The 57,671-nt window shown below is 73.7% G+C and carries 49 protein-coding genes (1 of these 49 running past the window's edge); 38 read left to right on the top strand and 11 right to left on the bottom strand.

Annotated features, from left to right (window positions below; translation table 11 throughout):
* The 3 genes in view from dnaE to QRT05_RS11725 are tightly spaced (at most 46 nt apart) and all read left to right on the top strand, a layout consistent with a single transcriptional unit that may run on beyond the window.
* On the top strand, nucleotides 1–3,409 hold the 3' portion of the coding sequence (gene dnaE, locus QRT05_RS11735) for a DNA polymerase III subunit alpha (protein WP_289447459.1). It extends 146 nt beyond the left edge of the window; only the last 3,409 of its 3,555 coding nucleotides appear in the window; its start codon lies off the left edge, out of view; it ends in the stop codon at nucleotides 3,407–3,409.
* Between the two features lie 46 nt (nucleotides 3,410–3,455).
* Nucleotides 3,456–3,809, top strand: coding sequence for an ArsR/SmtB family transcription factor (locus QRT05_RS11730; RefSeq protein WP_326522650.1), 354 nt, complete (start codon nucleotides 3,456–3,458; stop codon nucleotides 3,807–3,809).
* A complete protein-coding gene (locus QRT05_RS11725) occupies nucleotides 3,806–4,309 on the top strand; it encodes an SRPBCC family protein (RefSeq protein ID WP_289447457.1) in 504 nt (167 codons plus the stop codon). The genes QRT05_RS11730 and QRT05_RS11725 overlap by 4 nt, the downstream gene beginning before the upstream one ends.
* A 12-nt stretch (nucleotides 4,310–4,321) precedes the next feature.
* On the opposite strand, the gene QRT05_RS11720 is transcribed toward QRT05_RS11725, so the two are convergent.
* A complete protein-coding gene (locus tag QRT05_RS11720; RefSeq protein WP_289447456.1) occupies nucleotides 4,322–4,540 on the bottom strand; it encodes an RNA-binding S4 domain-containing protein in 219 nt (72 codons plus the stop codon).
* Between the two features lie 66 nt (nucleotides 4,541–4,606).
* Between QRT05_RS11720 and hisD the strand changes: the two genes are divergently transcribed.
* From hisD to QRT05_RS11685, 7 genes are all read left to right on the top strand, one after another.
* On the top strand, nucleotides 4,607–5,929 hold the full coding sequence (hisD, locus tag QRT05_RS11715; protein WP_289447455.1) for a histidinol dehydrogenase: 1,323 nt from the start codon (nucleotides 4,607–4,609) through the stop codon (nucleotides 5,927–5,929).
* Between the two features lie 91 nt (nucleotides 5,930–6,020).
* Entirely contained in the window at nucleotides 6,021–7,043 is a 1,023-nt protein-coding gene (locus tag QRT05_RS11710; RefSeq protein WP_289447454.1) for a 3-oxoacyl-ACP synthase III, read from the top strand.
* Nucleotides 7,040–9,616, top strand: coding sequence for an alpha/beta fold hydrolase (locus tag QRT05_RS11705; RefSeq protein WP_289447453.1), 2,577 nt, complete (start codon nucleotides 7,040–7,042; stop codon nucleotides 9,614–9,616). The genes QRT05_RS11710 and QRT05_RS11705 overlap by 4 nt, the downstream gene beginning before the upstream one ends.
* Before the next feature lie 5 nt (nucleotides 9,617–9,621).
* Nucleotides 9,622–10,605 carry an NAD-dependent epimerase/dehydratase family protein gene (locus tag QRT05_RS11700; RefSeq protein ID WP_289447848.1) on the top strand — a complete coding sequence of 328 codons (984 nt, stop codon included), beginning with the start codon at nucleotides 9,622–9,624 and terminating at the stop codon, nucleotides 10,603–10,605.
* Between the two features lie 34 nt (nucleotides 10,606–10,639).
* A complete protein-coding gene (locus tag QRT05_RS11695; protein WP_289447452.1) occupies nucleotides 10,640–11,755 on the top strand; it encodes a histidinol-phosphate transaminase in 1,116 nt (371 codons plus the stop codon).
* On the top strand, nucleotides 11,752–12,363 hold the full coding sequence (hisB, locus tag QRT05_RS11690) for an imidazoleglycerol-phosphate dehydratase HisB (protein ID WP_289447451.1): 612 nt from the start codon (nucleotides 11,752–11,754) through the stop codon (nucleotides 12,361–12,363). The genes QRT05_RS11695 and hisB overlap by 4 nt, the downstream gene beginning before the upstream one ends.
* Nucleotides 12,363–12,845, top strand: coding sequence for a hypothetical protein (locus tag QRT05_RS11685; protein ID WP_289447450.1), 483 nt, complete (start codon nucleotides 12,363–12,365; stop codon nucleotides 12,843–12,845). The genes hisB and QRT05_RS11685 overlap by 1 nt, the downstream gene beginning before the upstream one ends.
* A gap of 110 nt (nucleotides 12,846–12,955) precedes the next feature.
* Here QRT05_RS11685 and QRT05_RS11680 read toward each other — a convergent pair whose 3' ends face one another.
* Nucleotides 12,956–15,292: a glycosyltransferase gene (locus QRT05_RS11680; protein WP_289447449.1), complete on the bottom strand. Its 2,337-nt coding sequence runs from the start codon at nucleotides 15,290–15,292 to the stop codon at nucleotides 12,956–12,958.
* On the bottom strand, nucleotides 15,289–16,734 hold the full coding sequence (locus QRT05_RS11675; protein WP_289447448.1) for a glycosyltransferase family 29 protein: 1,446 nt from the start codon (nucleotides 16,732–16,734) through the stop codon (nucleotides 15,289–15,291). The genes QRT05_RS11680 and QRT05_RS11675 overlap by 4 nt, the downstream gene beginning before the upstream one ends.
* Nucleotides 16,735–16,977: 243 nt before the next feature.
* On the opposite strand from QRT05_RS11675, the gene QRT05_RS11670 reads away from it, so the two are divergent.
* The 5 genes from QRT05_RS11670 to QRT05_RS11650 all read left to right on the top strand — a co-directional run bounded on the left by QRT05_RS11670 (nucleotide 16,978) and on the right by QRT05_RS11650 (nucleotide 23,316).
* Entirely contained in the window at nucleotides 16,978–19,854 is a 2,877-nt protein-coding gene (locus tag QRT05_RS11670) for a glycosyltransferase (RefSeq protein WP_289447447.1), read from the top strand.
* Complete coding sequence (locus QRT05_RS11665; RefSeq protein ID WP_289447446.1) at nucleotides 19,851–21,032, top strand: DUF6716 putative glycosyltransferase; 1,182 nt, start codon at nucleotides 19,851–19,853, stop codon at nucleotides 21,030–21,032. Before QRT05_RS11670 ends, QRT05_RS11665 begins: the two co-directional genes overlap by 4 nt.
* An 81-nt stretch (nucleotides 21,033–21,113) precedes the next feature.
* On the top strand, nucleotides 21,114–21,764 hold the full coding sequence (gene hisH, locus QRT05_RS11660; RefSeq protein WP_289447445.1) for an imidazole glycerol phosphate synthase subunit HisH: 651 nt from the start codon (nucleotides 21,114–21,116) through the stop codon (nucleotides 21,762–21,764).
* A gap of 35 nt (nucleotides 21,765–21,799) precedes the next feature.
* Nucleotides 21,800–22,585, top strand: coding sequence for a bifunctional 1-(5-phosphoribosyl)-5-((5-phosphoribosylamino)methylideneamino)imidazole-4-carboxamide isomerase/phosphoribosylanthranilate isomerase PriA (gene priA / locus QRT05_RS11655; protein ID WP_289447444.1), 786 nt, complete (start codon nucleotides 21,800–21,802; stop codon nucleotides 22,583–22,585).
* A 2-nt stretch (nucleotides 22,586–22,587) separates the two neighbouring features.
* Entirely contained in the window at nucleotides 22,588–23,316 is a 729-nt protein-coding gene (locus QRT05_RS11650) for an SseB family protein (RefSeq protein WP_289447443.1), read from the top strand.
* 20 nt (nucleotides 23,317–23,336) lie between these two features.
* Here the strand turns inward: QRT05_RS11650 and QRT05_RS11645 are convergent, their stop codons facing one another.
* Genes QRT05_RS11645 through QRT05_RS11635 form a run of 3 tightly spaced genes read right to left on the bottom strand, consistent with a single transcriptional unit; the run spans nucleotide 23,337 to nucleotide 25,100 of the window.
* Nucleotides 23,337–23,768, bottom strand: a complete 432-nt coding sequence (locus QRT05_RS11645; protein ID WP_289447442.1) for a spore germination protein GerW family protein — start codon at nucleotides 23,766–23,768, stop codon at nucleotides 23,337–23,339.
* A gap of 25 nt (nucleotides 23,769–23,793) precedes the next feature.
* Entirely contained in the window at nucleotides 23,794–24,525 is a 732-nt protein-coding gene (locus tag QRT05_RS11640) for a S1 family peptidase (RefSeq protein ID WP_289447441.1), read from the bottom strand.
* The gene (locus tag QRT05_RS11635) at nucleotides 24,522–25,100 is read right to left on the bottom strand and encodes a hypothetical protein (RefSeq protein WP_289447440.1); all 579 of its coding nucleotides are present in this window, start codon (nucleotides 25,098–25,100) and stop codon (nucleotides 24,522–24,524) included. Before QRT05_RS11635 ends, QRT05_RS11640 begins: the two co-directional genes overlap by 4 nt.
* Before the next feature lie 85 nt (nucleotides 25,101–25,185).
* Here QRT05_RS11635 and QRT05_RS11630 point away from each other — a divergent pair, with 85 nt between their 5' ends.
* Nucleotides 25,186–26,406 (top strand): MFS transporter, encoded by a 1,221-nt coding sequence (locus QRT05_RS11630; RefSeq protein WP_289447439.1) that lies wholly within the window; start codon nucleotides 25,186–25,188, stop codon nucleotides 26,404–26,406.
* Nucleotides 26,407–26,430: 24 nt separating this feature from the next.
* Here the strand turns inward: QRT05_RS11630 and QRT05_RS11625 are convergent, their stop codons facing one another.
* Nucleotides 26,431–26,787, bottom strand: coding sequence for a DUF1844 domain-containing protein (locus QRT05_RS11625; protein ID WP_289447438.1), 357 nt, complete (start codon nucleotides 26,785–26,787; stop codon nucleotides 26,431–26,433).
* Nucleotides 26,788–27,086: 299 nt separating this feature from the next.
* Here QRT05_RS11625 and infC point away from each other — a divergent pair, with 299 nt between their 5' ends.
* The 6 genes from infC to QRT05_RS11595 all read left to right on the top strand — a co-directional run bounded on the left by infC (nucleotide 27,087) and on the right by QRT05_RS11595 (nucleotide 31,144).
* Entirely contained in the window at nucleotides 27,087–28,118 is a 1,032-nt protein-coding gene (infC, locus tag QRT05_RS11620; protein WP_289447437.1) for a translation initiation factor IF-3, read from the top strand.
* Between the two features lie 117 nt (nucleotides 28,119–28,235).
* Nucleotides 28,236–28,430, top strand: a complete 195-nt coding sequence (gene rpmI, locus QRT05_RS11615; protein ID WP_118765679.1) for a 50S ribosomal protein L35 — start codon at nucleotides 28,236–28,238, stop codon at nucleotides 28,428–28,430.
* A 60-nt stretch (nucleotides 28,431–28,490) separates the two neighbouring features.
* Nucleotides 28,491–28,874 (top strand): 50S ribosomal protein L20, encoded by a 384-nt coding sequence (gene rplT / locus QRT05_RS11610; protein ID WP_289447436.1) that lies wholly within the window; start codon nucleotides 28,491–28,493, stop codon nucleotides 28,872–28,874.
* 137 nt (nucleotides 28,875–29,011) lie between these two features.
* Nucleotides 29,012–29,662 (top strand): hypothetical protein, encoded by a 651-nt coding sequence (locus QRT05_RS11605; protein WP_289447435.1) that lies wholly within the window; start codon nucleotides 29,012–29,014, stop codon nucleotides 29,660–29,662.
* Complete coding sequence (locus tag QRT05_RS11600) at nucleotides 29,659–30,492, top strand: TrmH family RNA methyltransferase (RefSeq protein WP_289447434.1); 834 nt, start codon at nucleotides 29,659–29,661, stop codon at nucleotides 30,490–30,492. The genes QRT05_RS11605 and QRT05_RS11600 overlap by 4 nt, the downstream gene beginning before the upstream one ends.
* Nucleotide 30,493: 1 nt before the next feature.
* Entirely contained in the window at nucleotides 30,494–31,144 is a 651-nt protein-coding gene (locus QRT05_RS11595) for a 2'-5' RNA ligase family protein (protein WP_289447433.1), read from the top strand.
* On the opposite strand, the gene QRT05_RS11590 is transcribed toward QRT05_RS11595, so the two are convergent.
* The gene (locus QRT05_RS11590) at nucleotides 31,119–32,063 is read right to left on the bottom strand and encodes an LLM class flavin-dependent oxidoreductase (protein ID WP_289447432.1); all 945 of its coding nucleotides are present in this window, start codon (nucleotides 32,061–32,063) and stop codon (nucleotides 31,119–31,121) included. The genes QRT05_RS11595 and QRT05_RS11590 overlap by 26 nt on opposite strands.
* Nucleotides 32,064–32,170: 107 nt before the next feature.
* Here QRT05_RS11590 and QRT05_RS11585 point away from each other — a divergent pair, with 107 nt between their 5' ends.
* From QRT05_RS11585 to QRT05_RS11560, 5 genes are all read left to right on the top strand, one after another.
* Nucleotides 32,171–32,494: a hypothetical protein gene (locus tag QRT05_RS11585; RefSeq protein ID WP_289447431.1), complete on the top strand. Its 324-nt coding sequence runs from the start codon at nucleotides 32,171–32,173 to the stop codon at nucleotides 32,492–32,494.
* A 251-nt stretch (nucleotides 32,495–32,745) separates the two neighbouring features.
* Entirely contained in the window at nucleotides 32,746–33,798 is a 1,053-nt protein-coding gene (gene pheS, locus QRT05_RS11580; protein WP_289447847.1) for a phenylalanine--tRNA ligase subunit alpha, read from the top strand.
* Nucleotides 33,798–36,344: a phenylalanine--tRNA ligase subunit beta gene (gene pheT, locus QRT05_RS11575; RefSeq protein WP_289447430.1), complete on the top strand. Its 2,547-nt coding sequence runs from the start codon at nucleotides 33,798–33,800 to the stop codon at nucleotides 36,342–36,344. The genes pheS and pheT overlap by 1 nt, the downstream gene beginning before the upstream one ends.
* Before the next feature lie 194 nt (nucleotides 36,345–36,538).
* The gene (locus tag QRT05_RS11570) at nucleotides 36,539–42,019 is read left to right on the top strand and encodes an ExeM/NucH family extracellular endonuclease (RefSeq protein ID WP_326522649.1); all 5,481 of its coding nucleotides are present in this window, start codon (nucleotides 36,539–36,541) and stop codon (nucleotides 42,017–42,019) included.
* 416 nt (nucleotides 42,020–42,435) lie between these two features.
* The gene (locus tag QRT05_RS11560; RefSeq protein ID WP_289447429.1) at nucleotides 42,436–43,497 is read left to right on the top strand and encodes a LacI family DNA-binding transcriptional regulator; all 1,062 of its coding nucleotides are present in this window, start codon (nucleotides 42,436–42,438) and stop codon (nucleotides 43,495–43,497) included.
* A 25-nt stretch (nucleotides 43,498–43,522) separates the two neighbouring features.
* Here the strand turns inward: QRT05_RS11560 and QRT05_RS11555 are convergent, their stop codons facing one another.
* From QRT05_RS11555 to QRT05_RS11545, 3 genes are read right to left on the bottom strand one after another with little or no spacing between them, the layout of a single operon-like run.
* The gene (locus QRT05_RS11555; RefSeq protein WP_289447428.1) at nucleotides 43,523–44,038 is read right to left on the bottom strand and encodes a GNAT family N-acetyltransferase; all 516 of its coding nucleotides are present in this window, start codon (nucleotides 44,036–44,038) and stop codon (nucleotides 43,523–43,525) included.
* Nucleotides 44,038–44,808 carry a DsbA family oxidoreductase gene (locus QRT05_RS11550; RefSeq protein WP_289447427.1) on the bottom strand — a complete coding sequence of 257 codons (771 nt, stop codon included), beginning with the start codon at nucleotides 44,806–44,808 and terminating at the stop codon, nucleotides 44,038–44,040. The genes QRT05_RS11555 and QRT05_RS11550 overlap by 1 nt, the downstream gene beginning before the upstream one ends.
* Nucleotides 44,805–45,788 carry a quinone oxidoreductase family protein gene (locus QRT05_RS11545; protein WP_289447426.1) on the bottom strand — a complete coding sequence of 328 codons (984 nt, stop codon included), beginning with the start codon at nucleotides 45,786–45,788 and terminating at the stop codon, nucleotides 44,805–44,807. Before QRT05_RS11545 ends, QRT05_RS11550 begins: the two co-directional genes overlap by 4 nt.
* Nucleotides 45,789–45,871: 83 nt before the next feature.
* Here QRT05_RS11545 and argC point away from each other — a divergent pair, with 83 nt between their 5' ends.
* The 11 genes from argC to tyrS all read left to right on the top strand — a co-directional run bounded on the left by argC (nucleotide 45,872) and on the right by tyrS (nucleotide 57,183).
* Nucleotides 45,872–46,936 carry an N-acetyl-gamma-glutamyl-phosphate reductase gene (gene argC / locus QRT05_RS11540; RefSeq protein WP_289447425.1) on the top strand — a complete coding sequence of 355 codons (1,065 nt, stop codon included), beginning with the start codon at nucleotides 45,872–45,874 and terminating at the stop codon, nucleotides 46,934–46,936.
* Nucleotides 46,933–48,141, top strand: a complete 1,209-nt coding sequence (gene argJ / locus QRT05_RS11535; protein WP_289447424.1) for a bifunctional glutamate N-acetyltransferase/amino-acid acetyltransferase ArgJ — start codon at nucleotides 46,933–46,935, stop codon at nucleotides 48,139–48,141. The genes argC and argJ overlap by 4 nt, the downstream gene beginning before the upstream one ends.
* Nucleotides 48,138–49,112, top strand: a complete 975-nt coding sequence (gene argB, locus QRT05_RS11530; RefSeq protein ID WP_289447423.1) for an acetylglutamate kinase — start codon at nucleotides 48,138–48,140, stop codon at nucleotides 49,110–49,112. Before argJ ends, argB begins: the two co-directional genes overlap by 4 nt.
* Nucleotides 49,109–50,389 carry an acetylornithine transaminase gene (locus QRT05_RS11525; RefSeq protein WP_289447422.1) on the top strand — a complete coding sequence of 427 codons (1,281 nt, stop codon included), beginning with the start codon at nucleotides 49,109–49,111 and terminating at the stop codon, nucleotides 50,387–50,389. The genes argB and QRT05_RS11525 overlap by 4 nt, the downstream gene beginning before the upstream one ends.
* A complete protein-coding gene (argF, locus tag QRT05_RS11520; RefSeq protein ID WP_289447421.1) occupies nucleotides 50,386–51,318 on the top strand; it encodes an ornithine carbamoyltransferase in 933 nt (310 codons plus the stop codon). Before QRT05_RS11525 ends, argF begins: the two co-directional genes overlap by 4 nt.
* On the top strand, nucleotides 51,315–51,842 hold the full coding sequence (locus QRT05_RS11515; protein ID WP_289447420.1) for an arginine repressor: 528 nt from the start codon (nucleotides 51,315–51,317) through the stop codon (nucleotides 51,840–51,842). The genes argF and QRT05_RS11515 overlap by 4 nt, the downstream gene beginning before the upstream one ends.
* A 52-nt stretch (nucleotides 51,843–51,894) precedes the next feature.
* Nucleotides 51,895–53,133, top strand: coding sequence for an argininosuccinate synthase (locus QRT05_RS11510; protein ID WP_289447419.1), 1,239 nt, complete (start codon nucleotides 51,895–51,897; stop codon nucleotides 53,131–53,133).
* The gene (gene argH / locus QRT05_RS11505; protein ID WP_289447418.1) at nucleotides 53,126–54,538 is read left to right on the top strand and encodes an argininosuccinate lyase; all 1,413 of its coding nucleotides are present in this window, start codon (nucleotides 53,126–53,128) and stop codon (nucleotides 54,536–54,538) included. The genes QRT05_RS11510 and argH overlap by 8 nt, the downstream gene beginning before the upstream one ends.
* Before the next feature lie 10 nt (nucleotides 54,539–54,548).
* Complete coding sequence (locus QRT05_RS11500; RefSeq protein ID WP_289447417.1) at nucleotides 54,549–55,151, top strand: uridine kinase family protein; 603 nt, start codon at nucleotides 54,549–54,551, stop codon at nucleotides 55,149–55,151.
* Between the two features lie 70 nt (nucleotides 55,152–55,221).
* Nucleotides 55,222–55,863: a DNA-3-methyladenine glycosylase gene (locus tag QRT05_RS11495; protein ID WP_289447845.1), complete on the top strand. Its 642-nt coding sequence runs from the start codon at nucleotides 55,222–55,224 to the stop codon at nucleotides 55,861–55,863.
* Between the two features lie 57 nt (nucleotides 55,864–55,920).
* Nucleotides 55,921–57,183 (top strand): tyrosine--tRNA ligase, encoded by a 1,263-nt coding sequence (gene tyrS, locus QRT05_RS11490; protein WP_289447416.1) that lies wholly within the window; start codon nucleotides 55,921–55,923, stop codon nucleotides 57,181–57,183.
* Nucleotides 57,184–57,671 lie beyond the last annotated feature (488 nt).

Raw genomic sequence — 57,671 nt, 5'->3', positions numbered from 1 at the left:
CCTGTTCGGTGCGTTCGACTTCTGGTCCAAGGCCACCGCCGCGGGCATCAAGCCGATCATCGGCGTCGAGGCGTACGTGACGCCGGGCACCAGCCGGTTCGACCAGACCCGCGTGCGGTTCGGCGAGCAGGGTCAGGAGAAGGACGACGTCTCCGCGCGCGGCTCCTACACCCACATGACGCTCCTGGCGCGCAACAACGAGGGCCTGCACAACCTCATGCGCGCGTCGTCGCTCGCCTCGCTCGAGGGCCAGATGGGCAAGTGGCCGCGCATGGACCGAGACCTGCTCGAGCGGTACGGCAAGGGCCTCATCGCGACCACGGGCTGCCCGTCGGGCGAGGTGCAGACCCGCCTCCGGCTCGGTCAGTGGGACGAGGCCGTGCGAGCCGCGGGCGAGCTGCAGGACCTGTTCGGCAAGGACTTCTACTACGTCGAGCTCATGGACCACGGGCTCGACATCGAGACGCGGGTCATCAAGGACCTGCTGCGGCTCGCCGAGACGATCGGCGCGCCCGTCGTGGCGACCAACGACCTGCACTACGTCCGCGAGGAGGACGCGCCGTCGCAGGAGGCGCTGCTCGCGATCAACTCCGGGTCCGCGCTCACCGAGCCGAGCTACGAGCAGGGCGGCAACCGGTTCGCGTTCGAGGGGTCGGGCTACTACGTCAAGTCCGCCGAGGAGATGCGGCGCGTCTGGGCCGAGCTGCCCGAGGCGTGCGACAACACGCTGCGCATCGCCGAGCAGTGCGAGGTCACGTTCAACACCTCGGCGAACTACATGCCGAACTACCCGGTGCCGCCGGGCGAGGACGAGACCAGCTGGTTCGTCAAGGAGGTCGAGACCGGCCTGCACGTGCGGTACCCCGACGGCATCCCGGACGACGTGCGCAAGCAGGCGGAGTTCGAGACCGAGGTCATCACGAAGATGGGCTTCCCGGGGTACTTCCTCGTGGTCGCCGACTTCATCAACTGGGCCAAGGACAACGGGATCCGCGTGGGGCCCGGGCGTGGCTCGGGTGCCGGCTCGATGGCCGCGTACGCCATGCGCATCACCGACCTTGACCCGCTGCAGCACGGCCTGATCTTCGAGCGGTTCCTCAACCCCGACCGCGTCTCGATGCCCGACTTCGACGTCGACTTCGACGAGCGCCGTCGCGGCGAGGTCATCCGGTACGTCACGGAGAAGTACGGCGAGGACCGCGTCGCGCAGATCGTCACCTACGGCACCATCAAGGCCAAGCAGGCGCTCAAGGACTCGGCCCGCCTGCTGGGCATGCCGTTCGCGATGGGGGAGAAGCTCACCAAGGCGATGCCCCCCGCCATCATGGGCAAGGACATCTCGCTCACGGGCATCTTCGACCCGTCGGACAAGAGGTACTCGGAGGCGGAGGAGTTCCGCCAGGTCCACGCCACGGACCCGGACGCGCAGCGCGTCGTCGAGCTCGCCAAGGGCATCGAGGGGCTGAAGCGCCAGTGGGGCGTGCACGCCGCGGGCGTCATCATGTCGAGCGACCCGCTCATCGACATCATCCCGATCATGCGCCGCCCGCAGGACGGTGCGGTCATCACGCAGTTCGACTACCCGACGTCCGAGGGCCTCGGCCTGATCAAGATGGACTTCCTCGGGCTGCGCAACCTCACGATCCTCGACGACGCGCTCGAGAACATCGTCATGAACGGCAAGGAGCCGGTGGTCCTGGAGGACCTCGCGCTCGACGACCGGCCCACGTACGAGCTCCTGGGGCGCGGCGACACGCTCGGCGTCTTCCAGCTCGACGGCGGCGGCATGCGCTCGCTCCTGCGGCTCATGCGCCCGGACAACTTCGAGGACATCTCGGCCGTCGGCGCGCTGTACCGCCCGGGCCCGATGGGCGCGAACTCGCACACCAACTACGCCCTGCGCAAGACGGGCGCCCAGCAGGTCACGCCCATCCACCCGGAGCTCGAGGAGCCCCTCGCCGACATCCTGGGCACCACGTACGGGCTGATCGTCTACCAGGAGCAGGTCATGGCGATCGCGCAGCGCGTCGCCGGCTACTCCCTCGGACAGGCCGACATCCTGCGGCGCGCCATGGGCAAGAAGAAGAAGTCCGAGCTGGACAAGCAGTTCGAGGGCTTCTCGAACGGCATGGTCGAGCGCGGCTTCTCGATGGCCGCGGTGCAGACGCTGTGGGACATCCTGCTGCCGTTCTCCGACTACGCGTTCAACAAGGCGCACTCGGCGGCGTACGGCGTCATCTCGTACTGGACCGCCTACCTCAAGGCCAACTACCCCACGGAGTACATGGCCGCCCTGCTCACCTCGGTGCGCGACGACAAGGACAAGTCGGCGCTGTACCTGGGGGAGGCCCGGCGCATGGGCATCACCGTGCTCCCGCCGGACGTGAACTCCTCGGCGGCCAACTTCACGGCCGTCGGCGTCGACATCCGGTTCGGGCTGACGGCCGTGCGCAACGTCGGCGCGAACGTCGTGGACGCGATCGTGCGCACCCGCGAGGAGAAGGGCGAGTTCACGTCCTTCACCGACTTCCTGGACAAGGTGCCGGCCGTCGTCTGCAACAAGCGGACCATCGAGTCGCTCATCAAGGCCGGGGCGTTCGACTCGCTCGGCCACCCGCGGCGGGCTCTGCTGCTGGTCCACGAGCAGGCGGTCGACGCGGTCATCGGCGTCAAGCGCAAGGAGGCGGAGGGACAGTTCGACCTGTTCGCCGACGTCTTCGGCGGCGACGACGACCCCGGCTTCGCGGTCGCCATCCCGGACCTGCCGGACTGGGACAAGAAGCAGCGCCTGGCGTTCGAGCGCGAGATGCTCGGGCTCTACGTCTCGGACCACCCGCTGTCGGGGATCGAGCACGTGCTCGCGGCCGCGGCCGACGTCTCGATCGCCGCGCTCATGGCCGACGAGCAGAGGCCCGACGGCTCCACGGTGGTGGTCGCGGGCCTCATCACGTCGCTGCAGCGCAAGATGTCGAAGCAGGGCAACCCGTGGGCCGCGGTGACCATCGAGGACATGGAGGGCGCCGTCGAGATCATGTTCTTCGGCGAGACCTACCTGGCCTACTCCACCGTCCTGGCCGAGGACGCCGTGGTCGTGATCCGGGGGCGGGTGCGCCGCCGCGACGAGACCATGCAGCTGCAGGCCATGGAGGTCTCGCTCCCGGACGTGTCGGTCACGGCCGACGCGCCGGTCGTGGTGTCCCTCGCCGTGGCCCGGTGCACGCCGCCGCTGGTCGAGCGGCTGCGCGAGGTGCTCGCGACGCATCCGGGCATCACCGAGGTGCACCTCAGGCTCACCCAGCCCGGGCGGTCGACGGTCATGCGACTGGACGACGGCCTGCGGGTGGAGAGGTCGCCCTCGCTGTTCGGGGACCTCAAGGCACTGCTCGGTCCGAGCTGCCTGTCAAATTAACGCTTGCGTTATATAACCCTCGGTGCAAACATGAACCATGCACCCGATGGACGCGCTCGGAGACCCGGTCAGGCGACGCCTGGTGGAGCTCCTCGCCGACGGGCAGCGGCCCGCGGGTGACCTCGCGGCCGCGGTCGGAGCCGAGTTCGGCATCAGCCAGCCGGCGACGTCACGGCACCTGCGGGTGCTGCGCGAGTCGGGACTGGTCGAGGCGCAGGCCCGAGGCCCGGTCCGGCTCTACACGGTGCGGCCGGAGCCGCTCGACGACATCGCGGGCTGGGTGGACGACGTCCGCCGGTTCTGGGCGTCGCGCCTCGACGCGCTCGAGACCGAGATCGCTCGGGGCCGGCGACAGGACGTGGACCGCCCCGAGCCCAGGACGGACGGAGGACACCGATGACCGCACCGGATGCGTGGGGCGTGCTGAGCACGTCGCCCGGCGGCACCAGCGTGACGTTCGAGAGGCGTTACGCCACGAGCGCGGACGACCTGTGGGCGGCGGTGACCGAGCCGGAGCGGATCGCCCGATGGCTCGGCCCGGTGTACGGCGACCTCGAGGTCGGCGGGCGCTACGAGCTGCGGATGGGAGACGACGTCCCCGGTGCCGACGAGAACGCCACCGGCGAGGTCCTGGAGTGCGACCCCCCGCGCAGCTTCGCGGTGTCGTGGCTGTTCCCCGCCGAGCTGGTCACGCGCGTCGAGGTGTCGGTGCGCCCGGACGGCGCCGGCGCGATCCTGGTCCTGGTGCACCGCGAGCTCGAGGTCGCGGCCGCCCGCGGCTACCTCGCCGGATGGCACGCGAGCCTCGACCAGCTCGAGGACCACGTGGCGGACGCGCCGGTGCGCTCGTGGCAGGACGCGTTCGAGGCCGTCCTGCCGCACTACCGCGGCGAGGCCTGACGAGGGCCGCGATCAGCCGACGACCACCCGCACAGCGCCCGTCGGCAGGTCGAGCGTGACCTCGTCACCGCGGCGCAGCTGCCGCCCCCGACGCGCCTCCGGCTCGCCGTTCACCGTCACCGCGCCGTCCTCCAGGAGCTCGCGCGCGTTGGCCCCGCTCTCGGCGAGGTTGGCGAGCTTGAGGAACTGGCCGAGGCGGATCGAGTCGTCGGCGATGGGCACGGTGATCATGCGCACAGTCTGCCCGCCATCCGGGCCGCCGGGCCGACGTGCAGTTCAGGTGCATAGACTCGTGCGGTGATCTCCCGCATCGACCTGCGCGGTCGCGCGCTCTCGCGACGCGAGCTGCTCGCCGAGCTGCCTCGCGCCGAGGTGGACGTCGAGCACGCCGGCGAGGTCGTCGCGCCCATCCTGGCCGACGTGCGCGACCGCGGCGCGGCGGCGCTGCGCGATCTCGCGGAGCGGTTCGACGGTGTGCGCCCCGTGCACTTGCGGGTCCCGGCCGCCACCATCGCCGCGTCCGTCGAGGTGCTCGACCCGCAGGTGCGGGCGGCGCTCGAGGAGACCATCCGCCGCGTGCGCCGGGTCCACGGCGCCCAGGTGCCGGCCGGTTTCACCGTCGAGGTGGCGCCGGGCGCCCAGGTGCGCCAGCGGTGGGTGCCCGTGCGACGCGTCGGCCTCTACGTGCCCGGCGGCCTGGCGGTGTACCCGTCGTCCGTGATCATGAACGTCGTCGCGGCGCAGGCCGCGGGCGTCGCGTCGCTGGCCGTCGCCTCGCCCCCGCAGAAGGACGCCGACGGCCTGCCCGACGCCGTCGTGCTCGCCACGTGCGCGCTGCTGGGCGTCGACGAGGTGTACGCGGTCGGGGGAGCGCAGGCGGTCGCGATGTTCGCGTACGGCGCCGCGGGCTCCCAGGACGAGGACGGCGAGACGCTGTGCGAGCCCGTCGACGTCGTGACCGGCCCGGGCAACGTGTACGTCGCCGCGGCCAAGCGCCTGGTGCGCGGCGTGGTGGGCATCGACTCGGAGGCCGGACCCACCGAGATCGCGATCCTCGCGGACGGGACCGCCGACCCCGACCACCTCGCCGCGGACCTCGTCTCGCAGGCCGAGCACGACCCGCTGGCGGCCGCCGTCCTGGTGACTCCCAGCGTGGAGCTCGCGGGTGCGGTCGAGGCCAAGCTCGTCGACCGCACGGGCGCGACGTTCCACCGGGGCCGGGTGGCGCAGGCGCTGGGCGGCTCGCAGTCGGCGATCGTGCTCGTGGACGACGTCGAGGCCGGGCTGGACGTCGTCAACGCCTACGGCGCCGAGCACCTCGAGATCCAGGCCGCGGACGCTGCCGACCTCGCGGAGCGCGTGACGAGCGCCGGGGCGATCTTCGTCGGTCCGTACTCGCCCGTCTCGCTGGGCGACTACATGGCCGGCTCGAACCACGTGCTGCCCACGGGCGGCTGCTCGCACTTCACCAGCGGGCTCGGCGTCCACTCGTTCCTGCGTGCCGTGCAGGTCGTCGAGTACGACGCCGACGCGCTCGCCGACGTGGCCGACCGGATCGTCGCGCTGGCGGAGGCCGAGGGCCTTCCCGCACACGGCGAGGCGGTACGAGCGCGGTTCTGACGGTGCGGCCCGTTGGCCGGCACCGTCGCGCAGGGAGCACAGTAGGAGCACGACGAGCGCGCCCGTGCAGCGCGAGAGGTGGGCGCAGACCGTGACAGGTAATGCCAAGTTCGAGCACCGGGACGTCGCGCTGCTGGCGGTGACGGCCGTGGAGGCGCCGGTCGTCATGCCGTCGCAGCGGTTCGACGAGCAGCTCGCGGCCACGCTCAAGAGGCTGCGCCTGCCCAAGGGGCTGCTGCGCCGCGTGGCGGGCGTGACCGAGCGGCGCTGGTGGGACGAGGGCACCACGTTCGACGACGCCGCGACGCAGGCTGCGGCCAAGGCGCTGGCCGAGTCCGGGGTGGACCCGGGCGAGGTGGGCCTGCTCGTCAACACGTCCGTGACGCGCACGCACCTCGAGCCCTCGGTAGCCTCCCGCATCCACGACGGGCTCGGCCTGCCGTCGAGCGCACTCAACTTCGACATCACCAACGCGTGCCTCGGCTTCGTCAACGGCCTCACGCTCGCCGCCCAGCTCATCGACGCGGGGCAGATCCGCTACGCCGTGATCGTCGCGGGCGAGGACCCGAGGCCCACGCAGGAGGCCACCATCCGGCGCCTCTCGCTGCAGGACTCCTCCCGCGAGGACTTCCTGCGCGAGTTCGCCACGCTGACCCTCGGGGCCGGCGCGGCGGCGGCCGTGCTCGGGCCCGCGAGCCTGCACCCGGGCGCGCACCGCGTGCTCGGCGGCGTGTCGCGGGCCGCGACGCAGCACCACGCGCTGTGCGTCGGCGGTCCGGACGGCATGTTCACCGACCCCCAGGGGCTGCTCGACGGTGGGCTGGAGCTCGTGGTCGACGCCTGGAACGAGGCCGAGCCGCGCTGGAACTGGAACACGGCCGACAGGTTCATCACCCACCAGGTCTCGACCGTGCACACCACCTCGATCGTCGACGCCCTGGGGTTGGACCGCCGCCGGGTCCCGGCCACGTTCCCGCGCTGGGGGAACGTCGGGCCCGCGTCGTTGCCCATGACGCTGGCCGCCGAGGCCGACTCGCTGAGCGTCGGCGACCGCGTGGTCTGCATGGGGGTCGGCTCGGGCCTCAACACGGCGATGACCGAGATCGTCTGGTGACGCCTGCGTCGACGGTGGCCACGCTCGCGCCGAGCGGGCTGCCGGGGCTCGACCCTGCCTGGTCTCGCGTGGTCCGCACCGGCTCGGGCGCCTGGCACGTGCTGGACAACGCACCCCAGCTCCACTCCGAGCCCGTCGGGACGCTGCTGTGCGTGCACGGCAATCCCACGTGGTCGTACCTGTGGCGCACCTTCGTGGCAGCGGGCACCCGGGCCACGCGGCCGTGGCGGGTGATCGCGGTCGACCAACTCGACATGGGCTACTCGGAGCGCACCGGTCGCACGCACCTGCTGGCGGACCGGGTCCGCGAGCTGGGCGAGCTGACCGACGCCCTGGGGCTGCAGGGCCCCGTGGTCAGCGCGGGGCACGACTGGGGCGGCTCGATCAGCCTCGGCTGGGCGGTCGACCACCCCGAGCTGCTCGCGGGGGTGGTGCTGCTCAACACGGCGGTCTACCAGCCGCTGGGAGAGCACCCGCCGGCGGCACTGCGGCCCGCGATGGTGCCCGGCCTGCGGCACGCGGCCACCGTCTCGACGACGGGCTTCATCGACACGACGCTCGCACTCGCGCACCCACGGCTGACCGCGCCCGTCCGCGAGGCGTTCCGCGCGCCGTACCGAACGGCGGCGCGGCGCGCGGCGGTGGGCGACTTCGTCGCGGACATCCCCGCCACGGCCGACCACCCGAGCCGGCCCGAGCTCGAGCGGATCGCCGCGCGCGTGCGCGAGCTCGACGTCCCCGCCCTCCTGGCCTGGGGGGCCCGCGACCCCGTGTTCTCCGACCGGTTCCTGCGCGACCTGCGCGACCGGCTTCCGCACGCCGACGTCCACCGGTACCCGACCGCGGGTCATCTCGTCGCGGAGGACGAGGACGTCGCCGCCGGTGTCCTGGACTGGCTGGACGAGCGCGTGGGTGGGCCGCCCAGCGTCGCGCCCGCCGTCCCGCGCGAGGCGGTCCGCCTGCTCGGGGCCACCCTGACTGAGCGCGCCGGTGACGACACGCCGGCACTCGTCGAGCTGCACCGCGAGACGTCCCGGACGGTCTCGTGGCGGGCCCTGGCGCGACGCACCGAGGAGCTCGCCCGCGGGCTCGCGGCGATCGGCGTGACCCCGGGCGACCGCGTCGCCGTCCTGGTCCCGCCCGGCGCGGACCTCACCGCCGTGCTCTACGCGTGCCTGCGTCTGGGGGCCGTCGTCGTGCTCGCTGACGCCGGGCTGGGCGTCGCTGCCCTCTCGCGCGCCGTCAAGGCCGCGGAGCCGGTCGCGGTCATCGGCATCGAGCGGGCACTGCTCGCGGCCAAGGCGTTCCGCTGGGCCCCCACGCTCGTCGCGGCCGGGCCGGTCAACCGGCGCGTGGCCCGCGCGGTGGGGGTGCGCGCGACGCTGGTGGAGCTCGCCGAGCGGGGTGCCGCCGACTCGAGCCCGCTGGCGTGGCCCGACCCGGACGCCGAGGCGGCGGTGCTGTTCACGTCCGGCTCCACGGGCCCGGCCAAGGGCGTCGTCTACACCCACCGCGGGCTGGCGGCGATGCGTGACGCGGTCGCCTCGACGTACACGATCTCGCCCGAGCGACCGTTCGTCGCGGCCTTCGCACCGTTCGCGTTGCTGGGCCCCGCGCTCGGTGCCACGAGCGCGAGCCCCGACATGGACGTCACCGCACCCCGCACCCTGACGGCGGCGGCGCTCGCTGCGGCGGTCCGCGCGGTGGACGGCGCGGTCGTGTTCGCGTCGCCGGCCGCGCTCGCGGGGATCCTGGCGACCCAGCACGAGGCGTCCGACGACGACCGCGCCTGTCTCGCCCGGGTCGAGACGCTGCTCTCGGCCGGGGCGCCGGTCCCGGCGGAGCTGCTGCAGTCCGTGCGCGACCTGCTGCCCGGCGCGCGGTTGCACACGCCGTACGGCATGACGGAGATGCTGCCGGTCACCGACATCGAGCTGTCGCAGATCGTGGCTGCCGGCGACGGCCCGGGCGTGTGCGTCGGGGTGCCGGCCGCCGGGGCCCGCGTCGCGATCAGCGCGCTCGACGACGAGGGGCGGGCGGTCGGCGCGCCGGCCTCGGATGCGGGCGTGCTGGGGGAGATCCTCGTCGCCGGGCCGCATCTCAAGGCGCGGTACGACCGCCTCTGGTTCACGCAGCACGCCTCGGCGCGGGACGCGGGATGGCACCGGACCGGCGACGTCGGCCGCATCGACGAGGCCGGACGGCTGTGGGTCGAGGGCCGGCTCGCGCACGTCGTGGCGACCGACCGCGGCGTCATCACGCCCGTGGCACCCGAGCGGCTGGTGGACGCCGTCCCCGGCGTGGCACGCGCGGCGCTCGTCGGCGTCGGGCCTCGCGGCACGGCGCAGGTGGTGGTGGTCGTGGAGCCCGAGGGCAAGGCGCCCGCCGGGCTTGCCGAGCCGGAGCTCGCCGCCGGCGTGCGCGCCGCACTGGCCGGGCTGCCGGTGCCGGTCGCGGCGGTGCTCGTCGTGCCCGGCCTGCCCACCGACCTGCGCCACAACTCCAAGATCGACCGCACGCACCTGGCCCAGTGGGCGGCGGCGGTGCTGTCGGGGCGGCGGGCCGCGCTGTGAGGACGGTGCTGGTGACGGGCGCGAGCGGGATGCTCGGCGCCGCCACCGCGACCCGCTTGGTGGCCGACGGCTGGTGCGTGCGCACCCTGCAGCGGCGGCCCTCCGGCGTCGAGGGCGCGCAGGACGAGCGCAGTTCGGTGACCGACGAGCGCGCCGTCGCGCGCGCGGTCGCGGGAGCGGATGCGGTGCTGCACCTCGCGGCGAAGGTCGACATCGTGGGACCCGAGGCCGAGTACCGCGCGGTCAACGTGGGGGGAACGCGCACCGTGCTCGACGCGGCGCGCGGGGCGGGCGTCCGCCGCGTCGTGGTCGTGTCGTCGCCGTCGGTGGCCCACACGGGCGGCTCCCTGGTGGGCGCCGGAGCGGGCCGGGCCGAGCCGTCGCGTGCGCGGGGGCCGTACGCCCGCACCAAGGCCGCGGCCGAGCTGCTGGCGCTGGATGCCGACCAGCCGGGGTTCCGCGTCGTCGCGATCCGCCCGCACGTCGTGTGGGGTCCGGGCGACACGCAGCTGGTCGGGCGCATCGTCGACCGGGCGCGCTCGGGTCGGCTCCCCGTGCTGGGCACCGGGGCGCCGCTGATCGACACGACGTACGTGGACAACGCGGTGGACGCCCTGGTCGCGGCTCTCGACGCGCCCGACGCGTCGTACGGCCAGGCCTATGTGGTGACCAACGGCGAGCCGCGCCCGGTGCTCGAGCTCGTCGCCGCGATCTGCCGGGCGAGCGGCGTCCCGGTGCCGAGCAGGCGCGTGCCCGCCGCGCTCGCGCGGTTCGCCGGCGCGAGCCTCGACGCGGCCTGGGCTCGTCTGCCGCTGCCCGGCGAGCCGCCGCTGACGCGCTTCGTGGCCGAGCAGCTGTCCACCGCGCACTGGTTCGACCAGCGCCGCACGCGCGAGGCGCTCGGATGGGCACCGCGCGTCACGATCGACGACGGCCTGGCGCGTCTGGCGGAGCACGCGGCGCTCACGGGTGCCGGTGTGGACGGCTGAACGGCGCCGGCCGTGCGTCCCTAGACTCGAACCCGTGACCGCCGACCTCGCCCGCCCCGCGCTGCCGCTGCGGCCGGAGCTCGTCGGGCTCGAGCCCTACGGGGCCCCGCAGCTCGACGTCCCGCACCTGCTCAACGTCAACGAGAACCCGTACGCGCCGTCGGATCAGGTGGTGGCCGACATCGCCGCCGCGGTGGCCCGGGCCGCCCGGGGGCTGAACCGCTACCCCGACCGGGACTTCGAGGCGCTGCGTGCCGACCTGGCGGACTACCTGGCCACCGAGTCGGGCGTCCGGCTGGACCCGGGCCAGGTGTGGGCGGCCAACGGCTCGAACGAGATCATGCTGCACGTGCTGCAGGCCTTCGGCGGGCCGGGGCGCACGGCGTTGTCGTTCGCGCCGACCTACTCGATGTACCCCGAGTACGCGCGCGACACCTCCACCTCCTGGGTCGCCGGCCGGCGCGAGGACGACTTCAGCCTGGATCCCGACGTCGCGCGCGCCGCGATCGCAGAGCACGCTCCGTCGGTGGTGCTGCTGGCGAGCCCCAACAACCCCACGGGCACGGCGCTGCCGGCGGCGACGGTGGTCGCGGTGCTGGACGCGGCGGCACAGGTGCCCGGCGGCTGCGTCGTCGTGGTCGACGAGGCCTACGGCGAGTTTCGCCGCCGCGGCGTGCCGAGCGCGCTCGAGCTGCTGGCCGAGCACCCGCACCTGGCGGTGAGCCGCACCATGTCCAAGGCGTTCGGCCTGGCCGGCGCGCGCGTGGGCTACCTCGCCGCGGCGACCCAGCTCGTGGACGCGCTCCGGGTGGTGCGGCTGCCGTACCACCTGTCGGCGGTGACGCAGGCGGTCGCGCGGGCGGCGCTGGCGCACAGCGCAGAGCTCATGGCGCAGGTGGGCTCGTTGCGGGACGAGCGGGACGCGCTCGTCGACTGGCTCCGCGGCAAGGGGCTGACGGTCGCGGAGTCCGACGCGAACTTCGTGCTGTTCGGCATGTTCGACGACCGGCACGCGATCTGGCAGGGTCTGCTCGACCGCGGGGTCCTGATCCGGGAGGTCGGGCCGCAGGGCTGGTTGCGGGTGTCGGTCGGCACCCGCCAGGAGACGGCGGCGTTCAAGGACGCCCTGGTGGAGGTCGCATCACTATGAGCCCGACGAAGAAGCGCGTCGCCCGCATCGAGCGCGCGACGAGCGAGTCGAGCGTGCTGGTCGAGCTGGACCTGGACGGCACGGGTCGCACGGACATCTCGACGACGGTGCCGTTCTACGACCACATGCTCACCGCGCTCGGCAAGCACTCGCTGATCGACCTGACCGTCAAGGCCAGCGGTGACACGCACATCGACGCGCACCACACGGTCGAGGACGTGGCCATCGTCATCGGGGAGGCGCTGCGCGAGGCCCTCGGGGACAAGCGGGGCATCTCGCGGTTCGGCGACGCGACGGTGCCGCTCGACGAGGCTCTGGCCCAGGCGGTCGTCGACGTGTCCGGCCGGCCGTACCTGGTGCACACCGGCGAGCCGATCGGCCAGCAGTACCACCTCATCGGGGGGCACTTCACGGGCGCGCTGACGCGGCACGTCCTCGAGTCGATCGCGCACCACGCCGCATTCAGCATCCACGTCCGGGTGCTCGCGGGCCGCGACCCGCACCACATCGTCGAGGCGCAGTTCAAGGCCCTCGCACGCGCGCTGCGGTTCGCCGTGGCGCTCGACCCGCGCGTGGACGGCATCCCGTCCACCAAGGGCGCGCTCTGATGTCCGACGAGGACGACGTCGTCGTCCCCGACGACCTGTCGTCGCTCTTCGCACCCGCCGCGGAGGACCCGTCGGTCGCACTGGTCGTCACGCCGGTCGCCGTACCGGCCCCGCTGGCCGCGGCGTGCGTGCTCGCGGGCGTGGCGGTCGACGTCGTGCCCTCGTCGTCGGGTGCGATCGCCGTGCTGCGCGAGCCGGCGAGCGCGCCCGAGGGCGCGGCGGCGATCTCCAAGCTGCTGCGCACCACGCCCGTCGTCCTGCTCGAGCGGCGCGAGGGCAACGTGCGCGCGGTGCGCTGGACCGGCGGCGAGGAGGGCGACGAGATGCCCTCGGGCCTGCTGCTCGCGACCGCGCCCGGCGTGCTCGAGGACCTTCTGCTCGGCACCGTCCAGGCGGCCGAGCTCGAGGGTGTCGTGACCAGCGTGGGCATGTCCCGGTGGAAGGCCACGCGGCTGCTCGCCTCGTCCGCGCGCAAGCGCTGACCGACCTCTTGCGGCCGCCGGTCGGCGACCGCGATGATGGGCCTCTCGACGCCCGCACTGGCCCCCTGGTGCGGGCGTCGTCCTTTTTCGGTCCGCGCTTCTCGCGGCGCCTAGAGCGTCGCCAGGAAGGCCCTCAGCGCCGAGACGCTCGTCGCGTAGAGCGCCTGCCGTGCGTCCGCCACCTCGCCGCGGAACCGGGCCTGGTCGTCGAGCACGGCGGTCGAGAGCTCGACCAGGCGCGCGCCGAGGTGGCGCTCGGACACGTCGACGCCCCACTCGGGGCGGCCGATGTCCTCGAGGAAGTACCGCAGCTTCGGGTGGGAGACCAGGCTGACGATCGGGGTCCCGAGCCCGAACGGGATCATCCCGGCGTGCCCCCGCATGCCCACGACGAGCGCCGCCTCGCGGTACAGGCGCGTGGTCTCGGCGATCCCGAGCCGGAAGAAGCTGTCGACGCCCACACGCGTGCCGTGCTCGCGGAACAGGTCGACCGCGATCCGCTCGTCGGGGATGGTGTGCGCGGCGATCCGCACCCGTGCCACGCCTGCGAGCCCCCTGACGAACGCGTCGATCTGCGCCAGGAACGCGGCGTACTCGTCCTTGAATCGCAGTGCGGAGCGGTCGTAGGCCACGTTGAGGTACACGACGTCCCGCTCCGCGGCGTCGTCCGCGGGGTCGGTGTAGGCCGTGCCGGGAAGCAGCCCCAGGACCGTCGTGGGGCAGGGCAGGTAGGAGACCCGCTCGGCGAGCTCGGCCGGCAGGAGCGCGCGCACCTTCTCGATGGATCCGCGATTCCGCAGGCCCACGAACTGGGCGCGCTCGACCACGCGCGTCAGCGAGTCGCGGAATCGCGACCCCTGGAACTCCTGGCCCGGGAAGAGGTTGTACCCGACCGCGACCAGCGCGAGCGGGACCGTGAGCCGGTCGAGGCTCGCGTCGGGCACGTTCCACTGCCAGCCGGAGTTGCCGTTGGGGGCGGTGTCGGGCAGGAACAGGCCCCCCCCGCCGACGAGCAGTCCGCTGGTCTGGTTCACGGCGTCGACCGCCGCGTCGTCGAACAGCTGGTGGACGTGCACGCCGTGCCATCCGGCGACCCCCCGGACGTGCGTGGTCACCTCGCGCACCGCGGCGGGGAGCAGCACGTCGCCGTAGTTTCCGAGCGGGTCGACGTAGAACGCCGCGTGCGAGAGCGTGATGCCCGCCGGGTCGGCGGTGGCGACCACCTCCGCGTCGGGCGCAGGCCGGGCCGCGCGTGCGTGCACGAGGCGCGCCTTGTGCCGCAGCGGCTCCAGCGCGAGCGCGGCGCGGCTGTGCCCCCGTGCACCGTCGAGGTCGCGCACCACCCATGCGGTCTCGGCGAGCGAGAGGTGCGCCTCGCTGGCGCGGTGCGAGGAGAGGGCGGTCGCGGCCAGCACGGCGGCGTCGTCGTAGCGTGACACCGCGCGGTACGAGGTCGCGAGGTCGAGCGCGTAGGCCGTGTCCACCTGCCCGACCTCGAGCGCGTGCGACTCGAGCAGCGCCACGGCCCCCGCGAAGTCGCCCTCGGCGCGCAGCCGGGCGCCGTGCCGCAGCACTCCCGTCGCTCCGCGCACCTCCGCGTCAGGTACCGCGCCGCCGCGGGCCTTGTACGAGGTCGCGGCCAGCGGGTCGGCGATCATGCCCTGCTCGGCCAGCCGCGCGCACGCGGCCAGGAACGCGGCGTCGCTCATGTCGTACTGGTGCCACAGCGCCTCGAGCCGGGCGTACCCGTGCTCGCCGCCGTCCCACGGCTTGAACTTGCCCGTGAAGTGCAGGATCGCGGTCTCCTGCGGCGGGACGCCGCCGCGGCGGGTGGCCCGCTTGACCCAGTTGTAGCGCCGCGGCAGGTGCAGGTAGTCGCCGTCGAGCGCCGCCGTGATGACCCCCTGGTCGTGGCGCTCGAGCTCGTACTCGCCGCTCTCCCCGATGGCGTCGAGCCGCGCGGCGAAGGTGCCGTCGGTGTAGGTGTCGTCGAACACGAGCAGGCCGCTGTTGAGCTTGCGGCCGCCGTCGGAGTCGAAGAACTGCGGCACCGCAGCGAACGGGACACCCAGCGTGAGCAGGTCGTCGATCCGGTCGAGCACCACCATGTCGGTGTCGAGGGTGACGATCGTGCGGTACCCCTGCAGGCGGAAGGCGTCGAGGATGTAGTACGCCTTCGTGTACAGGTAGTTCGCCGCCGAGCCCTTGGTGTACCGCTCGTAGCGCGCGGCGTCCACGCGCACGAAGCGCAGGTCCGGCCGCAGGGACATCGCGCGCGAGACGTTGGCCGGTGCCAGCCCGTCGTGCAGCACGACGACGTCGGCGGCGACGTCGGGGTTCGTCAGCGTCAGGCTCTTGAGCAGCACGACGAAGCCGGGGAAGTAGTTGTCGTCGACGAAGGCGACGAACGCGCGGTCGTGCGTGGGGCCGGTCACGGGGGTGCTCACCTCAGGCTGATCGTGATGTCGGTGGTCGCGACGGCGCGGTCCATGACCCAGCGCCGTTCGTTCTCGTAGCTGTGCGCGGCGGCGACGGGCAGGTGCATCGCCTCCGGCACGCGGTAGGCGCCGCCGTCGTAGAAGTCGAAGCCGACGAGGTCGATCGCCGTGCTGACGTCGAGGAAGTCGATGAGGCGCAGCGTGTTGAAGCCTGTGGTGGGCACCTTGAAGTCCGCGCGCTCGGTGGGCGTGAACAGGTTCAGCGCCGGCCAGCGCAGCGACTCGTCGCCCAGGTAGGTCTGCGCCCCGGGCTGCACGTGGTCCAGCACGGACGTGCGCCACAGGTCGCGCTTGCCGCTGAAGACGAGGCGCACGTCCACGGGGTGGGACCAGTTGAAGCTGTGCAGGTGGATCGTGGCGTGCACGTCGGTCTTGGTGCCCGTGTGCGGGGCGTCGATCGCGAACGAGTTGAACCGCACCACCACGTCGTAGGAGTCGATGAGCGGGCCGGCGTCGTGCTCGAGCAGCCGGGCGGAGTTGGCCACGAGGCAGACGGAGCGCCCGGCGAGGTAGCCGCGCAGTCCCGACATGTCGAGCGTCTGGAGTGCGGCCGCGTCGTCGGCGGTCAGTCGTCCGCCGGCGGCGGGACGGCGGGCGCGGTTGACGGCCGTGACCAGCGGGGCCAACGTCGCCGCCGACTCGCCCGAGGCGACCGTCCGAGCCACGAGCGCGTCGTAGCCCGCACCGAACCCGGATCCGTCCCGACGCGTCGCGGCCAGGGCGGCGGCGAAGGTGGGCAGCGGGTCACCGCCGACCGCGGAGACCCGCTCGGCCTCGACCCACGCGTCGACCGCGTCGTCGGCGCGCACGCCGCCGGACAACGCGGCGAGTGCGGCGTCCAGCTCGCCGGCGGCCGCGCCGCTCTCCATCCCCGCGGCGCCGTCGTGCGGGAGCGGCACGCGCCGACCGGTCAGCGCGCAGTACCGGTCGGAGGCGGCGCGCGCGCCGGCGTAGTCGCCGCGTGCGTCGAGCGACGTCGCCAAGCCGCGCCAGCTGCCCTGGGAAGCGGGGCGCGAGTCGGCCAGCAGCCGGTAGACCTCGACCGCCAGGTCGGTCTCGCCGGCCGACTCCGCGCGGCGGGCCACGTCCAGCAGCGAGGTGAACAGCGACGGCCAGGCCGCGTGCCAGGGCTTGATGCCGGACTCGACGGCCAGGGACCGCATGGCGTTGCGCCGCAGCTCGGCCAGTGCCTGCGCGTGCGTCAGCACCGCCTGGGTGAGGGCGATGCGCTGCCACTGCGAGCTCGCCGAGAGGCCCGACGCGGTCGTCGCGACATCGGCGGCCACGTCCGCGTACCGCCGGTTCAGCCGCAGCGACGGCGCGGCGCTCACGGCCGCCGCGGTGCCGATCCGCTTGACGGCCCGCCGTGTGCGGTGCCGAACCGTGTTCACGCGTCTTCCTCCCGGTGGTCGGACGAGGCCCGGACCGGACGTCCTGGGCGTTCCCGTCGGACCTTAGGAGGGCGAGGTGACGCCACGGGGTCGTCCGGATGCCGGGCCTGACGCCTGGCGGAACGCGAGGTGAACATTGGATTGTCGCGAGCGTGCGGCGGTGGTGCGCCCGTCGTCGACGAGGGCATCCTCCGTGGGGAGAGCGGTGCCGCGAGGCGCCGGACGCACGTGAGTGAAGGACCGATGTACCCATCTGCCCCGCCTCTGCTCGTCGACGGACCAGCGGTCGACGACACGTACGACATCGCCTACCTCACCAAGTACGTGGGCAAGCGCGACACGGGGATCGCCTTCACCGACCGTGCCTACCTCCGTGTCATGGCACGGTCGCCGTACGCGACCCTCGTGCTCGGCAACGGCATGCCCGCGACCTACCCGGGCGACGGCCTGGCGTACACGACCCAGCTGGCCGAGTACCGCCGGCGTGACCCGCGCCTGCACCTCGTCAACGGCATGGGCTCCTTCGTCTGGCACCTGCGGGACGGTTATCTGCCGGAGCACCGCGGGGCGCACAAGGTCGCGATCATGCACGAGGAGCCTGCGGCCTTCGACTTCTACGCGACCGACGTGTGGAACCGGGCGCACGTTCGCGATGTCCTCATGGCCGCCCAGGACGGCTTCGTGTTCGTCTCGCAGCGCAGCCGTGACCTGTGGGTCGAGTACGCGGGCCTGCACGACGCGCCGCTGCTCGTGGTGCCCAACACGTGCGCGGAGGAGGCCCACATCACCGAGCGGTTCCGGGACGTCGAGCGGACGGACCTCGCGCGCGCCCTCGGGCTCCCGGCGGGTGCGCTCCACCTCGTCATGGTCGGGACGGTGCAGCGCCTCAAGGGCCAGCTCGAGGTCGTCGAGGCCGTCCGCAGGTTGAGGGCCTCGCGGCGCGACCTGGCGGTGCACCTGACGATCGTGGGCCGCGTGAGGGAGCACGACTACGGCGAGGAGCTCGAGAGGTACGTCGCGGAGCACGCGCTGCAGGACGTGGTCACCGTCGTGGGCGAGGTGCCCAAGAACCGGGCGCTGGAGCACATCGCGGCCGCCGACGCGCTGGTCCTGGCCTCGCACACCGAGGCGATGCCCCTCGTGCTGCTCGAGGCCATGCAGCTGGGCACGCCTGTGGTGGCCACGCCGGTCGGCGGCGTGCCCGAGGTCGTCGATGAGCGCTCCGCGCTGCTCTTCGAGCCCGTCGACGTCGACGCGCTCGTCGCGCGCATCGAGCAGGTCGCCGACGACCCCGCGGCCGCCGCAGAGCTCGCGGCCGCGGGTGAGCGGCGCTACTGGGCGGAGTTCTCGAACGAGCGCTTCGCCCGGCGCTTCGGCGACGCGCTGCACGCCATGGCCGACGCGGCGGGTCTGACCTCGTCGGTCGGGAGCGTGGGCGGCGCGGGCGTGGAGGTCACGACGCGGACGACCGACGACGGCCTCGACGTCCGGGCCGACGTCGCTCGCGACGCGTCCGACTCCCGCTGGCGCGCCCTCGTCGACGCCTGGAGCCGGACGGCGCCCCTCGCGCGCGTCGAGGTGCGGACGGACGGCGACCTGGCCGGCGCTCTCGCCCTCGCCGCCCCGCTCGCGCGCGCCGGGCTCTCGGTCGCGGAGATCTCCGCGCCCGCCCTCTCGCTGGTCTGCACGCCGGGGGAGCCCGCGGCTGCCGCCGTCCCGTCCGGTCAGGTGCTGGCGATCGTCGGCGGCCCGGCTCACCAGGTCGCGTACGCCGAGCACATCCGCACCGAGGCACGGCGCCGCGCCCGGGCACGCACCCTGGCCGCCGCCGAGGCCGAGAGGCTGGCGGACACGGCCGGCCCGGAGCCTGCCCCGGGCCTCGTGGCACGGGCGCGACGGCGGCTCGGCGCCCTGCACCGCCGACGCCCCGCCCCGGGCCTCGCCGGCACCGCCGCGCCCCACCACCAGGATCCTGAGCCGCAGGGCGCGGAGCCGCGGGGCCCGTTGGTCGCGTTCGTGCTCAACAGCCCGATGCAGCTCATGGCCGCGCTGTCGCTGTGGGATGCGACCTTCGGCGAGTCCCAGCCGGATGCGCGCCTTGTCGCGCTCGTGCACTCGACGAACGGTGCCGCAGGCTTCGCCGAGGGGCTGGTCCGGCTGTGCCGGCGCACGGAGCGGTTCGAGCGCGTCGTCGACGTGACCGCCGCCGTCCGCGAGATCTACGCCGCACCCCCGAGCGTGCGCGCCGTCCAGGTGCTCGCCGGGCGGCTGCGGGACGCGTGGGGCCCGTCGCTGCCCGACCGGGTGCTCGTCACGGGCTACCTGTCCGCCCGGTTCCACAAGCTCCTGCTCGAGGTGCTCGGCGACACCCCGGTGCACGTGTTCGAGGACGGGCTGGGCTCCTACGTGCCCAAGTCGATCAAGCTGCACGACAGCGGGCAGGCGGATCGCGTCGCCAGCAAGGACTGCGCCGAGGCGGCGCACATCCGCGCGCTGTCGAGCGTGGACCTGCTGCTGCGACGCGTGCCGGTGCCGCAGCACTACCGCGCCGACGTGCCCCGCATCGACTTCCCAGCCGTGCGCGTGGGCGCCTACGGGGTCGACCACGCTCACTTCGCGCGCCTGTTCGAGGCCCGCGGGCGGGCGTTCGCCCCCGACGAGGTGCTGCTGGTCGCCCAGAACTTCGTCGACCACCTGCGGCCCCGCGACGCGGTCCAGGCGGCGGAGCGGGAGGCGAACGACACGGTCATCGCCGCGCTCCTCGCGCAGGGCCTGCGCGTCGTGGTCCGGCCGCACCCGCGGGCGAGCGAGCGAACGTGGGGCGAGCGCTGGGACGGTCACCCGGGCGTCGTCGTCTGGGACGACGAGCCGCTGCTCCCGGTGGAGGTGCTGCTGCGGGCCGATGCGCCGCCCGCCTTCGCCGTCGGGGCGACGTCGTCGTGCTTGTTCTACCTCGACGAGCTCACCGCGGTCCCGGCGCTGCGCTTCCCCGACGAGGTGCTCGACGGGCTGCGCGCGCACGCGAACCCCGAGCACCTGTGGATGCTGGACCTCGCAGCCGCGGTCCTCGAGCCTCTCCCGGTGGGGTCGGCCGTCGCCAGCCGGGCGCTGACGCCGTGACGCCGGCCTCCGTCCTCGCGGTCGCGGACTCCGACTCCTACCTCAAGTGGGCGGCCGCGACCCTGGACCGCCTCGACGGGATCCCGCGGCGCGAGCTCGTCGTGCTGCGCACGCCCGTGCGTCCCGACGACCGGCAGACGACCGCGGCGCTCGCGGGCACCTCGTGGGCGGGCGGGGTGCTCGACGACCACTCCGTGCTGGGCCTCGCGGCCAGGCTGCGCAGGACGCGTCCGGACGTCGTGCTGGTCGCGACCACCGGGCCTGCGGCGGAGGTCGTCATCCGCGCGGTCGCCGCGCTTCCGTACCGCCCGGTCGTCGTCACCGGGCTGCCCGGCATGTCGATCCCCGCGACGGAACGTGCCCTGCGGTTCCGGGCCGGTGCGGACGTCTTCGTCGTGCACTCGCGGCACGAGCGCGCCCGGTTCGCCGTCGCCGCCCGGTCGGCGGGTGTGGCCCCCGTCTGGGCGGTGAACCGGCTGCCCTTCCTGCACGGGCAGGCCGGGGCGCGACCGTCGCCGGACCCCGGCCCGCTCCGGCGCGTCGTGTTCGCGCCGCAGGCCAAGTTCCCCGTCACCCCGGCCGAGCGCATCGCCGTGCTGCGCTCGCTCGCCGCCCTCGCGCGCAGCCGTCCCGACCTGGACGTGCTGGTCAAGCTTCGCGCGGAGGCGGGCCAGGCGCAGACGCACGACGAGCCCCACCCGTACGACACGCTGTGGCGCGCGCTCGCGCCGGACGCCCCCGTGAAGCTCGTGACCGGGCCCCTCGCCCCGCACCTCACGCCGGGGACCGCGCTCGTGACCGTGAGCTCCACTGCCGTGCTCGAGGCGCTCGCGGTGGGTCTGCGCGCACTCGTGCTGGCCGACTTCGGGGTGGGCGACGAGAACCTCACCACGGTGTACCAGGACAGCGGGCTGCTCGGCACGCTGCGGGACCTCGAGGCCGGACGCTTCTCCGCGGCGGACCCCGGGTGGCTCGACGACAACTACCTGCACGCCGAGCCCGACGAGCTCCCCGGCGTGCTCGCTGCGATCGCGCCCGCCGAGCGCCTGCGGCCCGGCCCCGCGGTCGGCGGTCGGCGCGCGCAGGTGCGGCGCTACGCGCGCCTCGCGCTGCCCGCGCTGTCGGTCGGGACGCGCAGCCGCCGACCCGGCGTTCGGCGTGCGCCGCGCGCGCACTGAGCGGCTCCCGCGCCGACGAGCGCCGTCTCGCACCACGGGACCCGGCGGGCCGGTGCCGGCGCCGCCGGTAACCTGGATCGGGTGAGCACCCCCGCGCGCGTCGTCGTCCTCGACTACGGATTCGGCAACGTCCGCTCCGCGGTCCGTGCGCTCGAACGGGTGGGGGCGCAGGTCGAGCTGACCGCGAGCAAGAAGGCCGCGGTCGAGGCGGACGGCCTCGTGGTCCCCGGTGTCGGGGCGTTCGCCGCCGTCATGGCGGGTCTGCGCGGGGTCGACGGCGACCAGGTGATCGACCGGCGGCTCGCCGGCGGCCGTCCGGTGCTCGGCATCTGCGTCGGCATGCAGGTCATGTTCGCCGAGGGCGTGGAGCACGGCGAGCGTGCCGAGGGCCTGGGGGAGTGGCCCGGTGTCGTGGACCGGCTCGAGGCGCCCGTGGTCCCGCACATGGGGTGGGCGACCGTCGACGCACCGGCCGGGACCGCGCTGTTCGACGGCATCGGCGACGAACGCTTCTACTTCGTGCACTCCTACGCCGCGCGGACCTTCCCGCTGAGCGACGACATCCCGAGCGACTCGCCCATCAACCGGCCACTCGTCACCTGGTCCGACCACGGCGGCCCGTTCGTCGCCGCGGTCGAGAACGGCCCGCTGGCCGCGACGCAGTTCCACCCCGAGAAGTCCGGCGACGCCGGCGCGCAGCTGCTGACCAACTGGGTCACGTCCCTGCGCTGAGCAGCGCCTCTTCGAACCGAACGGAGCACCATCCCGTGAGCACCCCTGCGACCACCCCCGCGAGGCCCGACGCGGGCACCACCGAGCCCCGCCTCGAGCTCCTGCCCGCCGTCGATGTCGCGGACGGTCAGGCCGTGCGCCTCGTCCAGGGCGAGGCGGGCTCCGAGACCGGCTACGGCGACCCGCTCGCCGCGGCGCTCGACTGGCACGCGGGCGGCGCCGAGTGGATCCACCTCGTCGACCTCGACGCGGCCTTCGGGCGCGGGTCCAACGCGGGTCTGCTGGCCGAGGTCACGGCCGAGCTGGCCGCGAAGGGCGTGAAGATCGAGCTCTCGGGCGGCATCCGCGACGACGCCTCGCTCGAGCGGGCGATCGCCATGGGCGCGACGCGCGTCAACCTCGGCACGGCCGCGCTCGAGAACCCGGACTGGACCGCGCGCGTCATCGAGGCGCACCGGGAGCAGGTCGCGGTCGGGCTGGACGTGCGCGGGACCACGCTCGCGGCGCGCGGCTGGACCCAGGACGGCGGCGACCTGTGGGACGTCCTCGCGCGCCTCGAGGAGGCCGGCTGCTCGCGCTACGTCGTGACCGACGTGACGAAGGACGGCACGCTGCGCGGGCCGAACGTCGACCTGTTGCGCGAGGTCTGCGCCCGCACGGACGCGCCCGTGGTGGCCTCGGGCGGCATCTCGAGCCTGGACGACCTGCGCGCGCTGCGCCGCCTGGTGCCGCTCGGCGTCGAGGGCACGATCGTCGGCAAGGCGCTCTACGCGGGCGCGTTCACGCTCCCCGAGGCGCTGGACGTGGCCGGGAGGCCCTGACCGTGGCCGGGCGCGAGCTGCCGCCGACGTCCCCGTTCGCGGGCGACGACGGCTCGGCGGACCCCGCGCTGGCGGCGGCTCTGCGCGCGTACGCCGACGGCAGCGGGACGGTGGCGGCGGTCGTCGCCGCGCTCGCGGGCACGCGCGTGCTCGTCCCGGTGCTCGCGGAGCTCGAGGCCGCCGACGTCGTCGTGCACGACGGTCACGAGCACACCGTGGACAAGGAGGCGTCGGCGGGCATCGTCGCGCTGCAGGCGCCCGACGGACGGACGGCCCTGCCGGTGTTCACGTCGGTGGACAGCCTCGCCCGGTGGCGCACCGAGGCCCGGCCGGTGCCCTCGGACGTGGCCCGCGCGGCGCTCTCGGCGGTCCAGGAGGGCTGGGAGGTCATGGTCGTCGACCCGGGCGGACCGGTCACGGTGCTCGTCCCGCGCCCGGCGGTCTGGGCTCTCGCGCAGGGGCAGGCGTGGCGCCCGGCGGTGCTCGGTGACGAGGTGGACGGCGACGTCCGCGCGGCCGTCGCGGCGGCGCTCGCGCCGGTCCCCGCGGTCGTCGCGGCGGACGCGGTCCCGGGCACGCGTGCCGAGGTCGCGGTCGTGGTCATGCTCGAGGCGGGGCTCGACCGGGCGGGGCTCGACGAGGTGCTCGCGCGCGTGAACGCCGCGCTCGCGGCCGACGAGACCGTCGCGACCCGGGTGGACGCGCTCGAGCTGCGCCTGCGCGCCGCCTGAGCCTTCCGAGGCTCGGCGCCTCAGCGGCGTCCGAACTGGGACGCGATGCCGCGCACCGCCCAGGCGAGGGCGAGGGCCGACAGCACGGCTGCGCCCACCGCCTGGCCGCCCAGGATCACCCGGTTCACGTCGAGAGAGGGCTGCCACCGCACGCCCTCGTCGTCGACCACGTAGACGCCGACGGCCTTGACGTGCACGCCGTACCCGCCACCGCCGCCGTGCCCGTTGCCCGTGCCACCGCCCACGCCGCCGTCCTCCGAGGCGGGCCGGAAGGTGGGCAGGCCGCCCTCGCCGTCGCCCATGCCCATGCCGGTGGCCGCCCAGACACGGGCGACGGGGATCACGGTCGATCCGTGCGACTCGTACGCCTCGCCGAACACGCGGCGCACCGTCACGGTGTCGCTCACGGCGTTGGTCAGGTGGGCGGCGTCGAAGCGTGGGGTCTCGCTCATCATGTCCTCCGAGGGTGATCTGACGTCAGCTGCAACCGGGCGCGGGGACGAACGCGTCGTCGTCGTCCAGCATGGACCGCAACGTGCTCACAGGCACGAAGTACGTGGAGCCGTATCGCCCCTTGGCATAGACGACGCCCGCCACGTGACCCTCGTCGTCCAGCACCGGTGAGCCCGACGAGCCGGGCTCGACGGTCGCGTCGGCGATCATCACCACCCCGGTGTTCTCGTCCAGCGGGTCGTCCAGCACCGCCGTGACGTGCCCCGTGGTGACGTCGAGGGCCCGGCCCAACGGGTAGCCGACGACGGTCACGTCGTCGCCCACCTCCGGGTCGTCGGCGGCGAGCGCGGACGCCGCGGGCAGCGCGTCCCGGGTGCGGACCACGGCGAGGTCGGCCGCCGCCGCCACCCGCACGCTCGTGGCCAGCGCGTCGTGCCCGTCGTACGTGCTCAGCTGCACGGACGTGGCGTCGTCGACGACGTGCCGCGCCGTGACGAGCGTGTGCGCGTCGACGGCGAAGCCCGACCCCGTGGCGAGGCCGTCGCAGCTCACCGCACGCAGCCGCAGGGCGATCCGCTGCTCGTCGTCGAACCCGTCGCCCGAGCGCGCCGCCGCCATCGACGGAGAGGCCAGGGGCGGCACCACCGACGTGGGCACGGGCGCGGGCGCGCCGGGGACCACGCCGCACCCCGCGACCAGGACGACGAGGGCACCGCCGAGCAGCGCCGCCCTCACCGCCGCCTCACAGGCCCTCACCCCGCGTCCAGGGCGCGCTGCAACGCGTCGCTCGCGTCCGTCGCGGCGCTGCACACCGTCTCGACGTCGCCGCGGTACCGCTCGAGGTCGTCGGCGGCGTACGCCCGCGCGTCGCTCAGGTACGTGATGAGCTGCTCCTGGCGCGCGACGCACCGGCCGAGCGCGGCGGTCACCCGCGACGCGGCGTCCTGCACGCGCTCCTGGTAGGCCACGAGCTGCCTGCGGCTCGCGTCGTCGTCTGCCAGCCGGGCCTTCTCGTCCGCCAGTGCGGAGATCCGTGCCGTGGCGGTGCTCAGCTGCCTCTCGGTCGCGGCCAGGTCCGCCTCGCGCCGGGCCAGCTCCGCACGCGCGGCTCCGGCGCTGCGGCCGGCGTCGGTCGCGAGCGCCTCCCAGCGGGTGCTCGACGACTGCCACTGGCCGACCCGCTCGTGCAGGCGCGCCACCAGCACGCCGCCGACGGCCGTCACCGCGACGAGCAGCAGCGCCAGGATCGCGACCGGTGCTCGCCGGCGTCCGGGCGCCGGAGCCGGGGGCGGCGGGGTGCCGCCGTCGACGGACTCCTCCGGGGACAGCACCCGCCCAGGATAGGGCGGCGGCCGCCGGAGCGGAGCGACGGAAATCACGTCGAGGCAGCCCCGTGGGCCGGTGAGAATGGAGCACGTGCTGTCGACCTACCGACCCGTGCTGCGCCTCCCGGGCGTCGCTCGGCTGTACCTGGTGGGGTTCGTCGCGCGGATGCCCGCCTCGATGGTCGGCGTCGTCCTGACGCTGCACGTCGTCGCGACCCTCGACCGCGGCTACGCCCAGGCCGGTGTCGTCGCCGCGGCGGCGACCACGGGTGCGGCGATCGGTGCGCCGTGGCGCGGTCGTCTCGTCGACCGTGTGGGGCTGCGCCGGGCGATCCTCCCCTCGGTGGTCGTCGAGTCGGCCGTGTGGCTCACGGCGCCGCACCTGGGCTACGAGGCGCTCATCGTGGCCTCGCTGGTGGCGGGCCTGTTCCTGGTGCCGGTGTTCTCGGTGACCCGCCAGTCGCTGTCGGTGCTGGTGCCGTTCGAGCTCCAGCGCTCGGCGTTCGCCCTCGACTCCGTGTGCGTCGAGCTCACCTTCATGCTCGCGCCCGTCCTGGGCGTCGTGCTCGCGACGCAGGTGTCCACGACGGCGGCCCTCACGGTGGTGGGGTGCATCACCGTCGCGGCCGGCGTGCTGCTCATGTGGGCGAACCCCCCGACGCGCTCGGCGGTGCCGACGCAGGCCGACGCACCCGCGGCCGAGAGCGCGAGCGGTCGCATCGTCTCCCTCCCGCTCCTCGTGGTGCTCCTGGCCAACCTCGCGGCCACGTTCGTCCTGGTCGGCACGGACGTCGCGCTCGTCGCGGCGCTCAACGAGGCGGGCCGGCCCGGCGACGTCGGCTGGATGGTCGCGCTGTGGGCCGGCGGGTCCGTCATCGGCGGGCTGGTCTACGGCGCGCGCAAGCGGGGCCTGCCGCCGCTCGTGCTCGTGGCGATCCTTGCGCTGGCGACCGTCCCGGCCGCCTTCGCCCCGCCGCCCGTCTGGCTCGCGCTCGCGGTGGTGCTCGCGGGTCTGCCGTGCGCCCCGGCGCTGTCCGCGATCAACTCCACGCTGGTCTCGCTCGTCGACGAGAGGCGCCGCGGTGAGGTGATGGGCTGGAGCGGCACGATGTCGACGGTCGGCACGGCGCTCGGCGCACCCGCCTGCGGGTTCGTCATCGACCGCTCGTCGCCCGGCGCCGGCTTCCTCGCGGCCTCCGTGGTGGGCGGCGGCGTCGCGCTGGTCGGGCTGGCGGCGCTGCGGCTGACGCGTGGCCGACGAGCCGCGCGCGCCGCCGAGCGTGCTCCCGTCCCCGAGCTGGTCGACGCCTAGGAGCCGGCTGGGACCGGCGCGGTCTCAGACGACGGAGCCGGTGTACTTCTCGCCGGGGCCCTCGCCGGGCGCGTCGGGGAAGGCCGACGCCTCGCGGAACGCCAGCTGCAGCGACCGCAGCCCGTCACGCAACGACCGGGCGTGCTGGTTGCCGATGTCCGGAGCGGACGCCGTGACGAGCGCGGCCAGCGCGGTGATGAGCTTGCGTGCCTCGTCGAGGTCCAGGTACTCGCTCCCGCCGCCGTCCGGGCCGTCCTCCGCGAGCCCGCACTTGACCGCTGCGGCGCTCATGAGGTGGACGGCTGCGGTGGTGATGACCTCGACGGCGGCGACGTCGGCGATGTCGCGGGTGGCTGCGGTCGTGTCGGCGGGCTCGCTCATGGGTCGATCCTCCCATCGTTCGGACGCAGCCCGATGCTCTGGTAACCTTGTCCACGACTGATCCGGTCTCGCATGTCCGCACGCCCTCGGGTGCGCGGCACGGGAGACCGGGTGCACAAGCGGAGTCCATCCCACCTGGGTCCCCACCGCGCGGCTGATGCCGAGCACCGGGGGCCGGGTCACAGTCCGGCTCGTCGGCCCGCCGACGAGAGCGTGGGGCCGACCTCGGGGTCGTCCCGCTCGGACCACCAGGCCTCCGCTCGTGCGATCGCACGACGGAGGCCTTCTTCGTTGCTGCGATGTCACCCGAGACGACAACTGAGGAGCACCACATCAGCGAGCCCCGCATCAACGATCGGATCCGCGTAGCCGAGGTCCGCCTGGTCGGCCCCAACGGCGAGCAGGTCGGCATCGTCCGCGTGGAAGACGCACTGCGCCTGGCCCAGGACGCAGATCTCGACCTCGTCGAGGTCGCCCCTGAGGCGCGCCCGCCCGTCTGCAAGATCATGGACTACGGCAAGTACAAGTACGAAGCCGACATGAAGGCGCGTGAGGCACGGCGCAACCAGACCAACACGGTCCTCAAGGAGATCCGTTTCCGGCTCAAGATCGACCCGCACGACTACGGCACCAAGAAGGGCCACGTCGAGCGGTTCCTCAAGGCCGGGGACAAGGTCAAGGTCATGATCATGTTCCGTGGTCGCGAGCAGTCGCGCCCGGAGATGGGCGTGCGGCTGCTGCAGCGCCTCGCCGACGACGTGACCGAGCTCGGCTTCATCGAGAGCATGCCCAAGCAGGATGGCCGCAACATGGTCATGGTGCTGGGGCCGACCAAGAAGAAGGCCGACCAGAAGCTCGAGCAGCGTCGCGCCGCGCAGGCCGCCGCCGCTCGTGAGGAGAACGCGGCCAAGGCGGCTGCCAAGGCTGCGCAGGCCGACGAGGCTCCGGCCGACCAGGCCGCGGCAGTCGAAGCGCCGGTCACCGAGGCGGCTGCTGTCGAGGCCCCCGCGGCCGAGGCTGCTCCCGCGGCGGCACCGGTCGAGGAGGCCCCGGCCGATGCTGCCGAGGCGCCCGCCAAGGCCACTCCGAAGGCCGCTCCCAAGGCTGCCGCGCCCAAGGCGGCACCGAAGGCTGCGGCCCCCGAGGCCGCGGAGTCCTCGGCCGCCGCGACCCCGGCGCCCGCGCCGCGGCCGGCCACCCCCCGTCCGGCCGCTCCGCGTCCGGCTGCACCTCGTCCCGCAGCAGCGCGCCCGGCGGCCACCACGGCCACCAAGCCCGCCCCGCGGCCGGCTCCGAAGCCTCGCGCCACTCCGTCGGACCCGACAGCCTGACCTGCTGGACCGCACAGCTTCACACTGCATGGCGGACCGATCGAAGCACCTGATCGGACCGCACCAGACGAGTCGCACGAGCCCGTGCGATGAGAACGACAAGGAGACACGGCAGCCATGCCGAAGAATAAGACGCACTCCGGTGCCAAGAAGCGCTTCCGGGTCACCGGGACCGGCAAGGTCATGCGCGAGCAGGCCGGCGGCCGCCACCTGCTGGAGCACAAGTCGAGCCGCCAGACCCGCCGCATCGCCGGCGACGTGGTCGTCTCCGCCGCCGACACCCCGAAGATCAAGAAGCTGCTCGGTAAGTGATCCGGCGGGCGCGCAAGCGCCCCCGGGGCACCTGAGCCCTAGACCAGCAAGGAGCATCACGTGGCACGCGTGAAGCGGGCGGTCAACGCCCACAAGAAGCGCCGGGCAACTCTCGAGCGCGCCAGTGGTTACCGCGGGCAGCGCTCGCGCCTCTACCGCAAGGCGAAGGAGCAGGTCACCCACTCCCTCGTCTACGCCTACCGCGACCGCAAGGCGCGCAAGGGCGACTTCCGTCGCCTGTGGATCCAGCGCATCAACGCGGCCTCGCGTGCGCAGGGCCTGACGTACAACCGCCTCATCCAGGGCCTCAAGCTCGCGGGTGTCGAGGTGGACCGTCGCGTCCTCGCCGACCTCGCGGTCACCGACGCGGTGGCGTTCAACGCCCTCGTCGAGGTCGCCAAGAAGGCGCTGCCCGCCGACGTCAACGCGCCGAAGGCCGCGTGACCGTCTGCTCTCGAGCCTCTGCGTGAGGTGACGGCTTCCGAAGCCCCCGGGTCCTTCCGACCCGGGGGCTTCGTCGTGCCGATAGTGTCTGGCTTCATGGGGGAGGCCCGCGGCACCGAGCCCGCCGTCGAGCGCGCGTGACGCTGAGGCGTCGCCGACCGGGCGAGCAGGTGCGCGTCCCGCGGTCGGCATGGGACGTGGCCGAGGAGGCGCACGAGCTGCTGACCTATGCCGGTGAGAGGATCGGGCCCGGCCTGAGCTCGGACGAGCGCGAGCAGGTCGAGGAGCGCCTCGGGTTCCGCTTCGCTCCGGTCCATCGGGCGTTCCTGGCGCTCGGGCTGCCACGTGGGCCGCTCTGGCCGAACTGGCGCTCCGGCTCGACCCGTGACCTCGGAGCGCGGCTGCGGCTCCCCGTGGACGGCGTGGTCGCGGACGTCCTCGAGCACGACTTCTGGCCGACCCGCTGGGGCCCGCGACCCCACGGGCTCGACGCGCGCGAGCAGGCTGCCCGCGCCCGGCTGGCGACCGTGCCGACGGTGGTCCCGCTGTTCGGGCAGCGCTATCTGCCCGCGGAGGACCCGCTCCCGACGGTCCCCGTGCTCGCGATCCACCGCACCGAGGTCGTCGTGTACGCACGCGACCTCGTCGACTACGTGAACCGCGAGTTCTCCATGGGGCATCCGCGGCGGGACTCGGAGCCGGAGCGCGCGGCCCGGGTGCCGTTCTGGACCGATCTCGCCGACGTCGTCGAGGCGAGCAGGCGCGGGCAGGGGATCATGTCCCCGTGAGCGAAACGCCGTACCTCGACAACGTCCGTGCCGAGCGCGTCAAGGCTGTGAAGGCGCTGGCCGGCCGGTCCGTCCGGCAACGGGCCGGCCGCTTCCTCGTCGAGGGTCCCCAGGCGGTGCGCGAGGCGGTCGCGGCGACGGACGTGCGGGTGCACGACCTGTACGTGACCGCGACCGCGACGGCGAGGTACGCGGAGATCGTCCGGGCCGCGGGGGCGCGGGGGATCCGGGTGCACCGTGGCTCGCCCGACGTGCTCGCCGCGATGAGCCCGGACGCGCAGCAGATGGTCGCGGTCGTCGACCTGCTCGACAGCACGCTGGGCGCGGTGCTCGCGGGCCCGCCGAGGCTGGTGGCGATCCTGTCGAACGTGCGCGACCCGGGCAACGCCGGCGCGGTCATCCGCGCGGCCGACGCCGCAGGAGCGGACGCGGCGATCCTGACGAGCGAGAGCGTGGACATCCACAACCCGAAGGTGGTCCGCTCGACGGCGGGCTCGCTGTTCCACCTGCCGGTCGCCACGGGGATCGACCTCGGGGGCGGTGTCGGCGCGCTGCGCGAGGCCGGTCTGACCGTGCTCGCCGCGGACGGGGCGGGGGAGCACGACCTGGACGACCTGCTCGACGTCGCGGGCCACGCCCCCGACGGCGTCCCCGACCTGGCCGCGCCCACCGCCTGGGTGTTCGGCAACGAGGCCTGGGGTCTGCGGGACGAGGACCGCGCACTGGCCGACGCGGTGGTGCGCGTGCCGCTCCGCGGGCGGGCCGAGTCGCTCAACCTCGCGACCGCCGCGACGGTGTGCCTGTACGCGAGCAGCCGCGCGCACCGCTGACATGAGAGCCTTCGCCGCGGTCTGGCCGCCCGAGGAGGTGCTCGACCACCTCGACCTGGCGCTCGCGTCGGTCCGGGCGTCGGTGCCGTCGTCCGCCCTGCGGTGGTCCGCGCGCGAGACGAGGCACCTGACCGCCGCCTTCTACGGCGAGCTTCCCGACGGCGCGCTGCCCGCCCTCAGCAGTGAGCTCGCCGGGCGGCTGTCGGAGCGCGCGCCGTTCGAGCTCGCGCTTCACGGTGCGGGGCTGTTCGCGCACCGCACGCTCTGGGTGGGCGTGGGCGGCGACGTGGCCGCGCAACGCGACGTGAGCGGTGCGTGCGCGGCGGCGGGCGAGGCCGTCGGCGCGTGGCACGACGACCGGCCGCGCGACCGGCCGCACCTGACCGTGGGTCGGGTCAGGCCCGGGAGCCGACCGCCGCGCCGGCGCGGCTCGCCCGCGGGGGCGACCTCGCCGTCGGGTCGTCGGGGGTCCGAGGTGGACGACGAGGTCGCGGCAGCCCTCGTCCGCGCCCTGTCGGTCTACGAGGGACCGGCGTGGTTGGTCGACGAGGTGCTCCTGGTCGAGTCGCAGCCCGGCGCGGGACGTGGCGGAGGCCCGCTCTACCGACCGGTCGAGCGGATCCCGCTCACAGGACCGTCGCGAGCGAGCTGAGCGCGGCGAACGGGTCGGGTCCTGCGGGCAGGAGCACCGTGCCGGACACCCCCGCGTCGGCGAGCTCGGCCACGCGCGCACGTGCCGCGTCGGGCGTCCCGACGACGGCGAGCTGTCGCACCCACTCCTCAGGCAGCGCGGCCGCGAAGTCCGCGCGGGTGGCGCTCGCCGCGCGCAGGGCGGCGAGGTCGGCCGCGAACGGCAGCGGCTCCAGGTGCGGCGCCCAGTCGGGCTCGCCGATCCACGCGAGCGCGGCGCGGGCCGCGTCGAGCGCGGCGGCCCGGTCCGACGCGACCGCGGCGGCGTTGTAGCCCACGAGGCGGTGCGGGCCGAGCGCGGCGATGTGCCCCAGGGCGGCGCGCGCGTACTCGGGCGTGACCGGCTCGGCGAGGACCGTACCGTCGGCCACCGCCCCGGAGACGGCGAGCGAGCGTGGGCCGCGGACACCCACGAGGATGTCGGGCACGACGGCCGGCGGGCACTCGAGGGCGACGTCGCGCAGCTGCACGTAGCGACCCTCGACGCTCACGTGGTCTCCGCGCAGGAGGCCGCGCAGCGCCGGGACGTACTCCTGGAGCAGCGTGACGGGGCTGGTGGGCCACGCACCGGCGGCGCGCATCCAGTGCGGCATGCCGTGGCCGACGCACACGTCGACCCGGCCCGGGAAGAGCTCGGCGAGCGTCGCGACCTCCATGGCGGCGAACGCCACGTTGCGGGCACCCGCCGGCAGCAGGCCGACGCCGACGCGGATCCGCTCGGTGACCGCCAGGACGGCCGCCGCCTGGGCGACCCCGCCGCGGAAGCCGAGGTCCTCGACCACCCACAGCTCGTCGAACCCGAGCGCGTCCGCCCGCCGCGCGTAGTCCAGCACGCGCCCCGCCGTCAGGTCGCGCGGCAGCATCACGCCGATGGTCGCCACATCACCCTCCCTCTCGCTCCACCGACCGCCCAGTCTGGTCCACGCCGACCCTCTCGCCCCGTCTGCCCGCCGACCCTGTGGTTGTCCGCGGATGCGGAGGCCCATCCGTGGACAACCACAACCTCGCACCCGGGGCGGTCGCCGAGCCTGTGGTTGTCCGCGATCGCGCCGGCCGGGACGTGGACAACCACAACCTCGCACCGGGGGCGGTCGCCGACCCCGTGGTTGTCCGCGATCGCGCCGGCCGGGACGTGGACAACCACAACCTCGCACCGGGGGCGGTCGCCGACCCCGTGGTTGTCCGCGATCGCGCCGGCCGGGACGTGGACAACCACAACCTCGTCCGCGGGGAGGTCGCCGAGCCTGTGGTTGTCCCCGGTTGCGCCGGCCGAGACGTGGACAACCACCAGGTCGGCGCGGAAACGAGGTGAGGCGTTCGAGGTCGGCGTGGCAGGATCGGGCCATGCGCATGCGGGGTGGGAGTGATCGCCGATTTCCGCGGCCCGTGCCCGGGCCGCGCTGACGCGCACGTGAGGTGACCGCGTTGCGGTGGACCACGGACCAGGCTCGGGACGGGCGCCGATAGACTCGTCCGCTGGTCGGCCGCTCCATGCGCGCCGGCCACGACCCCGCCCGGCGCACGTCGGCGTGGGTCGCCCAGCACCTCCCCTGGAAGGTCCGGATGTCCGACGACACCCCTGTGCTGTCCCCGCTCGACGAGGCTGGCGTCGCCGCCGTGGTCGTGGCCGCCGTGGCCGCGGTCGAGGCCGCGAGCACCCTCGACGAGCTCAAGTCTGCGCGCCTCGCGCACACGGGCGAGCGCAGCCCGCTCGCGCTGGCCAACCGCGGCATCGGCGCCCTGGCGCCCGCCGACAAGGGCACCGCGGGCAAGCTGCTCGGCGCCGCGCGCGGCCGCGTGCAGCAGGCGCTCGCCGCCCGGCAGGAGGTCCTCGAGGCCGAGCGTGACGCGCGCGTGCTGGTCGAGGAGGCCGTCGACATGACGCTCCCCGCGGTGCGCCACCCGCTCGGCGCCCGCCACCCGCTGGAGACGCTGTCCGAGCGCATCGCCGACATGTTCGTCGCGATGGGCTGGGAGATCGCCGAGGGTCCCGAGCTCGAGGCCGAGTGGTTCAACTTCGACGCGCTTAACTTCGGCGTCGACCACCCCGCGCGGCAGATGCAGGACACGTTCTTCGTCGACCCGCCCGACGCCGGCCTCGTGCTGCGGACGCACACCAGCCCGGTGCAGGCGCGCACGCTGCTCGAGCGCGACCTGCCCGTGTACATCGCGTGCCCGGGCAAGGTGTTCCGCACGGACGCCCTGGACGCGACGCACACCCCGGTGTTCCACCAGGTCGAGGGCCTCGCGGTGGACAAGGGCCTGACGATGGCCAACCTCAAGGGTGTGCTCGACCACTTCGCGCGCACGATCTTCGGACCGGAGGCGCGCACCCGGTTGCGGCCCGCGTTCTTCCCGTTCACCGAGCCGTCCGCCGAGATGGACCTGTGGTTCCCGCAGAAGAAGGGCGGGCCCGGCTGGATCGAGTGGGGAGGCTGCGGCAGGGTCAACCCGAACGTCCTGCGGGCGTGCGGCGTCGACCCCGAGGTGTACTCGGGCTTCGCGTTCGGCATGGGCATCGAGCGCACCCTCATGCTCCGCAACGGGATCGCGGACATGCACGACATGGTCGAGGGCGACATCCGCTTCTCCACCCAGTTCCAGGCGGTGATCTGATGCCTCGTGTCCCTCTGTCCTGGCTCGGCGACCACGTCGAGCTCCCCGCCGGGCTGACCGCGGAGCGCCTCGCCGAGGACCTCGTGCGCGTCGGGCTCGAGGAGGAGGCGATCCACCCGGCCGCGGTGAGCGGGCCGCTCGTCGTCGGCGAGGTCGTGGAGCGCACCCCGGAGCCGCAGAAGAACGGCAAGACGATCAACTGGTGCCGGGTCGACGTCGGCCCCGCGCACAACGAGGAGGGCGGCGCGCCGCGCGGCATCGTGTGCGGTGCGCACAACTTCGACGTGGGCGACCGCGTCGTCGTGGCGCTGCCCGGCGCCGTCCTGCCCGGACCGTTCCCGATCGCGTCGCGCAAGACGTACGGGCACGTGTCCGACGGCATGATCTGCTCCGCGCGCGAGCTCGGGCTGGGCGAGGATCACGCGGGCATCATCGTGCTCGCGACGCTCGGCATCGACGCGCCCGTCGGCACCGACGCGCGCGAGCTGCTCGGCCTCGGCGAGGAGGTCCTGGAGATCAACGTGACCCCGGACCGGGGCTACTGCTTCTCCATGCGCGGGGTCGCCCGCGAGTACGCGCACTCGACGGGCGCGGCCTTCACGGACCCGGCGCTGCCGGTGCCCACGGACACCCCGGAGCCCGGCTTCGTGGTCGAGATCGACGACCAGGCGCCCATCCACGGCGTGCCGGGCGTCGACCGTTTCGTCGCGCGCGTCGTGCGCGGCGTGCGTGCCGCCGACCCGTCTCCCACGTGGATGCAGCGCCGCCTGCAGCAGGCGGGCATGCGCGCGATCAACCTCGCGGTAGACGCGACGAACTACGTGATGCTCGACCTGGGCCAGCCCCTGCACGCCTACGACCTCGAGCGCGTCGCGGAGCCGCTCGTGGTGCGCCGGGCTCGGGCGGGGGAGACGCTGCGCACGCTGGACGACACCGTGCGCACGCTCGACCCCGAGGACCTGCTGGTCACCGACAGCCCCGACGGCGCGGGCAGCCGGATCATCGGCCTCGCGGGCGTGATGGGCGGCGGCGACAGCGAGGTGGGCCCCACCACGAGCGACGTGCTCGTCGAGGCGGCACGCTGGGATCCCGTGACGGTCGCGCGCACCGCCCGGCGGCACAAGCTGCCGACCGAGGCGGCCAAGCGCTACGAGCGTGGCGTGGACCCGCAGCTGGCCCGCGTCGCGGTGGACCGCGTGGTGGCGCTGCTCGTCGAGCACGGTGGCGGCACGCCCGACGACACGGTGACCGACATCGACCGCACCACGCCCCCGGCCCCGATCACGCTGGCCGCGGACCTGCCCTCGCGGCTGGTCGGGGTGCCGTACACGGTCGACGAGGTGCGCGAGACGCTCACGGCCATCGGCTGCGAGGTCACGGGCACCGACCCGCTGACGGTGCTGCCGCCCACGTGGCGGCCGGACCTGACGGTCGGGGTGGACCTCGTCGAGGAGGTCGCACGCCTGCGCGGCTACGACGCCATCCCCTCGATCCTGCCGCCCGCCCCCGCCGGCCGGGGCCTGAGCGACGAGCAGCGCGCGCGCCGAGCGGTCGCCGACCGGCTCGCGTGCTTCGGGCTCGTCGAGGTGCTGAGCTACCCGTTCGTCGGGGCCGACCAGCTGGACGTCCTCGGGCTCGACGCCGACGACGAGCGGCGTCGCGCGATCCGGCTCGCCAACCCGATCGCCGAGAGCCAGCCGCTCCTGCGCACCGACCTCCTGGTCACGCTGCTCGACACCGCGCGGCGCAACGTGGCCCGCGGCGCTAGCGACGTCGCGGTGTTCGAGCTCGGGCTCGTCACCCTCCCGTCCGCCGACGCCCCCGCGGCTCCGCGGCTCCCGGGCGGTGTGCTCCCCAGCGACGAGCAGCTCGAGGCGCTCGACGCGGGCGTCCCCCCGCAGCCGCGCCACGTGGCGGGCGTGCTCGCCGGCCTGCGCGAGCCCGCCGGCTGGTGGGGACCGGGTCGACGGGCCGACCACACCGACGCGCTCGAGGCCGCCCTGCTGGTCGCGGGGACCCTCGGCGTGGAGCTCGTGGTCGAGAACGCGGTGCGCGCGCCGTGGCACCCCGGCCGGTGCGCGCGCCTGAGCACGGTCGACGGCACGGTCGTCGGTCACGCCGGCGAGCTGCACCCGAACGTCGTGGCCGCCCTGGACCTGCCGGCGCGCGCCGTGGCGTTCGAGCTCAACCTCGACGAGCTTCTCGCAGCTGCATCGGGCGGCCCGGTCCAGGCGTCCGCGCTGTCGACCTTCCCGCTCGCCAAGGAGGACGTCGCGCTCGTCGTGGCGTCCGACGTCCCCGCGGCCGCCGTCCTGGCCGCCGTGCGGGCAGGCGCAGAGGGCAGCGAGGTCGGCGACGTGGTCGAGCAGGTCAGCCTGTTCGACGTCTACAGCGGGGGGCAGCTCGAGGCAGGCACGCGCTCGCTCGCCTTCTCGCTGCGCCTGCGTGCTGGGGACCGCACGTTGACGGCTGCGGAGACCGCGGCCGTGCGTGACTCGGTCGTGGCCGAGGCGAACCGGCGTTTCGGGGCGACCCTGCGCGCCTGACCTGCCGCCCGTCGCGCGAAGGCTCCCGATCTGTCCGGATCGGGAGCCTTCGTCGTCCGCGGTTCACGAGTCCTGGGATGAGTTCACAGCATTGTTACCGGGGAGTAGTTGCGGCAAATCGGGCAGCGGGCGAAGGTTGCCGGGGCCGCCGTGCGCGGCCGTTTCGCGGTTCCCCGACGAAGGAGTTGTCCGACGTGCATGCAGCTGTGAGATCGGTCGGGGGCCTCACGGCTCTTGCCGTGGTGCTGGCCGGGTCGGTCGCAGGGGCGGGGGCGGCCTCAGCCGCCGTCTCGCCCGGTGCGGCCGTGATCATCAACGAGGTGTACGGCGGGGGAGGGAACTCCGGCGCGGTCTTCAAGCGCGACTTCGTCGAGCTGTACAACCCCGGGACGTCCCCGGTGTCGCTCGCGGGATGGTCCGTGCAGTACGCATCGGCGACCGGGACCTCCTGGCAGACCACCCCGCTGACGGGCTCGATCCCCGCCAAGGCCACCTACCTCGTCGCCGAGGCCGTGGGCAGCGGCGGGACGACCGACCTGCCGACGCCCGACGTGGCCGGTGCGATCGCCATGAGCGGCACCGCGGGGAAGGTCGCGCTCGTCAACGCCACGACCGCGCTCTCGTGCGGGACCGCGTGCTCGACGGCCCCCAGCGTCGTCGACTTCGTCGGGTTCGGCGCGACCGCCAACGACAAGGCGGGCTCGGCGCCCGCGCCCGCGCCGTCCAGCACCACGTCCGTCGCGCGCAACGCGCAGCACGCCAACACGGCCGACAACGGCGCGGACTTCACCGCGGGCGACGTGACGCCCGAGAACAGCGGTGCGACGCCGACCGACCCGACCGACCCCGGCACCCCGGCGACGAAGACGATCGCCGAGATCCAGGGAACCGGCGCCGCCTCGCCGCTCGTCGGCCAGACGGTCACGACGGACGGCGTCGTCACGGCCGCCTACCCGACCGGCGGTCTGAACGGGTACGTCATCCAGACCCCCGGCACGGGCGGCCCTCTGAGCGGCGCGAGCGCCTCGAACGGTCTGTTCGTCTACTCGCCCAGCACGGTCGCCTCCGTGGCGATCGGCGACCACGTGAAGGTCACCGGCGCCGTGAGCGAGTTCAGCGGCCTGACCGAGCTCACGGTGACGTCCGCGGCGGGGCTCAGCACGCTGGCGGACGGCGCCACGGTCAGCCCGACGACGGGCGCGTGGCCGACCACCGACGCGGGACGGGAGGCGCTCGAGTCGACGCTGTTCGCCCCGAGCGGGTCGTGGACGATCTCGAACACGTTCTCCACGAACCAGTACGGCGAGGTCGGCCTGGCGACCGGCACCACGCCGCTCATCCAGCCCACCGACGAGGCTCGCCCGGGCACCCCGGCCGCGACCGCGATCGCCGCCGACAACGCGGCGCGCGGCGTCGTCCTCGACGACGGTGCGACCACGAACTTCCTGTCGGCCGCGAACCAGGGCCTCACGCCGCCGTACGTCTCGCTGACCCACCCGGTCCGGGTGGGTGCCGCCGCGACGTTCACCAGGCCGGTCGTCGTCGACTACCGCAACGACGTCTGGAAGCTGAACCCGACCGCGCCCGTGTCGACGGGCGGATCGCCGGCGACCTTCGCGAACGACCGCACGGCCGCGCCCTCTGACGTGGGTGGCGACCTGAAGATCGCGTCGTTCAACGTCCTCAACTACTTCACGACGCTCGGCAACGCCGACGCGAGCTGCACGGCGTTCAAGGACCGCGACGGCGACGGCGTCACGGTCAACACCGGCTGCGACCAGCGCGGTGCGTGGGACGCGGCGGACCTGAAGCGTCAGCAGGACAAGATCGTCGCGGCGATCAACGACCTCGACGCCGACGTCGTGGGCCTGCTCGAGATCGAGAACTCCCTCGTCGTGGACGGCGTGGCGGACGAGGCGCTCGGCACCTTGGTGGGCGCGCTCAACGCAGCCGCGGGCTCCGACGTCTGGGCCGGCGTCCCGTCGTCGAGCGACCTGCCACCCGCGTCCGAGATGGACGTCATCACCAACGCGATCATCTACCGCAAGGCTGCCGTCGAGCGCACGGGGGCCTCGCACGCGCTCGGCACCCTCAGCTCGGGAACGGGTGCGTTCGCCAACGCGCGCGAGCCCATCGCGCAGGCGTTCACGCCGGTGGGGGGCGGCGAGCCGTTCCTCGTCGTGGTGAACCACTTCAAGTCCAAGGGCTCGGCCGGGCCGCTCCCGGGTGACGCCGACTCCGGCGACGGGCAGGGCGCGTCCAACGCCTCCCGCGTCGCGCAGGCGACGGCGCTGAAGAACTGGGTCCCGACGATCCAGGGCGACACGGCGTCGGTGGCGCTCGTGGGCGACTTCAACTCGTACACGCAGGAGGACCCGCTGCAGGTGCTCTACGACGCGGGCTACACCGACGCCGCGTCGCACCTGGCGCACGGCCAGTACTCCTACTCGTTCGGCGGCCTGTCGGGCTCGCTCGACCACGTGCTGCTCAACGGCCCCGCGCTCGAGCGGGCCACGGGGGCGGACATCTGGGAGATCAACGCCGAGGAGTCCATCGCGCTGGAGTACAGCCGGTACAACTACCACGGCACGCTCTTCTACGCCCCCGACGAGTACCGCTCGTCGGACCACGACCCCGTGCTCGTGGGCCTCGAGGCGGGCAAGAACGACGCCCCCGTCGACCTGACCTTCCTGAACATCAACGACTTCCACGGCCGCATCGACGCCAACACGGTGAAGTTCGCCGGCACGGTGGAGAAGCTGCGCAAGGAGGCGACCGGCCCGGTGGCGTTCCTGTCCGCCGGTGACAACGTGGGTGCGTCGCTGTTCGCCTCGGCGACCGCGAAGGACAAGCCGACGATCGACGTCCTCAACGCGCTGGAGCTCAAGGCATCGGCGGTCGGCAACCACGAGTTCGACCAGGGCTTCTCGGACCTCGCCGGTCGCATCGCCGACGCGGCGAGCTGGGACTACCTGGGCGCCAACGTCTACCACAAGGGCACCACGGACCCGGCGCTCGACGAGTACACGGTCATCGACATGGACGGCGTGCGGGTCGGCGTCATCGGCGCGGTGACCCAGGAGACGCCGACGCTCGTCTCGCCGGGCGGCGTGGCGACCCTCGACTTCGGCGACCCGGTCGCCGCGGTCAACCGCGTCGCGGCCCAGCTGACCGACGGGGACGAGTCGAACGGCGAAGCCGACGTGCTCGTGGCCGAGTACCACGAGGGCGCGGGCGCGGGCACCCCCGACGGCTCGTCCCTCGAGGCCGAGGTCGCGCACGGCGGGGCGTTCGCGGACATCGTGACCAAGACGTCGGCCAAGGTCGACGCCATCTTCACCGGTCACACCCACAAGCAGTACGCGTGGGAGGCGCCGGTCCCCGGCGGGGCCGGCAAGACGCGGCCCGTCCTGCAGACCGGTTCCTACGGCGAGTACATCGGCAAGATCGTGCTGACGTACGACCCTGCGACGGACGACGTCACCGCGCACACCCAGGTGGACGTGCCCCGCGTGACGACGGCGGACGCCGACCTCGTGGCCGCCTACCCGCGGGTCGCGGCCGTCAAGACGATCGTCGACGCCGCGCTCGCCAACGCCGCCGCCGTCGGCTCCGTGCCGGTCGGGTCGGTCACGGCGGACATCACGACGGCGTTCAGCGGTGGCACCTACACCGCCGGGACGTACACCGGCGGGACGCGGGACGACCGCGCCAACGAGTCCACGCTCGGCAACCTCGTCGCGAACGCGCTGCGGGACACGCTCGAGCCCGAGAACCTCGGCGGCGCGCAGATCGGCGTCGTCAACCCGGGCGGCCTGCGTGCCGAGCTCTTCTACGCACCCGACGGCGTGGTCACCACGGCCGAGGCGAACGGCGTCCTGCCGTTCGTCAACAACCTCTGGACCACGACCCTCACGGGCGCCCAGGTGGTCACCATGCTCGAGCAGCAGTGGCAGACGAACGCCGACGGCACCGTCCCGTCGCGTCCGTACCTGGCGCTGGGCCTCTCGGACAACGTCAGCTACACGTATGACGCTGCCGCGGCGCAGGGGCACCACATCACGTCGGTCACGGTGGACGGGCGGCCGCTCGACCTCACGGCCGACTACCGGATCGGGACGTTCTCGTTCCTCGCCCAGGGCGGCGACAACTTCCGGGTCTTCTCGAGCGGTTCGGCCACCAAGGACTCGGGTCTCGTCGACCGGGACGGCTGGATCGCCTACCTGAAGGACCACCCGGACCTGGCGCCCGACTTCGCGCGACATGCCGTGGGCGTCCCGGCACTGCCGGACAGCGTCACCGCGGGCACCGACCTGACCTTCCCGGTGACCAAGCTCGACCTGACGAGCCTCGGCTCCCCGGTCAACACGGCGCTGGACGTGCGGCTCGACGGCACGTCCATCGGGACGGCGACCGTCGCGGGTGGGGCGGCGACCGTGTCCGTCACCATCCCGGCGGCGACGCCGGCCGGTGACCACGTGCTCACGCTCGTGGCCACTCCGAGCGGCACCACCGTCAGGCTGCCCCTGGCGGTCGAGGCCGCGACCACCGCGACGACCACCACCCTGGTCGTCTCGGGGACCCCGACCACGGCCGGCGAGCTCACCCTCACCGCGACCGTGGCCCCGGCGGGCGCGGCGGGCACGGTCACGTTCCGCGACGGCGGCTCGGTCGTCGCGCAGGACGTCACGCTCGCGGCGGGCGTGGCCACCACCACGGTCGACGGTCTCAGCGCCGGCCCGCACGCGTTCACGGCGGAGTTCGTCCCGTCGTCGCCCGTGTTCTCGGGCTCGACGTCGCCCGTGGTGACCACCGTGGTCGCCCAGGCCACGACGACCGCGCTCGCGGTCACCGGTCACCTCGTGGTGGGTGCCGAGCAGACGCTGACCGCGACGGTGACGCCCGCGAGCGTCGCCGGCTCGGTCACGTTCTACGACGGGACGGCCACCCTGGCCAAGAACGTCCCGGTCGTCTCGGGGGTCGCAGTGGCGAAGGTCCACCTCGGCGTCGGCGCGCACTCGCTCACCGCGGTCTTCGTGCCGACGGGGCCCGGGGTCGTGTCGTCCAGCTCCTCGACGCACGACATCGTGATCGCCAGGTCGGCCTCGGCGACCTCGCTGGTCGTCAAGCCCACGTCGACCACCTTCGGCACCCCGGTCAAGGCGACCGTCACGGTCGTCGGGACGACGTCGGCACCGCGCGGCAAGGTCGAGATCCGCGACGGCAAGACCGTGCTGCTCACGACGGTGCTGTCGACCGCCGGGACGAAGGGCACGGCGAAGGTCACCCTCCCGTCGTCCCTGACCGTCGGCAAGCACACGCTCACGGCGGTCTACCTCGGCAGCGCGACGGTGGCGCCGTCCTCGGGGACGGCGGTCCTCAAGGTCGCCAAGGCGACGCCGACGATCAAGCTGTCGGCGTCGGCGTGGAGCGTCAAGAAGGGCACCCGCGCGGTCCTGACCGTCAAGGTCGCGGGGGAGTCCGGTGCACCCAAGCCCTCGGGCAAGGTCACCGTCAAGGTCGGTGGCGAGACCGTCGCGACCGGGTCGCTCTCGGGCGGCACGGTGACGATCACGCTCCCGAAGGCCAAGAAGTCGGCCACAGTCACCGTGACCTACGCCGGCAGCAGCAGCTACACCCCGGCCAAGGCGAGCCACAAGCTCACCGTGCGCTGACGCACCACCCGATCGCCCCGCCCGGCCCTCCGCCGGGCGGGGCGATCTTCGCTCCTGCTCTTGACCGGTACAGAGGCAGGCAGTACTTTAGCGGTACAGAACGCACCGGAGAGGGGACAGACCATGGATGCACCAGCACTCGCACTCGCCATGGCGCGCAGGTCGACGATGCACGTCGCGCTGAGTGCCGAACCGGACGCGCCGGTCGTCGAGCCGAGGGGACCGCACCTCGCGCGCGTGCGATCGCTGGTCGCTCGCGGGCTCGCCAGGATCGCCGTCGCGGTGGAGCCGGAACCGTGCCGGCAGGAGGTCGCCCGAGTGCTCGGGCACGCCGCGACGTGACCAGCGCCATTCGGGGGCTCTCGCCCGCCTACGCTGGCCCTCATGGGACGAGCGGGGTGGGTGCCTTGGGTCGCGTGACGTTGCAGACGATCGCGGACCAGGTGGGCGTGAGTCGCATGACGGTGTCGAACGCCTTCTCGCGTCCCGACCAGCTCTCGAGCGAGCTGCGCGAGCGCGTGCTCGCCGCGGCCGAGGCGCTGGGCTACGCCGGTCCGGATCCGGCCGCGCGCGTCCACGCGCGCGGCACCACGGGAGCCGGCGGCGTGCTGCTCACCGAGTCGGTCGGCACCGCGTTCCAGGACCCCATCGCCGCCGCCTTCTTCGGGGCGGTGGCGGAGGAGCTCGCGCCGACGGGCCTGGCGGTGGCGCTCCTGCCGAGCACGGGGTCCGCCGAGATGGTGCCCGCACGCGACATCCCGATGGACGGCGCCATGGTCTACGCGTGCGCCGGCGACCGGATGGCGGTGACCTACCTCCTGCGACGCAGGCTGCCGCTCGTCTTCGTCGACGAGGACCCCGTAGGTGACGCGTCGAGCGTGCTGCTCGACGACCGGCCGGGGGCCGCCGCCGCGGCGCAGCACCTGCTCGACCTGGGACACCGCCGGATCGGCATCCTCACCACGGGATTCGGGCTGCCGCCGGGTGTCGCACCGGACCCGATGGACGCCGGAACCGGCTACGTCTCGCGCGAGCGCGTGGCGGGATGGATGAGCGTGCTCGGCCCGGCCGGCGTGGACGTCACGGTCGTCCACATCACCGACAACTCCGAGGCGCACGCGGACCAGGGCATCCGCACGCTCCTGGCCCTGCCTGACCGTCCCACCGCAGTGCTCTGCTTCTCGGACCTCGTGGCGTGGACGGTCGAGCAGGTCGCGCGTGAGCAGGGGCTTCGCGTGCCCGACGACCTGTCGGTGGTCGGCTACGACGACAGCCCGGTGGCTCGCAACGCGCAGCCGCAGCTCACGACGGTCCGCCAGGACCTCGCCGCCAAGGGCCAGGCGGCCGCGTCGGTGCTCACCCGTGCGATCGCCCGGTCGCGCGGCGAGGCCGGCGCCCCGACGGGTCCTGAGCACGTGCTCGTGCCGACCGAGCTGGTGGTGCGGGCGAGCACCGGTCCGGCCCCGGCGGAGGCGTAGGCGCAGGCGTCAGAGCGTCAGAGCGTCAGAGCGTCAGCGCCAGCAGCTCGACCCGTACGGTCCCGCCCTTGGTGACCTGCTCGCCCACGGGCGTGAAGCCCAGGCGGGCGTGGAAGGCCGAGGAGCGCGGGTTCGGCGGCTCGAGGTTGACCTCGGCCGTCACCCGGTCGAGCCCCAGGGCGCGCGCCTGCTCGGTCACCGCCGCGTAGAGCGCACGGCCCACCCCGCGAGACGCGGCGCGGGGAGCCACCACGATGCGGTCCACGTACAGCGACCCGGGCACGTGCGCGCTGAACCAGGCGTAGTTCTCGCTCGCGTAGTCGGCACCGGGTGCCAGTGCCAGGAGGAAGCCGATCACGCCCGACGCGTCGTGCGCGACGAGCGCGGCTGAGCACCGCGGGAGGTGCTCACGCAGCCCGTCGAGTCCCAGCGCGTTGACGGCGGGGACTGCGGCGTCGTTCATCGCGGCCACGCTGGCGAGGTCCTCCTCGCGCATGGTGCGCAGGCGGACGGGCAGCCGCCGCGGGTCGGGCAGGCTCATCAGATCGCGCACGCGTCGTCGACGCACGCCTCGGCGTCGGCCGAGCCCAGCGTCACGAGCGGGTTGGCCTCGCGCCAGCTCGTCTCGAGCAGCTGCGTGAACACCTCGACCGGCTGCGCCCCGGAGACGGCCACGCGACGGTCGGCGACGAAGAACGGCACGCCGGTCACGCCGAGGGAGCGTGCCTCGGCGATGTCGGCGCGCACGGCGTCCGCCTCCGCGTCGCCCGTGAGGAAGTCCAGGACGCGGTCGTCGTCCCAGCCCCGGTCGGCGAACCCGACCGTGTGCGCGAGGTCCACGAGCGCCGCGGTGAGGCCCAGGTCGGCACCCTGCTCGAAGTGCGCGGAGAACAGGGCCTCGGCGGTCCGGTCGACGAGCTCGGCGCCTCCCACGCGCGCTGCGAGGTGGAGCAGGCGGTGGGCGTCGAACGTGTTGAAGGTGAGCGTGCGGTCGAAGTCGTAGGCCAGGCCGACCCCCGCGGCGACCTGGGTGACCTGCGCGAACATCTGCTGCACCTGCGCGAGCGAGAGGCCCTTCATCTCGGCGAGCGCCTGAGCCTCGGGCCGGCCCGGTCCGAGGGGGGTATCGGGGGAGAGCTGGTACGAGCGCCAGGTGACCTCCACGTGGTCGCGGTGCGGGAACTGCTCAAGGGCCGCGGCGAACCGGCGCTTGCCGATAAAGCACCATGGGCACGCCACGTCGGACCAGACCTCGATCTGCAGGGTCTTCACGGGGGCCAGCGCCAGCGGAGTGGTCAGCTTGGTGGTCACGGGATCAGGAGGACCTTTCCGGTCGTGGAGCGCGACTCGAGCGCGCGATGGGCCTCGGCCGCGTCGGCGAGGGGGTAGGTGGCGCCGATGCGCACGTCGAGCGAGCCGTCCTGGACGGCACCGAAGACCTCGGACGCGCGCCAGTCCAGCTCGGCGCGATCACGGGTGTGGTCGCCGAGCGTCGGCCGGGTCAGGAAGACGGACCCGGCGGCGTTGAGACGCTGCGGATCGAACGGGGGCACGGCGCCCGACGAGGCACCGAACAGCACGAGGGTGCCGCGCCGAGCCAGCGAGGCCAAGGAGGCGTCGAAGGTGTCGCGGCCCACCGAGTCGTAGACGGCCTCGACGCCGCGACCGTCGGTCAGGTCCCGCACGAGCGCGGGAAGCTCGTCGGTCAGGTTCGCGAGCTCGCGGTAGCGGATCACCTCGGACGCGCCGGCGCGGCGAGCGAGCGTCTCCTTCTCGGCCGACCCAACCGTCGTGATCACGCGCGCGCCGCGTGCGGCCGCCATCTGGACCAGCAGCAGGCCCACGCCGCCGGCGCCGGCGTGCACCAGCACGGTGACGCCGGGCTCGACGCGGAACGACGAGGTCACCAGGTAGTGCGCGGTGAGCCCCTGGAGAGGGAGCGCCGCCGCGACGTCGTCCGGCACGCCGTCGGGGACCACCAGGGCGGCCGACACGGGGACGGCCACGAGCTCGGCGTACGAGCCGGGGGCCGCCGACCACGCCACGCGCTCACCCGGCTGGATCGTCGTCACGTCACGGCCCACGCGCTCGACCACGCCGGCGCCCTCGGAGCCGACCACGTGGGGGAACGGCATGCGGTACGTGCCCGACCGGCGGTAGGTGTCGATGAAGTTGACGCCCGCGGCGGCGAGGCGCACGAGCACCTGGTCCGGACCGGGTTCCGGGTCGGGCATGTCGGCGACGGACAGGACCTCCGGTCCGCCCGCTACTGTGGCGATGACAGCGCGCATGCACCCGGCAACGCTCACGCGGACTCGCGGCATTCCGGCGAAAGAGTTCGTATCTTCCTGCACCCTTGTGTATGTTCATGCATATGACGTTCTCGGTCGCGATCGCAGGCGCCAGCGGGTACGCCGGTGGCGAGATGCTCCGCGTGCTCCTGGCGCACCCGGACGCGCGCATCGGCGCGCTCACCGCGCACTCGAACGCGGGCACCACCCTGGGGGCGCACCAGCCGCACCTGCGCTCGCTCGCCGACCGCGTCCTGGCACCCACCAGCACCGAGAACCTCGCGGGGCACGACGTCGTGGTGCTGGCGCTCCCGCACGGTGCGAGCGGAGCGATCGCCGCCGAGCTGGAGGCGCTCGGCGACCAGGCGGTCGTCGTGGACCTGGGCGCCGACCACCGGCTGGTCGATCCCGCCGCGTGGGAGGCGTTCTACGGCAACGAGCACGCGGGCACGTGGCCCTACGGACTGCCCGAGCTGCTGCACGCCGGGGAAACCGCCCCGCGGGCCCAGCGAGCCGCGCTCGCGGGCACCCGGCGCATCGCCGTGCCGGGCTGCAACGTCACGGCCGTCACGCTCGGGCTGCAGCCGGGGATCGCTGCCGGGCTCGTCGAGCCGCTCGATCTCGTCGCGGTGCTCGCCAACGGCTACTCGGGCGCCGGGCGCAGCCTCAAGACGCACCTGCTCGCCTCCGAGGCCCTCGGCTCCGTGCAGCCCTACGCCGTGGGCGGCAGTCACCGCCACATCCCCGAGATCGCCCAGAACCTGCGCTCGGCCGGCGCCGACGCGGTCTCGATCTCCTTCACCCCCACGCTCGTGCCGATGGCGCGGGGCATCCTGGCGACGGCCACGGCCCGGCTCGTCCCCGGCACGGACCCGGCGGCGGTGCGTGCCGCCTGGGAGCAGACGTATGCCGACGAGCCGTTCGTCCACCTGCTGCCTGAGGGGCAGTGGCCGACGACCGCGTCCACGCTGGGCGCCAACACGGCCCTCGTCCAGGTCGCGGTCGACGAGGCCGCCGGACGGGTCGTCACCGTGACCGCCATCGACAACCTGGTCAAGGGCACCGCCGGCGGTGCGCTGCAGTCGCTCAACCTCGCACTCGGGCTCCCCGAGGCGCTCGGCCTCCCTCTGGATGGAGTCGCACCGTGACCACGACGACCGACCGCCCGGCGCCCACCGCGGGCGTCACCGCCCCAGCAGGCTTCCGGGCCAGCGGTGTCACCGCGGGCCTGAAGCCCTCTGGCCGCCCCGACCTCGCGCTGATCGTCAACGACGGCCCGCTGCAGGTGGGTGCCGCCGTGTTCACCACCAACCGGGTGCAGGGCGCCCCCGTGAAGTGGTCGCGCCAGGTGGTCTCCGACGGCGTCGTAAGCGCGGTCGTCATGAACTCCGGCGGCGCGAACGTCTCCACGGGCGTGGCCGGGTTCCAGGACGCGCACAGCACGGCCGAGCGCGTCGCCGAGGCCCTCGGTGTCTCCGCGGGCGACGTCGTGGTCGGCTCCACGGGGCTCATCGGCGAGCGCCTCCCGCGCGAGATCCTGCTGGCCGGGGTGGACCAGGCCGTCGCTGCGCTGAGCAGCGACGGCGGACCGGCGGCCGCCGTCGCGATCATGACCACCGACACAGTGCCCAAGACGTCGGAGATCACCATCCCGGGCGACGCCGGTGCGTGGACGGTCGGCGGCATGGCGAAGGGCGCGGGGATGCTCGCGCCCGCGCTCGCCACGATGCTGTGCGTGATCACCACCGACGCCGTCGTCGACGCGGAGCTCGCCGACCAGGCGCTGCGCACCGCGACGGCGCGCACGTTCGACCGGGTGGACTCGGACGGGTGCATGTCGACGTCCGACACCGTGGTGCTGCTCGCGTCCGGTGCGAGCGGCGTGCGTCCCGACCCCTCGGGTTTCCTCGGCGCCGTCGAGTCCGTGTGCGCCGACCTGGCACGCCAGCTCGTGGCCGACGCCGAGGGTGCCAACCACGACATCGCGATCACCGTCAACGGCGCCACCACCGAGGAGGCCGCCGTCGCCGTCGGCCGTGCCGTCGCGCGCTCGAACCTGTTCAAGGCCGCGATCTACGGGAACGACCCCAACTGGGGCCGCGTGCTGGCGCAGGTCGGGACGGTTCCCGAGAGCGTCGCGCCGTTCGACCCCGACGACGTGGACGTCACGATCAACGGCGTGCAGGTCTGCCGGTCGGGCGCCGGGTACCAGGACCGCTCGCTCGTGGACCTCGCGTCGCAGCGGCTCGTGACGGTGCTCGTCGACCTGCACGCGGGCGACGCGATCGCGACGATCTGGACCAACGACCTCACGCACGCCTACGTCACCGAGAACAGCGAGTACTCGACGTGAGCGACGACTTCGTCTTCAACACCGTCACCGACCTGCGGCCCGACCAGAAGGCCGAGGTGCTGATCCAGGCGCTGCCGTGGCTGCAGAAGTTCGCGGGTGCCCTCGTCGTCGTCAAGTACGGCGGCAACGCGATGATCGACGAGGACCTCAAGCGGGCCTTCGCCGAGGACATGGTGTTCCTGCGCCAGGTGGGCCTGCGGCCGGTCGTCGTGCACGGCGGAGGCCCGCAGATCAACGCGATGCTGGACCGCCTGGGGATCGAGTCCGAGTTCCGCGGCGGACTGCGCGTCACCACGCCGGAGGCGATGGACGTCGTCCGCATGGTGCTCACCGGGCAGGTGTCCCGCGAGCTGGTCGGCCTGCTCAACGCGCACGGGCCGCACGCCGTGGGTCTCTCGGGCGAGGACGGCGGTCTGTTCCAGGCTCGGCGCCGGACGGCCGTGGTCGACGGCGTCGAGGTCGACATCGGGCTCGTGGGCGACGTCGTGCACGTCAACCCGGGCGCGGTGCAGGACCTGCTCGACGCCGGGCGCATCCCCGTGGTCAGCACCGTCGCGCCCGACATCGACGACCCCACCAAGGTGCTCAACGTCAACGCCGACACGGCCGCGGCGGCGCTCGCCGTGGCCCTCGGCGCCCGCAAGCTGATCGTCCTGACCGACGTCGAGGGCCTGTACCTCAACTGGCCGGACAGGTCCTCCCTGGTGCGTCGGCTCCGCGCCGGCGCGCTCGCCGAGGTGCTGCCCGGTCTGGACGCGGGGATGCGGCCCAAGATGGAGGCCTGCTGGCGCGCAGTCGAGGGTGGCGTGGGCCGGGCCCACGTGATCGACGGTCGCGCCCCGCACTCGATCCTCGTCGAGGTGTTCACCTCCGACGGCATCGGGACCATGGTGCTGCCCGACGAGGAACCTGCCGACGCCCCGTTCACCGCACCCGTCCCCCAGGTCCCGAGCCCCGAGGTGCCCGCATGACCGCGCTCAGCACCGGCCGCCACCGCGCCGCCGCGCCCGTCGACGCGGGCCTCGAGCCCGTCGCCGACGGGTCGGTCGCGCAGTGGACGGACCGCTACACGCACGCCGTGATGGACACGTTCGGCGCCCCGCAGCGCGTGCTCGTGCGCGGCGAGGGGCCCTACGTGTGGGACGCCGACGGCAGGCGCTACCTCGACCTGCTCGGGGGGATCGCGGTCAACGCGCTCGGCCACGCGCACCCCACGCTCACTGCGGCGATCAGCGCGCAGCTCGGCACGCTCGGCCACATCTCGAACTTCTTCGCCAGCCCGACGCAGATCGCGTTCGCCGAGAAGCTCCTGAGCGTCGCACAGGCCCCCGAGGGCTCTCGCGTGTTCCTCACCAACTCGGGCACCGAGGCGAACGAGGCGGCCTTCAAGCTGTCCCGCCGCACGGGCCGCACGCGCGTGCTCGCGCTCGAGGGCTCGTTCCACGGCCGGTCGATGGGCGCGCTCGCGCTCACGCACAAGGCCGCGTACCGCGAGCCGTTCGAGCCCCTGCCCGCGGGCGTCGAGTTCGTGCCGTTCGGCGACGCCGACGCGCTTGCCGCCGCGTTCGAGGGCGAGCCGGTCGCGGCGCTCGTCGTCGAGCCCATCCAGGGCGAAGCGGGCGTGCTCCCACTGCCCCCCGGCTACCTCGCCCGGGCGCGCCAGCTCACGCAGGAGCACGGCGCGCTCCTCATCGTCGACGAGGTCCAGACCGGCATGGGCCGGACGGGCGCCTGGTTCGCGCACCAGCTGCCGCACATCGGCGGGGGAGTCGTCCCGGACGCCGTGACGGTCGCCAAGGGGCTCGGCGGCGGCTTCCCGGTCGGCGCGCTCATCACGTTCGGGGAACCGGTCTCCACGCTCCTCGGCCGGGGTCAGCACGGCACGACCTTCGGGGGCAACCCGGTCGCGTCCGCGGCGGCCCTGACCACGATCGGCGTCATCGAGCGCGACGGCCTCCTCGCGAACGTCAGCGGCGTGGGGGAGCGGCTCCGCAGCCGGATCGAGGCGCTCGGGCACCCGCTCGTGGCGGGCGTCCGGGGCGAGGGCCTGCTCATCGGCATCGAGCTCGCCGAGCCGGTCGCCACCGAGGTCGCGGCCCGCGCGCTCGAGGCCGGGTTCATCGTCAACCCGTGCCGGCCCACCACGATCCGCCTCGCGCCGCCGTTCGTGCTGACCGACGAGCAGGCCGGCACGTTCGTCGACCTCCTCGCCGCGCTGCCGGGCCGGCTGACGGAGGACGGCGCATGACCCGGCACTTCCTGCGTGACGACGACCTGACGCCCAGCGAGCAGCGCGACGTCCTCGAGCTCGCGCTGGCGTTCCGGTCGGACCGCTACATCCGCACGCCGCTGACCGGCCCCCGCGCGGTCGCGGTGATCTTCGACAAGCCGACGCTGCGCACGCAGATCTCGTTCAGCACCGGCATCGCCGAGCTGGGCGGCTTCCCGCTCGTGGTGGACGGCAAGCTCGCCCAGATCGGCCAGCGGGAGTCGGTCGCGGACACGGCGCACGTGCTGGGTCGCCAGGTCGCCGCCATCGTGTGGCGCACGCACGCCCAGGAGCGGCTGGACCAGATGGCCGAGCACGCGGGCGTTCCCGTGGTCAACGCGCTGACCGACGAGTTCCACCCGTGCCAGATCCTGGCGGACCTCGCGACGATCGCGCTGCACCGCGGCGGGACCGGTCGCCTGGCGGGTCAGACGCTCGCGTACATCGGTGACGGCGCGAACAACATGAGCCACTCCTACCTGCTGGGCGGCGCGACGGCCGGGCTGCACGTGCGCATCGGGACGCCCGAGGGGTACCTGCCCGACGCCGGCGTGCTTGCGGACGCGCAGCGCATCGCCGCGGAGACTGGCGGCTCGGTCGCCGTCGTGCACTCGCGCGAGGAGGCCGTCGCGGGTGCCGACGTGGTCGCGACGGACACGTGGGTGTCGATGGGGCAGGAGGAGCAGGCGCAGCTGCGCGAGACGCCGTTCGTCCCGTTCCGGCTCGACGCGGCGACCCTCGCGCTCGCCCGGCCCGACGCGATCGTCCTGCACTGCCTGCCCGCCTACCGCGGCAAGGAGATCACCGCCGAGGTGATCGACGGCCCCCAGTCGGTGGTCTGGGACGAGGCCGAGTTCCGCCTGCACGCGCAGAAGGCGCTGCTGAGCTGGCTCCTGGAGCGGGCGTGAGCAGCGTGATCATCCCCCAGACCAAGGCCGCGCGGCACGCCCTCATCGCGGCGATCCTGGAGCGCGGGGCCGTCGCGTCGCAGCAGCAGCTCGCCGACCTGCTCCTCGCCGACGGGGTGAACGTCACGCAGGCGACGCTCTCGCGCGACCTCGTCGAGCTGCGCGCGGTCAAGGTGCGCACGCCGACCGGCGGGCTGGTGTACGCCGTGCCCGCCGAGGGTGCGGTCCCCGCGCTCCCCGCCGACACGGAGATGCTCGCGACGCGTCTCGCGCGGCTGTGCGAGGAGCTGCTGCTCACAGCAGAGTCGTCGGGCAACCTCGTCGTGCTGCGCACGCCACCCGGGGCGGCCCAGTTCCTCGCCTCGTCGATCGACCGCTCGGTGCTGCCGTCGGTCTTGGGCACCATCGCGGGCGACGACACCGTCCTGGTGATCGCGCGCGACGACCGGCCCGACGCCGGCACCGAGCTCGCGGCGCGCTTCCTCGCGCTTGCCTCCGACGCGCGACCTGACGCGCGACACTGAACCTGCCTCGTCCCCCTGCTCCCGCACACACCCAGCACACGAAGGAAGAACCATGACTGAGCGCGTCGTCCTCGCCTACTCCGGCGGCCTGGACACCTCTGTCGGCATCGGCTGGATCGCCGAGGCCACCGGCGCCGAGGTGATCGCCGTGGCCGTCGACGTGGGCCAGGGTGGCGAGGACCTCGAGGTGATCCGTCGGCGCGCGCTCGACTGCGGCGCCGTCGAGGCCTACGTCGCCGACGCGCGCGACGAGTTCGCCACCGAGTACTGCATGCCCGCGCTGCGCGCCAACGGCATGTACCTCGACCGCTACCCGCTGGTGTCCGCGATCTCGCGCCCCGTCATCGTCAAGCACCTGGTCCGCGCGGCCCGCCAGTTCGGCGCGTCCGTCGTCGCCCACGGCTGCACCGGCAAGGGCAACGACCAGGTGCGCTTCGAGGTCGGCATCACGTCGCTCGCGCCCGACCTCACGTGCCTGGCGCCCGTGCGCGACCTCGCGCTGACCCGCGACAAGGCGATCGACTTCGCCGAGAAGCACCAGCTGCCCATCGAGACCACCAAGCACAACCCGTTCTCGATCGACCAGAACGTGTGGGGCCGCGCGGTCGAGACCGGCTTCCTCGAGGACATCTGGAACGGTCCCACCAAGGACGTCTACACCTACACGGACGACCCGACGTTCCCGCCCGTGGCCGACGAGGTCGTCATCACGTTCGAGCAGGGCGTGCCTGTCGCGCTCGACGGCGTGCCCGTCACCCCGCTGCAGGCGATCCAGGAGATGAACCGCCGCGCGGGGGCGCAGGGCGTGGGCCGGATCGACATCGTCGAGGACCGCCTGGTCGGCATCAAGAGCCGCGAGGTCTACGAGGCGCCGGGCGCGATCGCGCTCATCGCGGCGCACCAGGAGCTCGAGAACGTCACGGTCGAGCGCGAGCAGGCCCGGTTCAAGCGCCAGGTCGAGCAGCGCTGGTCCGAGCTCGTGTACGACGGCCAGTGGTTCAGCCCGCTCAAGAAGTCCCTCGACGTGTTCATCGACGACACGCAGCGTTACGTCTCGGGCGACGTCCGGATGGTGCTCCACGGCGGGCGGGCGACGGTCACCGGCCGCCGCTCGGACGCGTCGCTGTACGACTTCAACCTCGCGACCTACGACACGGGCGACACGTTCGACCAGGCGGCCGCCCGCGGCTTCATCGAGATCTACGGCCTGTCGTCCAAGCTCGCTGCCGCGCGCGACGTCCGGTTCGGCAACGCCGTGGACCTCGGCACGCAGGGCGGCATCGATGCCTGAGCCTCTCGCCCTCTGGGGCGGCAGGTTCGCGTCGGGGCCGGCCTCGGCGCTCGTCGAGCTGTCGCGGTCCACCCAGTTCGACTGGCGGCTGGCGGACGTCGACATCTCCGGCTCGGTCGCGCACGCGCACGTGCTGCACGCGGCCGGGCTGCTGTCGGACGACGAGGTCGCCGGCATGGTCGACGCCCTCGAGGTGCTGCGCGCGGACGTCGCCTCCGGGGCCTTCGGCCCGGCGCCCGACGACGAGGACGTGCACACCGCGCTCGAGCGTGGCCTGATCGAGCGCGCGGGCGTGGAGCTCGGCGGCAAGCTGCGCGCCGGCCGCTCGCGCAACGACCAGATCGCGACCCTCGTGCGGATGTACCTGCGCAAGGAGTCCCGCTCCCTGGCCGGCGCGGTGCTCGACGTGGTCGACGCGCTCGTGGCGCAGGCGGAGGCCGCGGGCGAGGCGCCCATGCCGGGCCGTACGCACCTGCAGCACGCGCAACCCGTGCTGCTGGCGCACCACCTGCTCGCGCACGCGTGGCCGCTGCTGCGCGACGTGGAGCGCTGGGTGGACTGGGACCGTCGCGCCGCGCTCTCGCCGTACGGCTCGGGGGCGCTGGCCGGTTCCTCGTTGGGCCTCGACCCGGCCGCGGTGGCGGCCGAGCTCGGGTTCGACGGTCCCGTGGAGAACTCGATCGACGGCACGGCGTCGCGTGACGTCGTCGCGGAGTTCGCCTTCGTCGCGGCAATGCTCGCGGTCGACGTCTCGCGTCTGGCCGAGGAGGTCGTCCTCTGGGCGACCAAGGAGTTCGGGTTCGTGCGCCTGCACGACTCGTACTCCACGGGGTCGAGCATCATGCCGCAGAAGAAGAACCCGGACATCGCCGAGCTCGCGCGCGGCAAGGCGGGCCGGCTCGTCGGTGACCTGACCGGCCTGCTCACCACGCTCAAGGGCCTGCCGCTCGCGTACAACCGGGACCTGCAGGAGGACAAGGAGCCGGTCTTCGACCAGGTCGACCAGCTCACGGTCCTCCTGCCCGCCTTCGCGGGCATGGTCGCGACGCTCACGTTCGACTACGACCGGCTCGCGGCGCTCGCCCCGCAGGGCTTCTCGCTCGCGACGGACATCGCCGAGTGGCTCGTGCGCGAGGGGGTGCCGTTCCGCGTGGCCCACGAGGTCGCCGGCGCGTGCGTCCGTGCGTGCGAGGAGCACTCGCCGGCCATCGAGCTGTGGGACCTGAGCGACGACGAGCTGGCGGCGATCTCGCGGCACCTGACGCCCGCCGTGCGCGAGGTGCTCAGCGTCGCAGGATCGCTCGCCTCGCGGTCCGCGCACGGTGGCACGGCTCCCGCCCGGGTCGCCGAGCAGCTCGCGCGGGCACGGTCGCGCGCGGCCGACCTGCGCCGCTGGGCGTCCTGACCGCGGTCCGATGACGGTCGCCGACGACGTCGCCGCCGCTGCCCTGGCCGCCCCGGCGCGGCTCGGGCGCGTGCGCCTCGTCGTCGTCGACGGTCCCGCGGGGTCCGGCAAGTCGACGTTCGCGGCGTCGCTCGCCGCCGCCGTCCCGGGCGCCGAGGTCCTCCACCTCGACGACCTGTACGCCGGCTGGGCCGGCCTCGAGGGCTCGTTGTGGCCCCGCCTGACCGCCCAGGTGCTCGAGCCCCTGCGCCGCGGTCTGCCGGGCCGCTACCAGCGCTACGACTGGGTGGAGGGCGCCTTCGCCGAGTGGGTCGACGTGCCGGTCCCGCGGTTGCTCGTGATCGAGGGGTGCGGGTCTGCGAGGCGGCAGGCCGACGCGCTCGCCGTCCTGCGCGTCTGGATCGAGGCCCCGGCGGGCCTGCGGCTCGAACGAGGCCTGGCGCGCGACGGCGCCGAGGCGCGCCCGATGTGGGAGCGCTGGATGCGCGACGAGGCCGCGCACTTCGCCGCCGAGCGCACCCGCGAGCGGGCCGACGTGCGCCTCGACGCCTGGGGAGCGCTGCTCGGTCCGCTGGACGCCGGGGTGCTCCGGGCCGACCGTGCGGCAGGATGAGCGCGTGAGCACCTGGCCCGGCGACGTCCCGCGGCCGCCGGACGGGGGACAGCCGGCGGCGTTCGCGGCGATCCCGGCGCGCGTCTGGTACGCCCGCGACGTGCAGGTCGTCGCTCGTGACCTGCTGGGCTCGTACATCACGGCCCGCTCGCCGCAGGGCGGCGTGACCGTACGTGTCACGGAGGTCGAGGCGTACGGGGGAGCGGCGGACCCGGGCTCGCACGCCTACCGCGGCCGGACCGCCCGCAACGCGGTCATGTTCGCCGAGCCGGGCCGCCTCTACGTGTACCGGCACCTCGGTCTGCACCACTGCCTCAACGTCGTCGCCGAGCCGACGGGCAGTCCCGCCGCCGTGCTCCTGCGCGCGGGGGAGGTCGTCGACGGCGCGGAGCTCGCCTGGGCCCGGCGCGAGGAGGCCGGGGTCGTCGACTCCCACCGCCAGCTCGCGCGCGGGCCCGCGCGCCTCGCCGTGTGCCTCGGCCTCGACCGCGACGCCAACGGCTCCGACCTGACGGAGCCCGGCGGGGCCGTGGTGCTGCACCGCCGGGAGACCGCGGTGCAGCCCGCCCACGCGAGCGGGCCGCGGGTCGGCGTCTCGGGGGTCGGCGGCGAGGGCACGCGGTTCCCCTGGCGTTACTGGCTGACCAACGAGCCCACCGTGTCCGCGTACCGGCCGGCGTATCCGCGGCCGACGTCGGTAGACGCCACCTGAGGCGACGACGTCGGCACGCCCCCGCCCCCTACGCCCGCACGACCCTGGAGACCTCCCGTGAACCACATCCTCGACGAGCTCGAGTGGCGCGGCCTGATCGCGCAGACCACCGACGCCGATGCCCTGCGCGCCGCGCTGAGCGCCGGGCCGGTCAACCTCTACTGCGGCTTCGACCCGACCGCACCGAGCCTGCACATCGGCAACCTGGTGCAGATCCTCACCGTGCGCCGGCTGCAGGACGCGGGCCATCGCCCGTTCGCCCTCGTGGGTGGCGCCACCGGGCTGATCGGCGATCCGCGGATGACGGGTGAGCGCACGCTCAACTCCCCGGAGGTCGTCGCGGGCTGGGTGCGACGGATCCACGACCAGATCGCGCCTCTGCTGCGCTTCGACGGCGAGAACGCGGCGACGATGGTGAACAACCTCGACTGGACCGCCCCGATGTCGGCCATCGACTTCCTGCGCGACGTCGGCAAGCACTACCGGCTCGGCACGATGCTCGCCAAGGACACCGTGGCCCGTCGGCTCAACAGCGAGGCGGGCATCAGCTTCACCGAGTTCAGCTACCAGATCCTGCAGGGCATGGACTTCCTGGAGCTGTACCGCCGGCACGGGATCACTCTCCAGACCGGAGGGTCCGACCAGTGGGGCAACCTGCTGTCGGGCGTGGAGCTCATCCGCAAGGTGGAGGGCGTCGCCGCGCACGCGCTCACGACGCCCCTGATCACCAAGGCGGACGGCACCAAGTTCGGCAAGACGGAGTCGGGCGCGGTCTGGCTCGACCCCGAGATGACCACGCCCTACGCGTTCTACCAGTTCTGGCTCAACGCCGACGACGCCGACGTGGTCCGCTACCTCAAGGTGTTCACCTTCCGGTCCCGCGAGGAGATCGACGAGCTCGCCGTGGCCGTCGCCGAGCGCCCCGCAGCCCGTGAGGCCCAGCGCGCGCTCGCCCATGACGTGACGTCCCTGGTGCACGGCGCCGCTGCGGCCGACGCGGTGGTCGCGGCCAGCCACGCGCTGTTCGGTCGCGGATCTCTCGACGACCTCGATGCCGCCACGCTCGGTGCCGCGGTGGCCGAGCTCCCCACCGCGCGCGGCGCGGTGGGCGACCTGGTGGTCGACCTGTTCGCGTCCGCCGGCATCGTGGCGAGCAAGTCCGAGGCCCGCCGCGCCGTGAAGGAGGGCGGCGCCTCGGTCAACAACGTCCGCGTGGCCGGCGACGACGCGGTGCTGTCCGAGTCCGAGCTGCTGCACGGGCGCTGGGCCGTGCTCCGCCGCGGCAAGCGCACCCTCGGGGTGGTCGACACCGGCGCCTGACGCCTGGTGACCGGCGTCACCGCCAGGAGATTTGCCTCCGGGGCACGACCGCGCGTAATGTTCTCGAGGTCGCCCGGCAGGGAGGAACGGACACCGAGGATCGAACCCCGGTGGCTGGTCCCGCAGGCGGCCGCCCCCGAGCAGGTCCCTGGAGCTTCGTGCGCCCCGGAACCGGTCGGGGGGGCAACGAGCATCACAGACCAGCTGGTCTGAGGCGCTGGAAAAGCCCGCTAGAGTAGTGCCAGCCGGAAAGGGAAATGAAATTCCCCGAAAGGCGTCCGGCAGATCAGGAAACAAAAGCCTGATAGGCTGGTGAAGGAAACAAACCTTCCGAGAAGGGCCTGAGGGCCTGGACGGCAGAGTGACTGTTCCTTGAGAACTCAACAGTGTGCCAAGTAGTCGATGCCATATGGCCTGCCTTTGGTGGGTCTTGGTTGAGACTGGAGCCTGGTCCTCATCCCGTGAGGTTCTGGGTTCCTATTCAGCCG

The organism is Cellulomonas edaphi (assembly GCF_030362815.1).
Classification (GTDB): Bacteria; Actinomycetota; Actinomycetes; order Actinomycetales; family Cellulomonadaceae; genus Cellulomonas; species Cellulomonas edaphi.
The sequence above is the reverse complement of the archived record's forward strand: the minus strand, read 5'-3'. Positions and strand labels throughout refer to the sequence as shown.

Bases quoted from the DNA above. Each gene is read 5' to 3' on its own strand.
- QRT05_RS11720 (WP_289447456.1), bottom strand. From the start codon at position 4,540: ATGATCACCGTGCCCATCGCCGACGACTCGATCCGCCTCGGCCAGTTC.
- QRT05_RS11510 (WP_289447419.1), top strand. From the start codon at position 51,895: ATGACTGAGCGCGTCGTCCTCGCCTACTCCGGCGGCCTGGACACCTCT.
- argH (WP_289447418.1), top strand. From the start codon at position 53,126: ATGCCTGAGCCTCTCGCCCTCTGGGGCGGCAGGTTCGCGTCGGGGCCG.
- infC (WP_289447437.1), top strand. From the start codon at position 27,087: ATGTCACCCGAGACGACAACTGAGGAGCACCACATCAGCGAGCCCCGC.
- QRT05_RS11595 (WP_289447433.1), top strand. From the start codon at position 30,494: ATGAGAGCCTTCGCCGCGGTCTGGCCGCCCGAGGAGGTGCTCGACCAC.
- QRT05_RS11670 (WP_289447447.1), top strand. From the start codon at position 16,978: ATGTACCCATCTGCCCCGCCTCTGCTCGTCGACGGACCAGCGGTCGAC.
- QRT05_RS11500 (WP_289447417.1), top strand. From the start codon at position 54,549: ATGACGGTCGCCGACGACGTCGCCGCCGCTGCCCTGGCCGCCCCGGCG.
- QRT05_RS11645 (WP_289447442.1), bottom strand. From the start codon at position 23,768: ATGAGCGAGACCCCACGCTTCGACGCCGCCCACCTGACCAACGCCGTG.
- pheS (WP_289447847.1), top strand. From the start codon at position 32,746: ATGTCCGACGACACCCCTGTGCTGTCCCCGCTCGACGAGGCTGGCGTC.
- QRT05_RS11685 (WP_289447450.1), top strand. From the start codon at position 12,363: ATGTCCGACGAGGACGACGTCGTCGTCCCCGACGACCTGTCGTCGCTC.
- pheT (WP_289447430.1), top strand. From the start codon at position 33,798: ATGCCTCGTGTCCCTCTGTCCTGGCTCGGCGACCACGTCGAGCTCCCC.
- hisB (WP_289447451.1), top strand. From the start codon at position 11,752: ATGAGCCCGACGAAGAAGCGCGTCGCCCGCATCGAGCGCGCGACGAGC.
- rpmI (WP_118765679.1), top strand. From the start codon at position 28,236: ATGCCGAAGAATAAGACGCACTCCGGTGCCAAGAAGCGCTTCCGGGTC.
- QRT05_RS11625 (WP_289447438.1), bottom strand. From the start codon at position 26,787: ATGAGCGAGCCCGCCGACACGACCGCAGCCACCCGCGACATCGCCGAC.
- argF (WP_289447421.1), top strand. From the start codon at position 50,386: ATGACCCGGCACTTCCTGCGTGACGACGACCTGACGCCCAGCGAGCAG.
- QRT05_RS11730 (WP_326522650.1), top strand. From the start codon at position 3,456: ATGGACGCGCTCGGAGACCCGGTCAGGCGACGCCTGGTGGAGCTCCTC.
- QRT05_RS11545 (WP_289447426.1), bottom strand. From the start codon at position 45,788: ATGCGCGCTGTCATCGCCACAGTAGCGGGCGGACCGGAGGTCCTGTCC.
- QRT05_RS11555 (WP_289447428.1), bottom strand. From the start codon at position 44,038: ATGAGCCTGCCCGACCCGCGGCGGCTGCCCGTCCGCCTGCGCACCATG.
- argC (WP_289447425.1), top strand. From the start codon at position 45,872: ATGACGTTCTCGGTCGCGATCGCAGGCGCCAGCGGGTACGCCGGTGGC.
- QRT05_RS11725 (WP_289447457.1), top strand. From the start codon at position 3,806: ATGACCGCACCGGATGCGTGGGGCGTGCTGAGCACGTCGCCCGGCGGC.
- QRT05_RS11525 (WP_289447422.1), top strand. From the start codon at position 49,109: ATGACCGCGCTCAGCACCGGCCGCCACCGCGCCGCCGCGCCCGTCGAC.